Below are 57,671 nucleotides of genomic sequence, written 5' to 3'. Positions count from 1 at the left end.
ATCCTGCGCAACATCCGGGGCTTCGAGGCCATCGCCCGCTGGGCCGCCTACCACCACGAAGAGCCCGACGGCAGCGGCTATCCCTTCCACCTTACCGCCGACGAGATGCCCTTCGAGGCGCACATCCTGCGCGTCGCCGACATCTTCCAGGCCATGGTGCAGCAGCGCCCCTACCGTCAGGGGCTGGGCGACCACGAGGTCGGCCGTTTCATGCGCGATCTGGTCGCCGCCGGCCGCATCGACGCGACGGTGGCGACCGCGTTGCTTGACGACGTTCCCGGCGCCCGCGTCGCCGCCTGTCCAACCCTGGCTCCGTTGTCCGAGCTCGCCCAGGCTTGACGCCGTCTGGTCTCGCGGCCAACACTCGAGGCTCAGCGCATTTTGCGAGCCCGCGATCATGACCCAACAGCCTGGCGTTCCGGTGGCGATCGTGGCGGCCGACGCGCCGCCGCGCACCACCCCTTCGAACTACCCCGAACCCTTCGCCACCCGCATGGCGGGCCGCGAGAAGCGCCCGCTGGGCGAGCTGTTCGGGCTCGCCAACTTCGGCGTCAATCTGGTGAGCATGGCGCCCGGCGCGGTATCGGCGCTGCGTCACGCCCACACCCGGCAGGACGAGTTCATCTACGTCGTGGAGGGGCATCCGACCCTCCACACCGACGCAGGGGCCACCCGGCTGGCGCCCGGCATGTGCGCCGGGTTTCGAGCCGGCAGCGGCGACGCCCACGCCCTCAGCAACGACACCGCGCAGGTGGTGCGCTACCTGGAGGTGGGCGACCGCACACCCGGCGACAGCGTGAGCTATCCGGACGACGACCTGAAGGCCACGCGCGTCGATGGACGCTGGCGCTTCACCCGCAAGGACGACACGCCGTATTGAGCCGGCGCCCGCGCGTCGCTCAGGCCTGCACCGCCACGCGCCCGGCCACGTAGCTCGCCATGCCGCGGGCCAGTTCCTGTTCGCCGACGAAGACCTCGCCGAGCTTCTCGCGTCGCAGCAAGGTGGCCCCGTCCTCGTTGTCGGAGCGCAGCACGGTCTCGATCTGCGGATTGAGCTTGCGCGCGATGTCCACCATCTTGCGGCTGGCGATGGGGTCGGGCGTCGTCACCACCAGCATCGCGGCGCGGGTGATGTGCGCCTGCACCAGCACGATGGGGTCGGAGGCGTCGCCGCTCACCGCGGCCTTCCCGTCGCGGCGCAGGCTCTCCACCACTTCGCGGTTGCTGTCGGCCACCACGCAGGGAATATGGTGCTCCGCCAGCACGTCGGCGATGTGGCGCCCGATGCGGCCGTAGCCGACGATCACCACCTGGCCCGAAAGCAGCTTGCGGTCGGTGCTCATGGGTAGCGCGGCGAGGGGGTCGTCGCGCAGGTCGAGTTTGCGCGCCCAGGCCGACCGGGCGCGCGCCCACGCCTGGGCCGGCTCGATGCAGGCGAACAGCAGCGCGTTGAGGGCGATCGAGATCAGCGCGCCGGCGAGGATCAGGTTCTGCCCCTCGTTGGTCAGCAGGCCCAGCGACACCCCCAGTCCGGCCAGGATGAACGAGAATTCGCCGATCTGCGCCAGGCTCGCGCCGACGGTGAGCGCGGTGTTGAGCGGGTAGCGGAAGGCCAGCACCAGGGCGATCGCCGCCACCGTCTTGCCCACCAGGATGATCGCCACCACCACCAGCACCTTGAAAGGCGCGGCCATCAGCACCGTCGGGTCGAAGAGCATGCCCACCGACACGAAGAACAGCACCGAGAAGGCGTCGCGCAGCGGCAGCGAATCCTCCGCCGCCCGGTGGCTGAATTCCGATTCGCGCATCATCATCCCGGCGAAGAAGGCACCCAGCGCGAAGGACACGTCGAACAGCAGTGCCGAGGCGTAAGCCACGCCCACCGCCGCCGTCACCACGCACAGGGTGAACAGCTCGCGCGAGCCGCTCTTGGCCACCAGCCACAAGACGCGCGGAAAGGCGCGCCGGCCCACCACCAGCATCAGCGCGATGAAGGCCGACACCTTGGCCAGCGTGACACCGATAGTGAGGGCGAGGGTGCGGGCGTCGGCGGCGGGTGCCACGTCCTTGGCGCCCAGCAGCGGCGCCAGCGCCGGCAACAGGACCAGGACCAGCACCATCGCCAGATCCTCGACCACCAGCCACCCGACCGCGATGCGCCCGTTGGTCGATTCGAGGATGCCCCGCGCCTCGAGGGCCCGCAGCAGCACCACCGTGCTCGCCACCGACAGGGCCAGGCCGAACACCACCGCCTCGCCCGCCGGCCAGCCCCACAGCACCGCCGCGCCGGCGCCCATCGCGGTGGCCACGCCGATCTGCACCACGGCGCCGGGCACCGCGATCTTGCGCACCGCGAGCAGATCGTCGAGGGAGAAGTGCAGGCCCACCCCGAACATCAGCAGCATCACCCCGATTTCGGCGAGCTGGCCGGCCAGCGCCACGTCGGCGACGAAGCCCGGCGTGCCGGGGCCGATCATCACCCCGGCGAGCAGGTAGCCCACCAGCGGGGGCACCCGCAGGCGCGAGGCGATGAGGCCGAAGATCATGGCGAGGCCCAGGCCGGCGGCGATGAGGGCGATCAGGGAAACGTTATGGGGCATCGATATTGCTTTCTGGCGGTGGGTTCAGCTTGTATGACGGCGAGAGCGCGGTGTGGTTCGCCGAATCTGCAGAGAATTTCCAGAAGATTGCGTCTTGTCGGGGCCGTTTGGCGCCCAATGGCGCTTCAGAACGCACCCATCGCCAGGCCCGCGGCGAAGGCGGCTCCGAGCGCCTCGCCGCGGGCGAGGGCGTCGGGGGGGAGCGTCTTCGGCGCCAGGATCGCTTCCGTCGTCTGGGCGTGGGTGCAGACGATCAGCGGCGGCGCGATCTCGCGCAGGCGCCAGCCGGTCGCGATGCGCGCCAGCTGGCGGGCGGCGTTACTGCCGTCGCTGCCGGCGCAGACCAGCGCGGCGTAGGGCCGGCCGTTGATCTGGTCGAGGGCGCCGTAGTAGCTGCGATCGAAGAAATCCTTCATCAGTCCGGCGATGGCGGCCAGGTTCTCGGGGGTGGCGAACACATAGCCGTCGGCGCCCAGGAGATCGTCGGGGCCGGCGTCCGGCGCGTGGCGCAGGCGCACCGTCACCTCCGGTTCGCTGGCGGCGCCCCGGGCGACGGCGTGGATCATCTGCGCGGTGGCGCCGGTCCACGAGTGATAGACGAGAAGAAGGGTCTTGCGCGACGGGTTCATGGCTTCAACCCTAGCACGCGGCGCGACGGGCGTCCGGGATTTGTCGTGGCGTTGCCGCGAGGGCTGTGGGGGCGGACGTGAGATTCGTCGGGCGGGCCGTCCGATCCGGCGCCGCGCCGCATCAAATCTTGCGCCATATCAAAATCCGGGCCTCGGGCAGCGCCGTATGATGAACCCCATTGTTGCGCCGCACATGCCCGAGAAAAGGTCGGGCCGCCATGAAGACCGAATGCCGCCATGCCCGCCCGCCGCGCGCGGGGCGGGAACGCCGAACCGACACCGCTCCGCAATGGATCGGTGGCAGGCTGACGGCGGTGGCCGGGATGCTGCGCTGCGCTTCGCCCGCTCCCGGGCGCGCCCGTTCCGATTCCACACTCCAATCCGTTCCAACGGGCAATGCCGCGGTGCCGTCCGGCGCGCGCGCGGCAGCCGGCCGTACCAACAGGGGGTCGCAATGACGACGTATCTCAATCTCGACGGCAACGAAGCCGCCGCGCGGATGGCCTACCTCGGCAGCGAGGTGATCGCCATCTACCCGATCACCCCTTCGTCGAACATGGGCGAGTGGGCCGACGAATGGGCTGCCCAGGGCAAGCCCAACCTGTGGGGCGTCGTCCCCAAGATCATCGAGATGCAGTCCGAAGGCGGCGCCGCCGGTGCGCTGCACGGGGCGCTCACCTCGGGGGCGCTGGGTACCAGCTTCACCGCCAGCCAGGGTCTGCTGCTGTTCATCCCCAATCTTTACAAGATGGCCGGCGAGCTGACGCCCTTCGTGCTGCACGTGGCGGCGCGGGCGCTGGCGACTCACGCCCTGTCGATCTTCGGCGACCACTCCGACGTGATGGCCTGCCGCGCCACCGGCTGCGCGCTGCTCGCCAGCAATTCGGTGCAGGAAGCCCAGGACATGGCGCTGATCGCCCAGGCCGCCACCCTGGCCGGGCGGATTCCGGTGATCCACTTCTTCGACGGCTTCCGTACCTCCCACGAGGTTGCCAAGATCGTCGCGGTCGAGGAGGGGGCCGTGCGCGCGATGATCGACGACCGGCTGGTGGCGGCCCACCGCGCCCGTGCCCTGTCGCCGGAGCATCCGGTGCTGCGCGGCACGGCCCAGAACCCGGACGTGTTCTTCCAGTCCCGCGAGCGCGCCAACCCGTTCTACGACGCCTTTCCGGGCATCGTCCAGGCGGCGATGGATCGCTTCGGCGCGCTCACCGGCCGCTACTACCAGCTCTTCGACTACGTGGGCGCGCCGGATGCCGAGCGGCTCATCGTGGTGATGGGCTCGGCCGCCGAGACCGTGGAGGAGACCGTCGAGCACCTGCGGGCCCGGGGCGAGAAGGTGGGCCTCCTCAAGCTGCGCCTGTTCCGCCCGCTGGACACCCGCGCCCTGCTGGCGGCGATCCCGGCGAGCGTGCGCGCCATCGCCGTGCTCGACCGCTGCAAGGAGCCCGGCGCCGACGGCGAGCCGCTCTACAAGGACGTGATCACCGCGCTCGCCGAAGCCGCGGCCGATGGAACGCGTTCGATGCCTCGGGTGATCGGCGGGCGCTACGGCCTCGCCAGCAAGGAATTCACGCCCGGCATGGTGGCCGCGGTGTTCGCCGAATTGGCTGCCGACAAGCCGAAGCGCCAGTTCACCGTCGGCATCGTGGATGACGTGACCCACCTGTCGCTCGCCTGGGACGAGGCCTTCCGCTCCGATGCCTCGCGCCGCCTGCAGCACGCGGTGTTCTGGGGCCTGGGCGCCGACGGCACGGTGTCGGCCAACAAGAATTCGATCAAGATCGTCGGCGAAGCCACCGCGCTCCAGGCTCAGGGCTATTTCGTGTATGACTCGAAGAAGTCCGGCGCCGTCACGGTGTCGCACCTGCGCTTCGGCGACGTGCCGATCCGTTCCAGCTATCTGGTCGAGGCGGGCATGGCCGGCTTCGTGGCCTGCCACCAGACGGTGTTCGTCGAGCGCTACGACCTGCTTGCCCACGCGGCGCCGGGGGGTGTCTTCCTGCTCAACACGCCGGATGCGCCCGACGCGGTGTGGGCCGGCCTGCCCGCCGCGATGCGCGCCGGCATCGCCGCCAAGGGCCTCAAGCTATGGGTGATCGACGCCTACAAGGTGGCCCAGGAGGCCGGCATGGGGCGGCGCATCAACACCATCATGCAGACCTGCTTCTTCGCCATCTCGGGCATCCTGCCCCGCGATGAAGCCATCTCCGCCATCAAGAAGGCAGTGGACAAGACCTACGGCAGGAAGAGCAAGCGCCTCGCCGACCTCAACCACCGCGCTATCGACGTGACCCTCGCCAACCTCCACGCGGTGCCCGTCGGCGCGGCCGGCGAGGCGGACACGGGCAGCGAGCCCATCGCGCTGCCGTCGACGGGCTACGTGCCGGCCTTCGTCCGCGATTTCACCCTGCCCATCTACCGGGGCGAGGGCAACCGCCTGCCGGTCTCGGCGATGCCCGTCGACGGCACCTTCCCGACCGGCACCGCGAAGTTCGAGAAGCGCAACATCGCGCTGGAGATTCCGGTGTGGGAGGCCGACCTGTGCACCCAGTGCGGCAAGTGCGTGTTCGTCTGTCCGCACTCGGCGATCCGTGCCCGGGCCTTCCCGGCCGAGGCGGCTGCCGACGCGCCGCCCAGCTTCAAGCACGTGCCCGCCAGGAGCAAGGATTTCCCGGCCGGCACCCGCATCAGCTACCAGGTGGCGCCGGAGGATTGCACCGGCTGCGGCGATTGCGTCGAGGCCTGCCCGATCCACGACAAGTCCAACATCAGCCGGCTGGCGGTGAACATGGCGCCCATCGGCCCGCTGCGCGAGCCCGAGCGCGAGAACTTCGACTTCTTCCTCAAGCTGCCGGACTTCGACCGCAGCCAGCTCAAGCACGCCACCATTCCCGGCGCGATGCTGCTCGACCCGCTGTTCGAGTTCTCCGGCGCCTGCGCCGGCTGCGGCGAGACGCCCTACATCCGCCTTGCCACCCAGCTCTTCGGCGACCGCATGCTGGTGGCCAACGCCACCGGCTGCTCGTCGATCTACGGCGCCAACCTGCCCAGCACGCCCTACACCGTGAATGGCGCCGGCCGCGGCCCGGCGTGGTCCAACTCGCTGTTCGAGGACAACGCCGAGTTCGGCCTGGGGATGCGCCTCGCCGCCGATCAGCTAATGGCCTACGCGATGCAGCGGGTGAAGGAGATGGAGCCCGAGCTGGGCGATCTCGCCGGCGCCCTCGTCAATGCCGACCAGCGCACCGAGCCCGGCATCCGCGCCCAGCGGGAGCGCGTCGCGCTGCTCCAGCAAAAGCTCGCCGCCAGCCTGCATCCGCGCGCGGCCGAGCTCGCCTCCCTGGCCGAATGGCTGATCCGCCGCTCGGTGTGGATCATCGGCGGCGACGGCTGGGCCTACGACATCGGCTACGGGGGCCTCGACCACGTGCTGGCACTGTCCTACGACGTGAATGTGCTGGTGCTCGACACCGAGGTGTACTCCAACACCGGCGGCCAGACCTCCAAGGCCACGCCGGTGGGCGCGGTGGCCAAGTTCTCGGCCGGCGGCAAGGCCACGGCCAAGAAGGACCTCGCGCGCCTCGCGTCGGACTACGGCCACGTGTACGTGGCGACGGTGGCCTACGGCGCCAAGGACGTGCACACCTTGAAGGTCTTCCACGAGGCCGAGAGCCACAACGGCCCCTCGCTGATCGTCGCCTACAGCCCGTGCATCGCCCACGGCGTGGACATGCTCTACAACCAGCGCCAGCAGGACATGGCGGTCAAATCCGGGCACTGGCCGCTGTTCCGCTTCGACCCTCGCCAGGAGGCCGCCGGGGCCAACCCCTTCAAGCTCGACTCGGCGCCGCCGAGCCAGCCCATCAAGGCCTTCATGGACAGCGAGACGCGCTTCGCGATGCTGGCCCGCAGCCACCCCGAGGCCGCCGAGCGCCTGCTCGCCGAGGCCCAGAAGGAAGCCGACCGCCGCTACAAGGCCTACCAGGAACTCGCCGCCGCCCACGCCCCCGACGCGCCCAAGGAGAGCTGAAATGATCGACCTGTCCACCACCTATCTCGGCCTCCCCCTCAAGAACCCGCTGGTGCCGTCATCGACGCCGCTTTGCAAGCACCTCGACAGCGTGCTGCGCCTCGAGGACGCCGGTGCCGCGGCCATCGTGCTGCACTCGTTCTACGAGGAAGAGCTGATCGCCGAGGACGCGATGGCCGACCGTTTCCTGCTCCACGCCGAGCTTCACGACGGCGAGTCGGCCGGCTTCCTGCCCGACCACGGCAACTACGACAGCGCCATCGACCGCTATCTGGAACATCTGCGACGGGTCAAGGCGCGGCTGGCGATCCCGGTCATCGCCAGCCTCAACGGAGTCACGCCATCGGGCTGGGTCGATCTGGGCAAGGAAATGCAGGAGGCCGGCGCCGATGCGCTGGAGCTCAACGTCTATCACGTGGCCGCCGATGCGGGCGAGAGCGGCGATGCGGTCGAAGCCCGCTATCTGGCCCTGCTGGCCGAGCTGAAGCGGGTGGTGAGCGTGCCCATCGTGATGAAGTTGCCGCCGTTCTTTGCGTCGCTGCCGCATTTCGTGCGCCGGCTCGAGGCGGCCGGCGCCGACGGCGTGTCGCTGTTCAACCGCTTCTTTCAGCCCGACATCGATCTGGACGGGCTCGAGATGGTGGATCGGCTTGAGCTGTCGAGCCCCGACGAGGCCCTGCTGCGCATCCGCTGGGTTGCCATCCTGCGCGCCCAGACGCGCATGACCCTGGCGGCCACCGGTGGCGTGTTCAGCCATCGGGAGGCGCTCAAGCTGTTGCTGGCGGGCGCCGACGTGGTGCATCTGGCGTCCTGCCTGCTCGAGCATGGCCCGGCCCGGCTGACCCAGATTCTGCAGGACATGCGGGCCTGGATGATCGAGCGCGAGTACGAATCGGTTGCCCAGCTCAAGGGCAGCATGTGTCAGGCCAATCTGCGCGACGCCAGCAGCCTGGCCCGCCAGAGCTACATCCGCGTGCTGGACAGCTTCACGCCGCGGCCGGGGGTGTGGCGCTGAATGCCACCCGAAGTCGCCAATGAAAAAGGCTGCCGGAAGGGCAGCCTTATTCGTTACTTCGCCGGAAGGCGGGGGCTTACACCACCGCTTCCTGCTTTTCCTTCTTGACCTGCATGAACTGTTCGCGGCTCACACCCAGCCACATGACCAGCGGGCTGGCAACCAGCACCGACGAGTAGATGCCGAAGCAGATGCCGATGGTCAGCGCGAGGGAGAAGTAGAACAGGGTCTCGCCGCCGAACAGCAGCATCGACAGCACCATGATCTGGGTCGAACCGTGGGTGATGATGGTCCGGCTGATGGTGCTGGTGATCGCGTGGTCGAGGACCTGCGGGGTGGTGAGGCCGCGCTTCTTCTTGAAGGTTTCGCGCACCCGGTCGAAGACCACCACCGATTCGTTCACCGAGTAGCCCAGCACGGCGAGGGTCGCGGCCAGCACCGGCAGCGAGAACTCCCACTGGAACAGCGCGAAGAAGCCCAGGATGATGATCACGTCGTGCAGGTTGGCGATGATCGCCGACACCGCGAAACGCCACTCGAAGCGCATCGCGAGATAAACCACGATGCCGCCGATCACCAGCAGCAGCGCCATGGCGCCGTCGGAGGCGAGCTCCTTGCCCACCTGCGGGCCGACGAACTCGACGCGGCGCAGCTCGGCCTTGGGGCCTTCGACGGCGGCGAGATTGGCCATGATCTTCTCGCTGACCTTGCCGGTCTCGGTGCCTTCGCGGTTGGGCAGGCGGATCAACACGTCGCGGGCGCTGCCGAAGTTCTGCACCTGGGCATCCGGGTAGCCTTCCTTGGCGAGGGCCTCGCGCAGCTTCTCGAGGGCTGGCGGCTCGGCGTAGCTGACTTCCATCAGGGTGCCGCCGGTGAACTCGACGCTGAAATGCAGGCCCTTGGTGGCCAGGAAGAAGACCGCGAGCAGGAAGGTGATCAACGAAATCACGTTGAACACCAGCGCGTGCTTCATGAAGGGGATGTCTTTGTGGATCCGGAAGAATTCCATTTTGGGTGTCCGTTTCTCAGTCTGTTCGCGCGGGGCGTGGCTTACACGCCCGGCTTCCACACCTGGCCGATGGCCAGCTTTTCGAGCTTGCGCTTCTTGCCGTAGATCAGGTTCACCAGCCCGCGGGAGACCAGGATGGCGCTGAACATGGAGGTCAGGATGCCCAGGCAATGGACCACCGCGAAGCCGCGCACCGGGCCGGAGCCGAAGACGAGCAGGGCGATGCCGGCGATCAGGGTGGTGACGTTGGAGTCGAGAATGGTGTCGAAGGCACGGTCGTAGCCGGCGTGGATGGCGGCCTGCGGGCTGGAACCGTTGCGCAGTTCCTCGCGGATGCGCTCGTTGATCAGCACGTTAGAGTCGATCGCCATGCCCAGCGTGAGCGCGATGGCCGCGATGCCGGGCAGGGTCAGCGTCGCCTGCAGCAGCGACAGCAGCGCCACCAGCAGCAGCAGGTTGGAGGCGAGGGCAATCACCGACACGAAGCCGAACAGCATGTAGTAGGCGCACATGAAGATCGCGATGGCGATGAAGCCCCACAGCGTCGAATGGAAGCCCTTGCTGATGTTCTCGGCGCCCAGGCTCGGGCCGATGGTCCGCTCCTCGATGATTTCCATCGGCGCGGCCAGCGAGCCGGCGCGCAGCAGCAGCGCGGTGTCGGTGGCTTCCTCGGCGCTCATGCGGCCGGAGATCTGCACGCGGCCACCGGTGATCTCGCCACGGATGACCGGGGCGGTGACGACTTCGCCCTTGCCCTTCTCGATCAGCAGGATGGCCATGCGCTTGTTGATGTTCTCGCGGGTGACGTCCTTGAAGATGCGCGCGCCGGCGGAGTCGAGGGTGAGGTGCACGGCGGGTTCGTGGGTCTGGCCGTCGAAGCCGGGCTGGGCGTCGGTGAGGCGCTCGCCGGTGAGGACGACCTGCTTCTTGACCAGCAGCGGGTTGCCGCCGCGCTCGGCGTAGAGCTCGGAGCCGGCCGGCACGTTGCCCTGCAACGCGGCTTCGAGGGCGCCCGGGGTGTCGTCCACGAGGCGGATTTCGAGGGTGGCGGTGCGGCCCAGGATGTCCTTGGCCTTGGCCACGTCCTGCACGCCGGGCAGTTGCACGACGATGCGATCGAGGCCTTGCTGCTGGATCACCGGTTCGGCCACGCCGAGTTCGTTGATCCGGTTGTGCAGGGTGCTGATGTTCTGCTTGAGGGCACTTTCCTGGATGTTCTTCTGGGCGAGCTGGGTGAGGGTGGCGGTCAGCTTGAAGTCGGCGCCGTCCTGGCCCTCGACGAGTTGCAGGTCGTTGGTGCCGGCGGTGATGACATTCTTGGCGCGGGCCTGGGTCTCGACGTCGCGGAACTTGACGACCACCGCGGAGCCTTCACGGCTGATGCCGGCGTGGCGGACGTTCTTGTCGCGCAGCAGGGTACGCAGGTCGCCGGCCGTGGCGTCGAGGCGCTTGGTGACGGCACCCTTCATGTCCACCTGGAGCAGGAAGTGCACGCCGCCGCGCAGGTCGAGGCCGAGATACATCGGCAGGGCGTGGATGGAGGTGAGCCACTGGGGGCTGGCGGACAGCAGGTTGAGGGCGACCACGTAGGATGGATCGGCCGCGTCCGGGTTGAAGGCCTTCTCGATGGCGTCCTTGGCCTTGAGCTGGGTGTCGGTGTCGTGGAAGCGGGCGCGCACGCTGGTCTGGTCGGCGAACAGCCCGTCGTGGGCGACGCCGGCGGCCTTCAGGCTTTCATCGACACGGGCCATCGTGGCGGCGGTGTCGAGCTTGAGGGTGGCCTTGCCGCTGGATACCTGGACGGCGGGCACCTCTCCGTAGAAATTCGGCAGGGTGTAGATCAGCCCCCATAGCAGGACGATGCCGATGAGGAGATTTTTCCAGAGAGGGTAGCGGTTCATGGTCTGGCGCGAAAGGAGAGGAAACAGCGGGGCGAAGCGGCGAATCGGGGAGGACCGGGGCGCTACGATGCGATCGCGGCCGGAGTGGACTCCGGCCGCAAACGGTATCAGATCGACTTCAGGGTGCCCTTGGGCAGCACGGCGCCGATGGCCTGCTTCTGGAACACGACCTGGGTATTGGCCGCGACCTCGACGGTGACGTAGCCGTCGCCGATCGCCACGACCTTGCCGACGATGCCGCTCTGGGTCAGGACTTCATCGTTCTTCTGCAGACCTTCGAGGAGGGCCTTATGTTCCTTGGCGCGCTTCATTTGCGGGCGAATCATCAGGAACCACAGCACGACGAACATCAGGATCATCGGCAGGAGGCCGGTGAACGTGGACATCGGGTCTTGCGCGGCGGCCGGCGCGGCCTGGGCAAAGGCGTTGGAAATCAGCACATTGAACTCCGGTGAAGGATGCAAAGTTTCAAATTATAGCAGGGGGGGGATTGGACCGGCATGAAGGCCGACGCGGGATGGGGCGCACCGGGCGAAAGGGCAAAAAAAAGCGGCGTCTGCCGGGAGGCAGACGCCGTCAAATCTCCACGAGGGAGAGGAGGGAGAAAAACATCGTTGGACGGCCTCCACACGGAGGCCGCGGCGGCAATCAGGCCGCCTTGCGCAGCTGGGTGCAGAAACGCTGCCAGTTGGCAGACATCGCAGTGATCATTTCTTCGGCGGCGAGCAGGGGCAGCAGGCCCATGCGGTGCTGGCTGCGCACGAAGGCTTCGACGTGGGGCGTACAGAGGGTGTTCTGCTCTTCCTTGAGCAGCTCGAGGAAGCGCGCCTCGGCGGCGCCCCAGAATTCGGACGTGCCAACCCAGCCGGTGTCGGCGGTGGCTTCGCGGACGGCCTTGCGCCACAGGCCTTCGGCCCGTTCGATGGATACGCCGGCCTTGCGGGCGTACCACGGCAGGTTTTTCGGTGCTTTCATGACTGTTACTCCTTAAGTCCGGGCCGAGGGGGAGTCCCGGTTGTCGGATCTGGGCTCTCTGTTGGGTTGCAGTATTTTACAAACCGCTCAAAAGCCTTCTGTTAAAAGGGTTGTGAGGCTCGGTTCGGCAATCTTTGTTGCACTGCACAAGTCTCATTCTAGGTAAGCGGGCACGTTGTCGCAAGTGTCGTTCGTCGCTTCCGTACAACTTTCGTCACGGCGATTTGCGTTTTTGCAACACTGCCCGTCATCGATTCCATGGTCCGGCGGTGTGCTGTCGCCCGATCCTCCGGCACGTATGCCGTGCGACCCGGAGGCTTCAATTACGGCCGGATTTGCCGGAGCCTGAGCGGTAGAATGGCGCGCTTTGCCGCACTGCCGATTCCGCCATGTCCCAGCTTCTCGACAACCTCAATCCCGAACAACTCGCCGCCGTCACGCTGACGCCCCAGCACGCGCTGATCCTGGCCGGAGCCGGTTCGGGCAAGACGCGGGTGCTGACGACGCGCATTGCCTGGCTGATCCAGAACGGCTTCTGCACGCCGGCGGGCATCCTCGCCGTGACCTTCACCAACAAGGCCGCGAAGGAGATGCTGACGCGCCTGTCGGCGATGTTTCCGATCAACACGCGAGGCATGTGGATCGGCACCTTCCACGGGTTGTGCAACCGTTTCCTGCGTGCCCATCACCGGGAGGCCGGCCTGCCGCAGCTCTTTCAGATCCTCGACTCGGGGGATCAGCTGGCCGCCATCAAGCGCCTGCTCAAGACCCTCAACGTGGACGACGAGAAATTTCCGCCGCGGGAGCTGCAGCACTTCATCAACGGCCAGAAGGAAGCGGGTATCCGGCCGGCTGCGGTGGAGGCATGGGACGACTTCACCCGACGTCGGGTCGAGCTTTACATGGAGTATGAGGCCCAGTGCCAGCGCGAGGCAGTTGTGGATTTCCCCGAGTTGCTGCTTCGGAGCTACGAATTGCTGGAGCGCAACGAGCCGATCCGGCGCCATTACCAAGCCCGGTTCCGCCATATCCTGGTCGATGAGTTCCAGGACACCAACGTGCTCCAGTACCGCTGGCTCAAGTTGCTGGCGGGCAACGGCGAGGAAGGCGGCGCGTGCCTGTTCTGCGTGGGCGACGACGACCAGTCGATCTACCGTTTCCGCGGTGCCGAGATCGGCAACATGCGCGACTTCGAGCGTGACTTCAAGGTGACGAGGGTGATTCGTCTGGAGCAGAACTACCGCTCCCACGGCAACATCCTGGATGCCGCCAACGCCTTGATCGCCCATAACAACAAGCGTCTCGGCAAGAATCTGTGGACCGACCAGGGCGCCGGTGAGCCGATCCGGGTCTACGAGGCCTTCACCGATTCGGACGAGGCGCGCTGGGTGGTCGAGGAGATCCAGTCGCTGGTGCGCGACGGCACCAGCCGCTCGGACATCGCGCTGCTGTATCGCTCGAACGCCCAGTCGCGGGTGCTGGAGCATCAGTTGTTTTCGAGCGGCGTGCCCTACCGCGTGTATGGGGGGCTGCGCTTCTTCGAGCGGCAGGAGGTGAAGCACGCGCTGGCCTACCTGCGCCTGATCGCCAATCCGGACGACAACACGGCCTTCACCCGGGTGGTGAATTTTCCGACCCGCGGCATCGGCGCGCGCTCCCTCGAGGCGCTCAACGACGCGGCGCGCACCTGGAACACGCCGCTGTACCAGACGGTGCCGCACCTGTCGGGCAAGCCGGGCACGTCACTGGCGCAGTTCGTCGGCCTGATCGAGCGTCTGCGCCGCGAGACGGCCGCGCTGCGCCTGCACGAGATGGTCGATCACGTGATCGAGCACTCGGGCCTGCGCGCCCACTATCAGACCGAGAAGGAAGGCCAGGAGCGCCTCGAGAACCTGGACGAACTGATCAACGCGGCGGCCAACTTCAGCGCCGAGGTTGGCGCCGGCGATCGCCCTGACGAAGGGGGCGAGACCGCCACGGTGCTCGCCGAATTCCTCGCTCACGCCTCGCTGGAGGCCGGCGACCACCAGGCCGACGCGGGGGCCGAGGCGGTGCAGCTGATGACGGTGCATGCCGCGAAGGGGCTGGAGTTCGACGTGGTGTTCCTATCTGGCCTGGAGGAGGGGCTGTTCCCCCACGAGAACAGCATCCTCGAATCCGACGGTCTGGAGGAGGAGCGCCGGCTGATGTACGTGGCGGTGACGCGGGCGCGCCATCGGCTGTACCTCAGCTTCACCCAGAGCCGGATGCTCCACGGCCAGGTGCGCTACAACCTGCGCTCGCGTTTCCTCGAGGAGATTCCGGAGGGGCTGACCAAGTGGCTGACGCCGCCGAATCCGCGGCGCAGTTTCGTCTCGGAGCCGTCCACGCGTTATTACAACCCGGGCACGACGCGCCCGGCCGCCGCGTCGATGCCCGCCCCGCCGCCGATGAAATCCCGCGATCTGGCGGGTTTTTCGATCGGCCAGGCGGTGAGCCACGTGCGTTTCGGCGAAGGGGTGATCGTCGCCGCCGAGGGCAGTGGCAGCGACGCGCGGGTGCAGGTGAAGTTTGCCGACGCCGGCGCCAAGTGGCTGATGTTGGCGGTGGCCAAGCTCACGCCGCTGGGCTGACGCGCAGGACGCGCCGCGTTCAGCGGCGGTCGGCGCGGGTCACGTCGTCCACCTCGTCCCGCAGGGGCGACGGGGTGGCAAGCAGGGCTTCGAGGCGCTGTCGATCGGCAGCGAGCACGGCCTCGACGTTGTCGGGGCGCAGCTCGACGCCGAAGCCCCGGTTTGCGGCCGGATCGCCCAGCACCCGGGCGATCACCTGATCGCCGAGCTGTTTCTTGAAGTGGCCGGCCTCCCAGTAGTACTTGAGCTGGGTGCGACGGTCGCCGCGGGGCGGAATGGCTTCCAGGGTCTCCGGCGAGATACCGCTGAAATCCCACACCTGCACGCCGGGGTGGCGCGCTGCGGTGGCGACGATCAGCCGTTTCCAGTCGGCGAACAGCTCGGCGAGGCCCAGGCGCGCCTGCATCAGGCGGATTTCGGCGTGGTAGGGGTAGATCACCACGACGGCCTTGCCGCCGCCGGCCGTGGCCTTTTCGAGGAAGGCATCGACCGCCTGCTGGTCCACCGACGGGCTGCCGTCGGCGGGCGCGATGGCGCGGGCCTTGCGGTTCCAGATCCGCCGGTTCTCCTCGGCGCGCTGGCGGAAAAGCACGTAGTGGCCGCTGTTTTCCACCTCGGTGACGTAGTTGTCGAGGGGGTTGAAGCCCCGCTCGGTGAGCGTCGCGGCGTGGCGGGCGCGCTGGATCGCGAGGGTCTTCACGGCATCGCGGAAGCCGGTGATCGAGAACACCGTCTCGGCCAGGACGCGGCCGTCGATGGCGGGAGCCGGTCCGCTCGGGGCGAGGCCGCCAGGCTTGGTGCTGCCGAGGAAATCGACGAATTCGACGCCGAGGAGGGCGACCTTCGGGGCGCAGCCGGCGGTCTGTAGCCAGTCGAGCTGGCGCACCGCCATGCTCGCCGCCGAGCCCGGAATGGCGTGGTTGAACGCCGACAGGCCCTGCGCCGCGAAGGCGGGATGGGTCGGATCGAAGCCGATCTCGGCGCGTGAGTTGCCGAAGATGCCGGCGCTCGGGCACAGCCGGCGGGCCGCCTGCCAGCGGGCCAGTTCGCGGTGGTGGTCGAGGTAGGGTTTGACGGCGTTGACGCCGGCGATCCGCTGCGTGCCGAAGGCGCCCAGGGGATCGATGAACACGTTGAAAGCCCCGACGGCGCAGACGCAGGCGACCAGGGTCGCGAGCATCCAGCGCAGATAGCGGGCCCAGTTGAGCGGAGGTGTCGGAGCGGACATCAGAACTGGAAGTAGAGGAATTCGGTGGGGCGGGAGAGGGCCAGCACGCCCAGCGCGAACAGCAGGCCTACGGCCAGCGCGTGGCGCCGGCGTGGCTGCCAGGCGAGGCGGCGGGCGACCGGTTGGGCGTGACGGCCGTCTTCGGGCAGCGCGGGTTCGAAGCGGCCCATGATCTCCTGGGTGTTGGGGGCCAGGAAGGCGACGAGCGCGCCGACGCATACCCAGGCCCAGGTTTCGACGAAGGTGGCGCCGCCGCCGAGGCTGACGCCCACGCCCAGCTGCTCGAACGTCGCCTTGAGCGGGCCCAGACGCGACATGATCGGCTCGGGCAGCGCTGCACCGAACTGGCCGAACATGCCGGCGATGATCGTGTTGGCGGTGACGAGATCCGGCGCCCGGAAGTACACCCAGGCGAACACCACGCAGATAAAGGTGACGGCGACGCCGAGCGCCCGCCCGAGACCGGCCGGCAGGCGCACCGGAAGGCGTCGGCAGACGTCCTGCCAGGCGTGGTTGACCACCAGGAAGCCGCCGTGCAGCGCGCCCCAGATCACGAAGTTCCAGCCGGCGCCGTGCCACAGGCCGCCCAGCACCATGGTGGCGAGCAGGTTGAGGTGGCGACGGAAGCGCCCGTGGCGGTTGCCGCCGAGCGGGATGTAGAGGTAATCGCGCAGGAAGCGCGACAGCGTCATGTGCCAGCGGCGCCAGAATTCGGTGATGTTGCGCGACTTGTAGGGCGAGTTGAAGTTGAGCGGCAGGCGCACGCCGAACAGCCGCGACAGGCCGATGGCCATGTCGGAATAGCCGGAGAAGTCGAAGTACAGCTGGAAGGTGTAGGCCAGCGCGCCGCCCCAGGCGGCGAACAGCGTGGGGTGGTCGGCGCCGGGCGCGAACACCGGCGCGGCGTAGTCGGCGAGGCTGTCGGCGATGAGCACCTTCTTGGCAAGGCCGATGGCGAAGATGGTGAGGCCGATGGCGAAGTTGGCGGCCTCGGGGCGGTAATTACGGTCCTCGTCGAACTGCGGCATCATCTCCTTGTGATGCAGCACCGGGCCCGCGATGAGGTGCGGGAAGTAGGTGACGAACAGCACGTAGTAGATGAAGCGGTATTCGGTGACCTTGCCGGCGTAGGCGTCGGCGAGGAAGGCGATCTGGGTGAAGGTGAAGAACGAGATCCCGATGGGCAGGATGATGCCGAGAATCGGCCATTCGGTGCCCAGCAGCGCGTTGGCGCTGGAGAGGAAGAAGTCCGCGTACTTGTAGTAGCCCAGCAGCGCCAGATTGACGGCGACCGCGACGGTGAGCATGCGCCGTCCCGCAGGGCTGCCCGGGCGCCGCGCGATGTAGCTGCCGGCGGCGTAGTTGGCGCAGATCGAGGCGAGCAGCAGCGCGAGGTAGCGGTAATCCCACCAGGCGTAGAAGAACAGCGAACAGGCGGCCAGCCAGGCGGCGCCGGCGCCCTTGCCGAGGCGCCCGAGCAGGAAGAAGCCGAGCAGCGTGACCGGCAGGTAGGCCAGCAGGAAGGAGTAGGAGTTGAACAGCATGCGTCTGCGCAGCGGAGCTGCGCCCTTGAGTCGTCCGGGCGCAGCTTATCCGTTTTGGTTGCGCAGCGCTGTTGCCGAAGGTTGCGCGGTGAAAAATATGTCACGCCGCCGCACCCCGGCGGGCGGGCTCAGCGCCGTAGTTCGGCGTGCAGGGCCGCGAACTCCTGGGCGAGCTTGTGCTTGGGGTCGAGGTGGATCATCGGCTTGGCCTGTTCGTGGCTCTCGCGGATCTTGATCGAGCTGGACAGGTAGGTCTTGAAGATCGGCAGGCCCTCGTCGAGCAGTTCCTGGACCAGCTTCTGGGGCAGGCTGGCGCGGGGCTGGAACTGGTTCACGACGATGCCCTCGACTTCCAGGGCACGGTTGTGGTCGGCCTTGATCTCCTGCACGTTCTCGAGCAGCGCGTAGAGGGCGCGGCGCGAGAAATCGTCGCAGTCGAAGGGGATCAGGCACAGCTGGGTCGCGATCAGTGCCGAGCGGGTGAAGAAGTTGAGCGCCGGGGGCGTGTCGATGAACACCGCGTCGAAGTCGTCGCCGAGTTCGTCGAGCGCGTCGCGCAGCTTGAAGATCTTGTAGCGCGTCTCGAGTTTGTTCTGAAGCTCTTCGAGGCTGGGGTGCGAGGGCAGGATCGACAGCTTCGGGAAGGGCGTCGGGTGGACGAATTCGGCGGTCTGCTTGGGGTTGAACTTGAAATTCAGCGTCTGCTCGAAGTAGCCCGCGACGGTTTCGTCGGCGTTGTCGGCGTCCTTGCCGAGCAGGTAGTGGGTGGAGTTGCCCTGGGGGTCCAGGTCCACCACCAGGGTGCGCAGCCCGTTCGCCGCGCTGATCGCCGCCAGGTTGCAGGTGATGGTGGATTTGCCCACGCCGCCCTTCTGGTTGAACACCACTCGTCGCATCGTCTCTTCCCTCGGTTTTTCGTGCATGTCGCGCAAGTTATGACTGGCCTCGATTGTGCCACGCAATGCGGGTCGCCCCCTATTTACGGAGGGTGCCAAAATGCGTTTGGTCGGTTAAACTCGCCTGACAAGAAAAACCAGTAGTCTTCGTCGCCCCCTCCCGGCGACGCAGCTCCGGTCGGATGTGGATCGATCATGCACCCGGCCGCCAAATGCAAATGCCCGTTTCGGGGCATCCAAGACGCTTACAGACTTCCGTGTGCAGCAGGGTAGCGCTCCTTTGCCCGCCTGGCCGTTTGCCTTGCGGGAAGGGGTCGGACCATATTTTGAGTAGAGAGATAACATGGACAAGGATTTCATCGCCGCCGCCCTCGAATACCACCGCAGCCCGACCCGCGGCAAGATTTCGGTGGTGCCCACCAAGGGCCTGACCAACCAGCGCGATCTGGCGCTGGCCTATTCGCCCGGCGTGGCGGCGGCCTGTGACGCGATCGTCGCCGACCCGGCCGACGCGCAGGAATACACCTCCCGCGGCAACCTGGTGGCCGTGGTCACCAACGGCACTGCGGTGCTCGGCCTGGGCAACATCGGCCCGCTGGCCGCCAAGCCGGTGATGGAGGGCAAGGGCTGCCTGTTCAAGAAGTTCGCCAACATCGACGTGTTCGACATCGAGCTCGCCGAGAACGACCCGGACAAGCTGATCGACATCATCGCCGCCCTCGAGCCGACCCTCGGTGGCGTCAACCTCGAGGACATCAAGGCGCCCGAGTGCTTCTACATCGAGCAGAAGCTGCGCGAGCGGATGAAGATCCCGGTCTTCCACGACGATCAGCATGGCACCGCCATCATTTCCGCCGCCGCGATGCTCAACGGCCTGAAGGTCGTCGGCAAGAAGCCGGAGGACGTCAAGGTGGTCTGCTCCGGCGCCGGCGCCGCGGCGATCGCCTGCCTCGAGCTGTGGTGCGGCCTCGGCATCCGCCGCGAGAACGTGTTCGTCTGCGATTCGAAGGGCGTCATCTACGTCGGCCGCGACGAGAAGATGGAGCCAACCAAGGCCCGCTACGCCCAGCAGACCGAATTCCGCACGCTGGCCGACGCGATGGTCGGTGCCGACGTGTTCCTGGGCTTGTCCACCGCCGGGGTGCTCAAGCCCGAGATGGTCAAGACCATGGCCGACAAGCCGCTCATCTTCGCGCTCGCCAACCCGACGCCCGAGATCATGCCCGAGCTGGCCAAGGAGGTCCGTCCCGACGCGATCATCGCCACCGGCCGTTCGGACTACCCGAATCAGGTCAATAACGTGCTGTGCTTCCCGTTCATCTTCCGCGGCGCGCTCGATGCCGGCGCCACGACGATCAACGAGGAAATGAAGCTCGCCTGCGTCAAGGCCATTGCCGCGCTGGCCGAGGCCGAGCAGTCCGACGTGGTGGCGCAGGCCTATGGCGGCGCCGACCTCACCTTCGGCCCGAACTACCTGATTCCGAAGCCCTTCGATCCGCGCCTGATCGTCACGATCGCGCCCGCGGTGGCCCAGGCCGCCATCGATTCGGGCGTGGCGACGCGCAAGATCGACATGGACGCCTACGTCCAGAGCCTCAACGAGTTCGTCTACCAGTCCGGCATCATCATGAAGCCGGTGTTCTCGATGGCCAAGGCGATCCCCGCCGACAAGAAGCGCGTGCTCTACGCCGAGGGCGAGAGCGAGCGCGTGCTGCGCGCGGTGCGCGCGGTGGTCGACGAGAACCTGGCCCGCCCGATCCTGATCGGCCGTCCGGCGGTCATCGACATGCGTCTCGAGAAGCTCGGCCTCAACCTGCAGGCGGGCCGCGATTTCGACGTGGTCAACATCGAGTCCGACCCGCGCTACCGCGAGCTGTGGCAGGAGTACTACCGCCTGATGGGGCGCGACGGCGTCACGCCGGATTCCGCCCGCGAAGCCCTGCGCCGCGACGCCACGCTGATCGGCTGCATGCTGCTGCGCCGCGGCGATGCCGACGCGCTGGTGTGCGGCACCACCGGCTCGTACGACGAGCACTTCCGCCACGTGCAGAATCTCATCGGCCTCAAGAAGGGCGCCAGCCTGTTCGCCGCGATGAACGTGCTGCTGCTGCCTCAGCGCGTGCTCGCCATCGCCGACACCTACGTCAATGAACTGCCCAACGCCGAGGAGATCGCCCAGATCGCCGCGATGGCCGCCGACGAGATGAAGCGCTTCGGCATCGAGCCGAAGGTCGCGTTGCTGTCGCACTCGAACTTCGGCAGTGCCCGCAGCGCCTCGTCGCGCAAGATGCGCGATGCCCGCGACATCCTGCGCGCCACCGTGCCCGATCTGCACTGCGACGGCGAGATGCACGGCGATGCGGCCCTGTCGCCGGAAATTCGCGATCACCTGCACCCCGATTCGACCCTCCACGGCGAGGCCAACCTGCTGGTGATGCCCAACCTGGATGCGGCCAACATCGCCTTCAACCTCCTCAAGGTGGCCAGCGGCGACGGCGTCTCGGTGGGGCCGATCCTCCTCGGTGCCGATCGTGCGGTGCACGTCCTGACCCCGTCGGCGTCCGTGCGTCGGCTGGTGAACATCACCGCGCTGGCGGTGGTCGACGCCATGGAGCAGCGCGGCGGCAATTGATCCACGCCCCGCAGCGCGTCCCCGCGGCCCCCGCTCCGCACCCGTCGAGGTGGTGGAGCGGGGGCCGATTTTGTCTGCGTCCTCCGGTACAATCGGCCTCCGAGCTTGATTCGTGAGGTGCTGCATGTCCCGTCTCATCCGCTTTGAACGTACCGGTGGCCCCGAAGTCCTCCAGTGGGTTGATGCCGACGTGCCGGCACCCGCCGCCGGCGAGGCGCGCATCCGTCACAAGGCGGTCGGCGTCAATTACATCGATACCTACCACCGCTCGGGGCTTTATCCGGTGCCGCTGCCGTCCGGGCTCGGCCAGGAGGCGGCCGGTGTGGTCGAGGCCCTCGGCGACGGGGTGATCGGCTTGGCCGTGGGCGATCGCGTGGCTTACGTCGGCGGTCCGCTCGGCGCCTATTCGGAAGTCCGCAACGTCGATGCCGGCATGCTGGTGAAACTGCCCGACGGCCTGAGCTTCGAGCAAGGCGCGGCGATGATGATGCAGGGCCTCACTGCCCAATATCTGCTGCGCCGCACCTACCGCGTGCAGCCGGGCGACACCGTGCTGATCCACGCCGCTGCCGGTGGCGTGGGCCTGATCGCCTGCCAGTGGGCGAAGGCGCTCGGCGCCACGGTGATTGGTACCGTCGGTACCGATGCCAAGGCCGAGATCGCCCGTCGGCATGGCTGCGATCACACCATTGTCTATACCCGCGAGAGCGTGTCCGCCCGAGTGCGCGAACTCACTGGCGGCGAGGGCGTGCCGGTGGTCTACGACTCCATCGGCAAGGATACTTTCATGGATTCGCTGGCCTGCCTGCGTCCCCTCGGCACGATGGTGACCTTTGGCAACGCATCGGGGCCGGTGGCGCCGTTCGAGCCCTCGGTCCTCGCCAAGATGGGTTCGCTGTTCCTGACCCGCCCGACGCTATTTCATTACATTGCCAGGCGCGCCGATCTGCTTGCCATGGCCGACGAACTGTTCGCGGTGGTGGCGTCCGGCCAGGTGCAGTTGTCCATCAACCAGCGTTTCCCCTTGCAAGATGCCGCCGTCGCGCACCGCGAGCTCGAGGCGCGGCGCACTACCGGCTCGACCGTCCTGATTCCCTGATCCATCATGAAAGTTGCACGTTCGCATTTCCGGCTCGCCGCTGCCGCGGCGGCCTCCCTGATGCTTCTGGCCCTGCCGTGCGGGGCGGCGCCAACCGTTCAGGCGCCTCCGGTGGCCGTACTCACACCGGGGCAGGCCGCGTTCATGCAGGCCGAAACCCGGCGCATCGAAGAGGCTTTCGTCCAGAAAGTCATGAACATCACCGGTGCAACCCGCGAGCAGGTCGTGCGGGCGATTCCCGCCAAGGGCCGTCTCACCGACCGCCTGACGCGCATCTACAATTCGCTGGAGCGCGATCTGAAAACGCCCCTCACCGACGAGCAGCAGGGGCTGATCTATGCCGCCGACGGCGAGCGCAAGCAGGCGTTGAAGGAGTTGCCCGCCCAGGCGGCGGGGCGCTGAGCGCCGCTCAGAACAGCTCGATGTCGCTGTCGGGCTTCTCGCGGACCGACACCTTGCCGGCGACGCGCAGCGTCTCGTAGCTGGCCACTTGGTTGCGGCCGTTTTCCTTGGCGAAATAGAGGGCTTCATCGGCCCGGCCGACAATCTCGGGGATTGTGTCGGTCGGGGTGATCCGGGTGTAACCGGTGCTGGCGGTCACCCGTCCCACCTGCGGAAAGGCATAGGCCTCGACGGCGAGACGGAAGCGCTCGAGGGCGTTCTGCACCTCGTCTTCGCAGGCGGCGCGCAGGATCACGACGAACTCCTCGCCGCCGAAACGGAACAGCCGGTCCTGGTGGCGGAAGCTGTCGCGCATGATGCGCGCGAGCAGGATCAGCACTTCGTCCCCGTAAAGGTGGCCGAACTGGTCGTTGATGCGCTTGAAGTGGTCCACGTCCACCACCGCCAGCCAGTGGCCGCCGTCGTCCTGCTGGCGGCGTCGGCGCGGGTAGCTGCGCTCGTCGTCACCCACTTGACCCACGCTCATGCTCGACAGGATCTTCGCCAGGTTTTCGTCGAAGGTCTTGCGGTTGAGCATGCCGGTGAGGGTGTCGCGCTCGGAATAATCGAGCAAGCTCAGGTAGTTGCGGTACAGGCCGAGAAAGCCCTCGGCCGTGCCGAGATCGTCGTCGGTGAGCGGAGCGTCGCAGGTGACTTCGAGCACCCCGAGCACTCCCCGGTCGACGCTGATGGGGAAGCAGTGGGCGTGTCCGCCGTGGTCTTCCCGCTCGCGCCGGATGATCTGCGCGTGATCGACGCAGGCCACCATTTCGGGGCGGGTGTCGAGCAGTACGGCATCCATGTCGCCGTCTGCACCGAATTCCTGGGCGTAGCGAACGCCGTCCTGGCCGACGTGGGTCATGCGTTCGAGACAGCGTGTCGCGCCCTCGCCGACGATCTTGTAGAGATTGACCTCGCGCGCCTTGACTAGCTCGAACAGGGCCGAGGCGACACCGAGCTCCAGCAGGGCTCTATCCCGGTGCTGGGTGATCGATTCGACATGCTTCAGGACGTGGATCATGGTGTCCGCCGCGGCTCTAGGTAACATTCAATTATATCTTAGCGATTTTTCAATGCCTTGCCTTCTTGTCCCGGGCGGTGATTTGTCACGAAAATTGAGCGTTGGGCGCCTTTCTCCTGCGTGGTCCGATCGCGGACGGCGACGTTCGGCGCGGCGCGGACTGCCGCCTTCCGATGGCGTCGGTCAAATGCCGTCGCGACGAGCCTGCGTATAATCCAAGACCTTGTTTCGCCGGCCGGGTTCCATCTTGAACTACGATACCTTCATCAACATCCTGTTTTCGCGTATTCCGCATGCGTCGGTGACGCGGGCGCTGGTGGTCGTCAATGTGGCGGTTTTCGTGCTGCTGGCGGCGGTTTCGATGAATCCGATGCAGATTCCGTCCGATCTGCTGATCCGCTTCGGCGGCAATTTCGCACCGCTGGTGCAGCAGGGCGAGGTGTGGCGTTTCTTCACGGCGCTGTTCCTGCATGGCGGGCTGCTCCACGTGGGCCTCAACATGCTTGCGCTCCATCAGGCGGGGCAGGTCGTCGAGCGCCTGTTCGGGCGCGCCGGGTTCCTGGTGATCTACGTGGTGGCCGGCCTGCTCGGCAATGCCGCCAGCCTGTGGTGGAAGCCGGGGCCGGTGAGCGTCGGTGCGTCGGGGGCGATCTTCGGGGTGTATGGGGCCTTGCTGGCGTATCTGCTGCGTCAGCGCGGCTCGGTGCCGACAGAGGTGTTCCGCGAGATGCGTTCGGGGACGCTCGGCTTCATCGGTTACTCGCTGTTCGCCGGTTTCTCGATTCCCGGCATCGACAACGCGGCGCACCTGGGCGGGCTGATCGGTGGTCTGCTACTGGGGGCGGTTTTCGCCGAACCGATCGTGGCGCCCCGGCCGGTGCGCTGGCTGACGCCCCAGGCGCTGGGCGGGCTGCTCATCGCCGCCGGACTGGGGTTCGGGCTGTGGCAGGCTTCGCCGCAGGTGGCGCGCCATTTCGAGATCGATTCGGCCTATCAGCAGACGATCCGCCAGTTTGCGCTCGAGGAGCAGGAGCTGCTGCGCGAGCAGGCCGCACTGATGGAAGGGCTGCGCCAGAAGCGCATCACCGACGAGGGCGCGCTCGACAAGCTCGAACGGGATTTCATTCCCCGCTGGGACCGGGCGATTACCCAGCTCTCGTGGCGCCAGGCCCCCGACGACTACGAGTGGCAGCGGGACGAGCTGGTGCATTACGCCAGCACCCGCCGCGACGCCCTCAAGGCGCTCGCGCAGGCCATCGAGACCCGCCAGGCGGTGTGGGCCGAACGCTCGCGCACGCTGCAGGTGCAGGCCGACAACATCCTGCTGCAGATGCGCCTGCGCAAGTCGGTGGAGTCGGCACCGCGGTAGCCGGCGTCGACAATTCTGCCGCCGAAGGGTGAAGCGGCGCCCGCCGGCGGGTAAAATCGCGGGATGCCTGAATCCCACTCCCCCCGTTTCATCCACCTGCGCCTCCACACCGAGTACTCGATCTCCGACGGGATCGTGCAGGTGGATTCCGCCATCGCCCGCGCCGCCGCCGACGGCATGCCGGCGCTGGGCATCTCCGATCTGGCCAACCTGTTCGGAATGGTCAAGTTCTACAAGGGCGCCCGTGGCAAGGGCATCAAGCCGATCATCGGCTGCGACGCCTGGATCACCAACGCGGTCGATCGCGACAAGCCCTCCCGCGTCCTGCTGATCTGCAAGAACCGCAAGGGCTACGGTCAGCTCTGCGAGCTCCTGACCCTGGCCTTCATGGAGAACAAATACCGCGGCCGCGCCGAAATGCGCCGGGAGTGGCTGACCGCCGAGTCGGCGTCCGACCTGCTGTGCCTCTCGGGCGCCAAGGATGGCGACGTGGGGCAGGCGCTGGCCAACGGCAACGCCGCCCTCGCCGAGACCCTCGCCGCCGACTGGTCCCGGCGCTTCCCCGACGGCTTCTACATCGAGCTTCAGCGCGCCGGCCACCCGGGCACCGAGACCTACATCCGGGAGGCCCTGCAGCTCGCTTCGCGGCTCGATCTGCCGGTGGTCGCCACCCACCCGATCCAGTTCACCCGGCCCGAGGACTTCAAGGCCCACGAGGCGCGGGTGTGCATCGCCCAGGGCTACGTGCTGGCCGACAAGCGACGGCCCAAGGATTTCACCGACCAGCAGTACTTCAAGACCCAGGACGAGATGGCGGCGCTGTTCGCCGACATCCCCGAGGCGCTCGAGAACAGCGTCGAGATCGCCCGCCGCTGCTCGCTCACGGTGCAGCTGGGCAAGAACTTCCTGCCGCTGTTCCCGACGCCGGAAGGCATGAGCCTCGACGACTTCCTGGTGCAGGAAGCCAAGGCCGGCCTCGAGGAGCGCCTCGCCCAGCTCTACCCGCACCCCGAGGAACGTGAGGCCCAGCGCCAGCGCTACGAGGACCGCCTCAAGTTCGAGACCGACACCATCGTCCAGATGGGCTTCCCGGGCTACTTCCTGATCGTGGCGGACTTCATCCAGTGGGCCAAGAACAACGGCGTGCCGGTGGGCCCGGGGCGGGGTTCCGGCGCGGGCTCGCTGGTGGCCTATTCGCTCAAGATCACCGACCTCGATCCGCTCGCCTATGCGCTGCTGTTCGAGCGCTTCCTCAACCCCGAGCGGGTGTCGATGCCCGACTTCGACATCGACTTCTGCCAGGACAACCGCTACCGCGTCATCGAATACGTGCGCGAGCGCTACGGCAAGGACGCGGTGAGTCAGATCGCCACCTTCGGCACGATGGCCTCGAAGGCCGTGGTGCGCGACGTGGGCCGCGTGCTGGATTTGCCCTACGGCCTGTGCGACCGGCTCTCCAAGCTGATCCCGGTGGTGCAGAACAAGCCCCTGTCGCTGGCCGACGCCCGCGAGCAGGAGCCGCAGATCAACGAGCTGATGGCCGACGGCAACGACGGCGAGTCGATCCAGGAGCTGTGGAGCCTCGCCGAGCCGCTGGAAGGCCTGACCCGCGGCGTCGGCATGCACGCCGGGGGCGTGCTGATCGCGCCGGGCAAGCTCACCGATTTCTGTCCGCTTTACATCGCCGACGGCGAGGACGCCACGCCGGTCTCCCAGTTCGACAAGGACGACGTGGAAGCCGTCGGCCTCGTGAAGTTCGACTTCCTGGGCCTGCGCAACCTCACCATCATCGAGCTCGCCCTCGATTACGTCGAGCGCCTCACCGGCTCGAAGCCCGACCTCATGAGTCTGGGCTTCGAAGACCAGGCCGCCTACCAGATCCTCCGGGACGCCAACACCACGGCGATCTTCCAGGTGGAATCGGAAGGCATGAAGAAGCTGCTCAAGAAGCTCGCCCCCGACCGCTTCGAAGACATCATCGCCGTGCTGGCGCTCTACCGTCCGGGCCCGCTGGGCTCGGGGATGGTGGATGACTTCATTCTCCGGAAGAAGGGCCAGCAGGCCATCGACTACTTCCACCCGGACCTCACCGCCTGCCTGTCGCCCACCTACGGGGTGATCGTGTATCAGGAACAGGTGATGCAGATATCCCAGATCATCGGCGGCTACACCCTCGGCGGCGCCGACATGCTGCGCCGGGCGATGGGCAAGAAAAAGCCCGAGGAGATGGCCAAGCACCGCGAGACCATCGCCGACGGCGCGCGCCAGAAAGGCTACGACCCGGCGCTGGCCGAGCAGCTGTTCGACCTGATGACGAAGTTCGCCGAGTACGGCTTCAACAAGTCGCACACGGCAGCCTATGCGGTGGTCACGTACCACACCGCGTGGCTCAAGGCCTATCACTGCTCGGCCTTCATGTCGGCCACTATGTCCGCCGACCTGGACAACACCGACACCATCAAGATCTTCTACGAGGACACGATCGCCAACGGCATCACGGTGCTGCCGCCGGACGTGAACCAGTCCGATTACCGCTTCGTGCCCACCGACGCCAAGACGATCCGCTACGGCCTGGGCGCCGTGAAGGGCGTGGGCGAGCCGGCGGTGCGGGCCATCCTCGCCGCGCGCGAGGCCGGGCCGTTCAAAGATCTGTTCGACTTCGCCTGCCGGGTGGACAAGCGCCTGGCCAACCGCCGCGTCATCGAGGCGCTGGTGCGCGCCGGCGCCTTCGATACCCTCGACCCGGTGCAGCCGGCCGACCGCCACAAGCTGCTCGCCTCGGTGGGCATCGCGATGGAAGCCGCCGAGCAGATCGCCGCCAACGCGATGCAGGGCGGGCTATTCGACATGCCGGGCATGGAAGCCCCGCCGATGGCCGATTACGTCAAGGTGCGGCCGTGGGGCGAGCGCGAGCGCCTGAAGGAAGAAAAGCTGGCCATCGGCTTCTTCCTCTCGGGGCACCCGTTCAACGCCTTCAAGGCCGAGGTGCGGCGCTTCGTGCGCCGTCCGCTGGCCCAGGTCGAGCCGTCGAAGGATCTCGTCACCCTGGCCGGCGTGGTGATGGAAGTGCGCGCCAAGATGACCGCCCGCGGCAAGATCGCCTTCGTGCTCCTCGACGACGGCACCACGCCCCGCGAGGTCTCGGTGTTCTCCGAGGTCTTCGACAACAACCGCCAGCGCATCGTCGTGGACGAGGTGCTGATCGTCGAGGCTAAGGTCAGCAACGACGACTTCTCGGGCGGGCTGCGCATCGTCGCCGACCGCCTGATGACCCTCGGCGAGGCCCGCGGACGCTTCGCCCGCGCCCTCCAGCTCAAGCTGAACGGCGAGGTGGGCGAGGCCGGCGGCCCGGCCGCCGCGGCCGAACGCCTGCAAACCGTGCTCGCGCCCTTCCGTGAGGGCGAGTGCCCCATCCGCGTGCGCTACCGCAATGCCGACGCCGAGGGCGACCTGCCGCTCGGCCCGGATTGGCGCGTACGTCCCGACGACAGCCTGCTGGAGAGCCTGCGCGAGTGGCTCCCGGCCGATTCCGTGGAAGTGATTTACCCATGAGCCAGACGTTTCTCGACGCCACCCTGATCGACGAATTGATCGCCAAGGCCCGTTCGGCCCCGCGCCAACGCAGCCATCACAACCTGCACGGCGACGCCGGCGACCCGGCGCACCGCCTGCTGGTGGCGATCGAGCCCGATTCCTACGTGCGCCCCCACTGCCATCTGGATCCGAACAAGGCCGAGACCATCATCCCGCTGCGGGGCCGCCTCGGCGCGCTGGTGTTCGACGCGGCCGGCGCGGTGCTGGAGGCCCGCGAACTGACGCCCGACGGCACCGCCTTCGGGTTTCACGTGCAGCCGGGGGTGTTCCACAGCGTGGTGGCCCTGGAAAGCGGCACGGTGTTCGTCGAGATCAAGGCGGGGCCGTACGCCGTGCCGCTGGCCGCGGAGTGGGGCGCCTGGGCGCCGGCCGAGGGTGAGCCGGGTGTGCCGGCCTGCCTTGCAGCGATGAAGGCTGCGATCAGTCCGAGCTGATCGGCGTGGCCGGCAAGGTGCCGACGCGCAGCAGTCCGGTGACCGCCTCGGCGGGCAGGGGCGGGCTGAACAGGTAGCCCTGGGCCGCGACGCACCCTTCCCGGCGCAGGAAATCCATCTGTTCGGGCGTCTCGGTGCCCTCGGCGATCACCTCCAGGCGCAGGCTGTTGCCGAGCTGGATGATCGCCCGCACGATGGTGGCGTCGTCCGGGTCGTCGCTGAGGTCGCGCACGAAGCTCTGGTCCACCTTGAGCTGATCGACCGGAAAGCGCTTGAGGTAGGCGAGGCTCGAATAACCGGTGCCGAAGTCGTCGATCGACAGGCGCACACCGAGCGCCTTGAGCCGCCCGAGGATGGCGGCCACGTCGGGGCCGGACTGCATCAGCAGCGATTCGGTGAGTTCCAGCTCCAGCCAGCGGCCGTCGATCCCGCTCTGGGCGAGCGCGGACGCAACGCTGGCGACGATGTCGCTGCGTCGAAACTGCAGCGCCGACAGATTGACCGCCACCGGCACGGGCGGTAGCCCGGCGTCCTGCCACGCGCGGGCCTGGCGGCAGGCCGTCTGCAGCACCCATTCGCCGATCGGCACGATCAAACCGCATTCCTCGGCGAGGGGAATGAAGCGCGCCGGCGAGATGCTGCCGAGATTGCCGCTGAACCAGCGTAGCAGGGCCTCGACCCCGATGATGCGGCCGCTCGCCAGCTCCACCTGGGGCTGGTAGTAAAGCTGGAATTCCTGTTGTTCGATGGCCTGACGCAGGCCGTTCTCGAGATGCAGGCGCTCGAGGGCATTGACGTTCATCGCTTCGTCGAAGAAGCGATAGGTGTTCCGGCCGCTTTCCTTGGCGTGATACATCGCCGTGTCGGCGTTCTTCATCAGCATCTCGACGTCGCGGCCGTCTTCCGGGTAGAGGGCGATGCCGATCGAGAACGAGGTGCCGAGCTGCTGGCCGTCCATGTCGAAGGGTGGCTGGAGCAGGTCGAGGATCTTTTCGGCCACCCGGGCGGCGTCGTCGGGCACGTCCACGTCGGTCAGGACGATCAGGAATTCGTCGCCGCCCTGGCGGCTCACCGTGTCGGTCTCGCGCACGCAGCTGGTCAGGCGCTGGGCGACGCCCTGCAGCAGGCGGTCGCCGATCATGTGCCCCAGGGAGTCGTTGATGGTCTTGAAGCGATCCAGATCGAGGAACATCAGCGCGATGCGCGTGCCGTGGCGGGCGGCGTTGGCGAGGGCCTGGTCGAGGCGGTCGTGGAGCAGGGTGCGGTTGGGCAGGCCGGTCAGCGGGTCGTGCTGGGCCAGGAAGGCGATGCGCGCTTCGGAGGCCTTGCGCTCGGTGATGTCCGAAAACACGGCGACGTAATGGGTGAGCCGTCCGGACTGGTCGCGCACGGCGCTGATCGACAGGGAAGAGGGGTAGAAGGTGCCGTTCTTGCGGCGGTCGTGGATTTCGCCCTGCCAGAAGCCGAGGATCTGGATGTCCTGCCACATGCTTTCGTAGAACGAGCGATCGTGGTGGCCGGACTGCAGCATGCGCGGGGTGTTGCCGATGGCGTCCTCGGCGGTATAGCCGGTGACGTCGGTGAAGGCGCGGTTGACCGAGAGGATGCGCTGGTCGGCGTCGGTAACGACGATGGCTTCGACACTGTTCTGCACCACCGTCCAGGCGAGGCGGAGCTGCTCTTCGTGAACGCGGCGCACGGTGACGTCGGCGATGGTGGTGACGACGCCGCGCACCTTGCTCGGCCCGTCGTCCTCTTCGTCGAGCAGCGGCACGGCGTTGGTCCACATCCAGCGCCGGCTGCCGTCCTTGCGGTCGATGCCGAGGATGCCGGACTGGGCCTTGCCGGTGCGCAGCGCGCGCATCGACGGTACCCGGTCGATGGGAATCGGGTTGCCGTCCTCGTCGAGGTAGGCGACGAGGTTGCCGTGCAGGTGCCAGTCGGACATTTCCTCGGGGCTGAGGCCGAGGATGTCGCGGGCGGCAGCGTTGCACTCGCGCAGGGCGCCGTCGGCGTCGCGCATGATGACGCCCTCGCCCATGGACGCGAGCAGGGTGCTCAGGCGGCTTTCCCGCTCGCGCAGCGCGGCCTCGACGTTGCGCCGGTCGGTGATGTCGAGGCACGAGCCGAGGTAGCCGATGAAGTTGCCGTCGAGGTCATGGATGGGGCGGGCGGAGTCGATGATCCAGCGGTACTCGCCGTCGTGCCGCCGCAGCCGGTATTCCATCTCGAAGGGCGTCTGCACCGCGAAGTGCTCGAGGTAGGTGCCGACACAGCGGTCGAAATCCTCGGGGTGGACGCCGGCGGTCCAGCCGTTGCCGAGTTCCTGTTCGAGGCTGCGGCCGGTGAACTCCAGCCAGGTCTGGTTGAAGTAGTTGCACTTGGCGTCCACCCCGGCACGCCAGATCAGGTTGGGCAGATGCGCGAAGAGCGACATGGGATCGTCCCATGCGGCGCTGCGTGGAGGGGTGGATTGAGCGGCCACGGTGGAGTCGGGTTGGGGGCGGATCGATTCGGTGGGGGCGTAGTCTGCTGTATTTTATAGCGAATTTACAGGCGCTCGGGATTCGCCGCTAAACCGTGGCAAGGCGGGCGAAGCCGGGCTGGGGCGGGGTGTCGGCCGGCTGCCAGCTTACGTCGTCCACCCGGGCGGGGGGCGGCCCCAGGCGCGACCACGCGACGATGGCCTCGAGGGCCGCCGGCGGGCCGGCGACCAGCGCCTCGACGCTGCCGTCGCTGCGATTGCGAACCCAGCCGTCCAGCCCCAGCCGGCGGGCCTCGGCGTGAAAGGCGTTGCGGTAGCCCACGCCCTGCACGTGGCCGTGGATGCGCAGCAGGCGGGCGGCGGGTTCAGGGCGTGCCGTCATGGTCGGGCTTGGGGAGCAGGTCGCGGGCGCGGGCGAGGGCGCTGTAGATGTCGCCGCAGATGTTGTTCGTGCCCACCTCGTCGGCAAAGCCGGAGCGGCCGATCAAGGATTCGGGCTGCGGGTTGAGGTTGCACAGGATCAGGGCGCAGCCGCGTTTGTGAAGCGTCTTGCAGAGGCTCTCGAGGCCTTCGAGGCCGGTGGTGTCGAGATTGACCAGGTGGTTGAGTTCCAGGATCACCACCTCGGGGTGACGCTGAGCCGGGTCGAGGAGTGTCTCGAGCTTGTTGATGGCGCCGAAGAACAGGGTGCCGTAGATCGAGTAGGCCATCACCCGCGGCGAGCCGTCGGGGTGAAGGAAGCCCGGTAGCATCGCGAGTTCGGCGAGCGGCAGGCGCTCGATGCGGGTGAGGTTGGACATCCGGTAGATGAAGAACAGCGCCGACAGCACCATGCCCAGTTCGACGGCGAGGGTGAGGTCGAACAGCACGGTGACGAAGAAGGTGGTCAGCAGGATCGTGCGGTAGGTCAGCGCGAAGCGCCCGAGACCCCGGAATTCGTGCCATTCGCCCATATTGACGGCGACCACCACGACGATGGCCGACAGCGTGGCGAGCGGAATGTGCGTCGCGAACGGCGCGAGCACCAGCACCACCGCCAGCAGCACGATGGCGTGGGCGATGCCGGCGATGGGCGTGCGCCCGCCGGTGCGCACGTTGGTGGCGGTACGGGCGATGGCGCCGGTGGCCGCAAATCCGCCGAACAGCGGCGCGACGAGGTTGGCGATGCCCTGGGCGATGAGTTCCTGGTTGGGATCGTGGCGGTCCTCGATCGCCGTGTCGGCAACCCGGGCCGACAGCAGCGACTCGATGGCGCCCAGCAGCGCGATGGTGAGCGCCGGCGAGATCAGTTTGCCAAGGGTTTCGAGCGAGAGCCGGGGCAGCGCGAAATCCGGCAACTGTTGCGGAATGCCGTTGAAGCGGCTGCCGATGGTCTCGACCGGAAACTGGAACGCCGCGTTGGCGACGGTGGCGACGACCAGCACGCCGAGCGGCCCGGGTAGCCGGCCGACCGCCGGGAAGCGGCGCGCGAGGCGGTTCCAAGACAACAGCACGACGAGGGAGGCCACCGACAGCGCGACGGTGGGTGGATCGATGGTGTCGAGGTGGGTGACGAGCGCCTTCATCTTGCCGAAGAACTCGCCGGGCAGGTGCTCGATCCGCAGGCCCAGGAAATCCTTGATCTGGGCGAGGAAGATCACCACCGCGATGCCGTTGGTGAAGCCGATCACCACCGTCTTGGGGATGAAGCGGATCAGGTTGCCGAGGCGGAAGGCGCCCATCGCCACGAGGATGGCGCCCGCCAGCATGGTGGCGACGAGCAGGCTCTGCACGCCGTATTCGACGACGATGCCGTAGATGATGGGAATGAAGGCGCCGGTCGGGCCCCCGACCTGCACCCGGGAGCCGCCGAGCGCGGAAATCAGGAAACCGGCGACGATGGCCGTCCAGATGCCGGCGGTGGGGGTCATGCCCGAGGCGATGGCGAAGGCCATGGCGAGGGGCAGGGCGAGGACGCCGACGGTCAGGCCGGCGGAAACGTCACGGCCGAACTGGCCCTTGTCGTAACCCGGCAGGGTGTCGAGAAGCTTGGGATGAAACGAGATTTTCATGATGCCTCCGCAGTCGAGGGAACGGGATGCGCGCGCCACGGGGCGCTGCGTGCGGAGGGGGGGCGCCCGGCCCGGTACGATGCTGGACGATCCATCGTTTGCAGGCGGTCAGGGGCATGGGGCCGGCTTCAGGAAAAATTGGCGTCGTTGGCGGCGTGGTTCTGGCGCGACGCGGCGTGCATGACTTCGACCATCATCTTCACCGCCGCCACGAAGAGCAGCGCGCCGCCGCCGATCACGCAAGACCAGGCGTGCACCGCGTTGGCCGGGAAGCCCGGAAGGATTGAGGCGCGGCCTTCGATCAGCCAGGCGGCACCCACGGCGAGGATCAGTACGCCGATCAGGTCGAGCAGCGCCCAGCCCCAGAAGGCGGGTGTCAGGCGCGGAAGCGGAGAGCGGTTGGGTTGCATGGTCGCGGAAGGCTAGGGGCTGGGACTGACAGCCGGCTTACGCCGGGCTGTCGTCGGGGCCATCGGCCGGGAGGCCCTCGCGGGCTTCGGCCGATGGGGCTTTACTTGACGCGCATCCCAGGCTGGGCGCCGGCATCCGGCGACAGGATGAAGATGCCCGGGGTCTCGCCGCTGCTGTCGGAGGCCGCCAGCACCATGCCCTCGGACATGCCGAACTTCATCTTGCGGGGCGCGAGGTTGGCGACCATCACCGTGAGGCGGCCCACCAGGGTGGCGGGGTCGTAGGCGCTCTTGATGCCGGCGAAGACCTGGCGGGGTTTCTCTTCGCCGATGTCGAGCTGCAGACGCAGCAGCTTGGCGGCGCCTTCGACGTGTTCGGCGGAGACGATCTTCGCAATCCGCAGGTCGATCTTGCCGAAGTCGTCGATGGAGACGAAGGGCTCGAACTCGCTGGCCTGCGCCGCCTCGGTGGCGGCGGCGTTGGCCTGGTGCTGGGCGTGGCGCTGTTCGGAATGGGCGGCCTTGGCGTCCTTCGATTCCTTCACCGGCTTGGCCTCGGCGGCGGGGGCCAGGGAGTCGCGGTTGGCCTCGAGCAGGGCATCGACCTGCTTGCGTTCGATGCGGGTCATGAGGTGGCTGTAGGCGTTGATGGCGTGGCCGGCGGGCAGCGGGGCGAGGACGTCGGTCCAGGTGAACGGGGCGATGGCGAGGAAGCCCTCGACCTGGGCGGCGAGCGCCGGCAGCACGGGCTTGAGCAGGCCGGTGAGGGCCTTGAAGATGTTGATGGCGGTGGAGCACACCACGTGCAGGCGGGCGTCCTGGCCTTCCTGCTTGGCGAGCTCCCACGGCTTGTTGTCGTTCACGTAGCCGTTGGCGAGATCGGCGAACTCCATGATCTTGCGCAGGGCGCGGCTGTAGTCGCGGGTTTCGAAGGCGGCGGCGATCTCGTCCACGTTCCAGTCGAGGCCGAAGGCCGGGTCGTGGGCGGCGAGCTTGCCGTCGAAGCGTTTGGCGATGAAGCCGGCGCAGCGGCTGGCGATGTTGACGAACTTGCCGACGAGGTCGGAATTGACCTTGGCGATCATGTCGTCGAGGTTGAGGTCCACGTCTTCCATCGTGCCGTTGGACTTGCCGGCGAAGTAGTAGCGCAGCCACTCGGGGTTGAGCTTCTGCTCGATGTAGCTACGGGCGGTGATGAAGGTGCCGCGGCTCTTGCTCATCTTGGCGCCGTCGACGGTGAGGAAGCCGTTGACGCACAGCTGGGTCGGCGTGCGGTAGCCGGCGAAGTGCAGCATCGCGGGCCAGAACAGGGCGTGGAAGTAGAGGATGTCCTTGCCGATGAAGTGGATCATCTCGGTGCCGCTGGCGGCGGCCGGGCCGGCTTCGGTGAAGGCGGCCACGTCGATGTCGGCGTTGCGCGAGGCGAGGTTCTTGAAGCTGGCGAAGTAGCCGATCGGGGCGTCCAGCCAGACGTAGAAGTACTTGCCCGGGGCGCCGGGAATCTCGAAGCCGAAGTAGGGCGCGTCGCGGGAGATGTCCCAGTCGGAGAGCTTGTTCTCGCCGGCTTCGCCGAGCCATTCCTTCATCTTGTTGGCGGCTTCCTGCTGCAGGCGGCGGGCGCCGTCGGGCGTGGTGCCCTGGGTCCATTCGCGCAGGAACTCGACGGCCTTCGGGTCGGAGAGGCGGAAGAAGTAGTGCTCGGAGGTGCGCAGCACCGGCTTGGCGCCAGACACGGCGGAGTACGGGTTCTTGAGCTCGGTGGGCGCGTAGGCGGCGCCGCACACCTCGCAGTTGTCGCCGTACTGGTCGGCCGCGCCGCACTTGGGGCACTCGCCCTTGATGAAGCGGTCGGGCAGGAACATCTCCTTCACCGGGTCGTAGAACTGCTCGATGGCGCGGGTGTCGATGAGCTTCGCGCCGTCGCGCAGGCGGGTGTAGATGTCCTCCGCGTACCAGCGGTTTTCGTCGCTGTGGGTGGAGTGGTAGTTGTCGAAGGCCACGCCGAAGTCGCGGAAGTCGCGGCTGTGCTCGCCGTGCACGCGGTTGATGAGCTGCTCGGGCGTCAGGCCTTCCTTCTCGGCGCGAAGCATCACCGGCGTGCCGTGGGTGTCGTCCGCGCAGACGTAGTACACCGTGTTGCCGCGCATTCGCTGGTAACGCACCCAGATGTCGGCCTGGATGTAGCCCACCAGGTGACCGAGGTGGATGTCGCCGTTGGCGTAGGGCAGGGCGTTGGTGACGAGGATCGTGCGCGGGGAAGTCATGGGCGGGGCCTGGACGTGATGATTGTGAACACGCGATTCTAGCAAAGCCCGCGACGTGCGTCGGGCAGGGGCGCGCGCAACCGGGCCGGGAGGGCGGACGATGCCCTTAACCTGGCGCCGGCTTTTGGGTAAACTGGACTAAATTACTCGGGTTTCAGTTTCGCGCCCCGCCTTCATCGCATGTTTTCCTTTTTTCGCCGCCCACCGGCCTCCGACACCATGAGCCTCTCCGAACAGAGCGTCCTCGACAGCCTCCGGCAGCTTGCCGATCCCAATACCGGCAAGGATTACGTTTCGTCCCGCGCGGTGAAGAACCTGCGCATCGCGGGTGCCGACGTGTCCTTCGACATCGAGCTGGGCTACCCGGCGAAGACTCAGATCGACGCCATCCGTCAGGCCGTCATCGCCCAGGTGAAGGGCGTGCCGGGTGTCGGTAACGTGAGCGCCAACGTGTTCAGCAAGATCGTCGCCCATGCGGTGCAGCAGGGCGTCAAGCTGCTGCCGGGCGTCAAGAACATCATCGCCGTGGCCTCGGGCAAGGGCGGTGTCGGCAAGAGCACCACCGCCGTCAATCTGGCCCTGGCGCTGGCGGCCGAGGGCGCCAAGGTCGGCATGCTCGACGCCGACATCTACGGCCCGTCGCAGCCGCAAATGCTCGGCATCGGCGGCCAGCGCCCCGAATCCCACGACGGCAAGACCATGGAGCCCCTCGAGGCCCACGGTCTGCAGGTGATGTCGATCGGCTTCCTCGTCGACGTCGAGACGCCGATGGTGTGGCGCGGCCCGATGGCCACCCAGGCGCTCAACCAGCTCCTCAAGGAGACCAACTGGCGCGACCTGGACTACCTCGTCATCGACATGCCGCCGGGCACCGGCGACATCCAGTTGACCCTGTCTCAGAGCGTGCCGGTGACCGGCGCGGTGATCGTCACCACGCCCCAGGACATCGCCCTGCTCGACGCGCGCAAGGGCCTCAAGATGTTCGAGAAGGTCGGCGTGCCGATCATCGGCATCGTCGAGAACATGAGCATCCACATCTGCTCGAAGTGCGGCCACGAGGAGCACATCTTCGGCGCCGGCGGCGGCGAGACGATGGGCAAGGACTACGGCGTGCCCTTCCTGGGTGCGCTGCCCCTCGACATCCAGATCCGCCAGGAGGTGGATAGCGGCGTGCCGACCGTCGTGTCCGACCCGGACGGCCGCGTGGCCGAGATCTACAAAGGCATCGCCCGCAAGGTGGCGATCACCGTTGCCGAGCGGCAGAAGGACATGAGCCACAAGTTCCCGAACATCGTGGTGCAGAACACGTGATGGCCATGCAACGTTTGCTTATCGCGGTCGCGCTGGCCGCCGTTTCCGTCGGCTTGTCCGGTTGCATCGTCGGCACCGTGGTCGGCACGGCGGTGGATGTGGGGGTCGAGGTGGTCAAGGTGCCGTTCAAGGTCGGCAAGGGCATCTACGACGTGGTCAAGGACGACGATCCGCCGGCCAAGGCCAAGACCGTGGATGCGGGTAACGCCGGACAGAAGTCCGAATGAGCGTTGCGACGCGCTCAACGCGGGCGCGCGTGCATGTAGAATGCGCGTTTTTCGTGCAGGGATTGCCAGCGTGAGCATCAAATCGGACAAGTGGATTCGCCGCATGGCGGAAGGCGACGCCAGGATGATCGAGCCCTTCGCCCCCGAGCTGGTGCGCCAGAACGAAGGCGGCAAGATCGTTTCTTACGGCACCTCGAGCTACGGCTACGACGTGCGCGTCGCCAACGAATTCAAGATCTTCACGAACATCAACTCGACCATTGTCGATCCGAAGAACTTCGACGAGCGCAACTTCGTGGATTTCACCGGTGACGTGTGCATCATTCCGCCCAACTCGTTCGCCCTGGCCCGGACCGTCGAGTACTTCCGCATCCCGCGCAGCGTGCTCACCGTCTGTCTCGGCAAATCCACCTACGCGCGCTGCGGCATCATCGTCAATGTGACGCCGCTCGAACCCGAGTGGGAAGGCCACGTGACGCTGGAGTTCTCCAACACCACGCCGCTGCCCGCCAAGATTTACGCCAACGAAGGCGTGGCCCAGATGCTGTTCTTCGAATCCGACGAAATCTGCGACACGTCCTACAAAGATCGCGGCGGTAAATATCTGGGTCAGACCGGCGTCACCCTGCCGAAAATCTGAAATACTTGTCAGCTACACTCTGAACATCGGGCGGATCATGCGCAGGCACGCAGGTCCGCCCAAAGCTTTTTATTGATCCGCCCCCACTCAAATCGGGCATCGAGGAGTCGAGTATGCGCTTCAATTTTCCGGTCATCGTCATCGACGAGGACTTCCGTTCGGAAAACACGTCCGGGCTGGGCATCCGTGCCCTGGCGGAAGCCATCGAGAAGGAAGGCCTCAACGTGCTGGGCGTGACCAGCTACGGCGACCTGTCGTCCTTCGCGCAGCAGCAGAGCCGCGCCTCCACCTTCATCCTGTCGATCGACGACGAGGAATTCTCGTCGCCCGAGGCTGCAGAGAAGGCGATTGCCGACCTGCGCGCCTTCGTGAGCGAGATCCGGATGCGCAACGCCGACATCCCGATCTTCCTGTACGGCGAGACGCGCACCTCGCGTCACATCCCCAACGATGTCCTGCGCGAACTCCACGGCTTCATCCACATGTTCGAGGACACGCCCGAATTCATCGCCCGCAATGTGGTGCGCGAGGCCAAGGCCTACCTCGAATCCCTGCCGCCGCCGTTCTTCCGCGCGCTCACCCATTACGCTTCCGACGGCTCGTATTCCTGGCACTGTCCCGGCCACTCCGGCGGCGTCGCCTTCCTGAAGAGCCCGGTGGGTCAAATGTTCCACCAGTTCTTCGGTGAGAACATGCTGCGCGCCGACGTGTGCAATGCCGTCGAAGAACTCGGCCAACTGCTCGACCACACCGGCCCGGTGGCCGCGTCCGAGCGCAACGCCGCGCGCATCTTCAACTGCGACCACCTGTACTTCGTCACCAACGGCACGTCCACGTCCAACAAGATCGTGTGGCACTCGACGGTTGCGCCGGGCGACATCGTGGTTGTGGACCGCAACTGCCACAAGTCGGTGCTCCACTCGATCATCATGACCGGCGCGGTGCCGGTGTTCCTGATGCCGACCCGTAACAACTACGGCATCATCGGCCCGATCCCGAAGAGCGAGTTCGCCTGGGAAAACATTCAGAAGAAGATCGACGCCAACCCCTTCATCACCGACAAGTCCGCCAAGCCGCGGGTGTTGACGATCACCCAGTCCACCTACGACGGCGTGCTGTACAACGTCGAGGCGATCAAGGAAGAGCTGGACGGCAAGATCGACACCCTGCACTTCGATGAAGCCTGGCTGCCCCACGCCGCCTTCCACGACTTCTACGGCGACTACCACGCCATTGGCGCCGACCGTCCCCGTTGTCAGGAGTCGATGGTCTTCGCCACCCAATCCACCCACAAGCTGCTGGCGGGCCTCTCCCAGGCCTCGCAGATCCTCGTTCAGGACGCCGAGAACAGCCATCTCGACCGCGACGTGTTCAACGAGGCCTACCTCATGCACACTTCCACCAGCCCGCAATACGCGATCATCGCGTCCTGCGACGTGGCGGCCGCGATGATGGAAGAGCCGGGCGGCACCGCGCTGGTCGAAGAGTCCATCGCCGAAGCCCTCGACTTCCGCCGTGCCATGCGCAAGGTGGACGAGGAATGGGGCGCCGACTGGTGGTTCAAGGTGTGGGGGCCGGACGACCTGTCCGAGGAAGGCATCGAGGAGCGCGACGCCTGGATGCTCAAGCCCGGCGAGCGCTGGCACGGGTTCGGCAGGCTGGCCGAAGGCTTCAACATGCTCGACCCGATCAAGGCCACGATCATCACCCCGGGCCTCGATGTGGACGGCGAGTTCGCCGAGCGCGGCATTCCGGCGGCCATCGTCACCAAGTATCTGGCCGAGCACGGCGTGATCGTCGAGAAGTGCGGCCTGTATTCCTTCTTCATCATGTTCACCATCGGCATCACCAAGGGCCGCTGGAACAGCATGGTGACCGAGCTGCAGCAGTTCAAGGACGACTACGACAAGAACCAGCCGCTCTGGAAGGTGCTGCCCGAGTTCGTCCAGAAGAATCCGCGCTACGAGCGCGTCGGCCTGCGCGACCTGTGTCGCGACATCCACGCCGTTTATCGCGCCAAGGACGTCGCACGCCTGACCACCGAGATGTACCTCTCGGATATGGTGCCGGCCATGAAACCCGCCGACGCCTTCGCGAAGATGGCCCACCGCGAGATCGAGCGCGTGTCGATCGACGAGCTGGAAGGCCGTGTCACCAGCGTGCTCCTCACACCTTACCCGCCGGGCATCCCGCTGCTGATTCCGGGCGAGCGCTTCAACAAGACGGTGGTGCAATACCTGCACTTTGCCCGCGAGTTCAACGAGCGTTTCCCCGGTTTCGACACCGACGTGCACGGCCTGGTCAAGGAAGTGCGCGACGGGCGCATCCACTACTTCGTCGATTGCGTGCGCGACTGAGCGCCCGCGTCGCCGAAACAAAAACGCCGCGGACGACGCGGCGTTTTTGTTTGCGGGAGCCAATCGCTCAGCGTCGGCGCGCGTAGGTGACGAAGGCGAAGGGCAGCCCAGATTCCGCCACGTGGGATTCCCGCGAGACTTCCTCCCACGCGTTGGGGTCGATGGCCGGAAAGTGTGCGTCGCCGGCGAAATCCCGGTCGATCTCGGTGAGCACCAGCCGGTCGGCCCGGGGCAGCGCCTCAAGGTACAGGGCGGCCCCGCCGATCAGGAAGGCAAGCGCCGCATCGCCCGTCGCGGTGAGGGCTTCGGACAGGCCGCCGGTCACCGTGGCGCCCGGGGCGTGGAACTGCGGGTTGCGGCTTACCACGATGTTGTGCCGCCCGGGCAGCGGCCGGAACGCGTCGGGGAGTGATTCCCAGGTCTTGCGCCCCATGATGACCGGCTTGCCGCGAGTGGTCTCGCGAAAGAACTTCATGTCCTCCGGCAGATGCCAGGGCAGGCGATTGTCGATGCCGATGACGCGATTGCGCGCCACCGCGGCGATCAGGGCGAGGATCGGCGGGTTCATACGGCCACCGGTGCCGAAATGTGCGGATGCGGGTTGTAGCCCTCGAGGGTGAAGTCCTCGATCCTGAACGCGAAGATGTCCTTCACGTCCGGGTTGATGCGCATTGTCGGCAGGGCGCGGGGCTCGCGGGATAGCTGCAGCCGGGTCTGGTCCAGGTGATTGAGGTAGAGGTGGCAGTCGCCGCCGGTCCAGACGAAATCGCCGGGCTCGTAACCGCAGACCTGAGCCACCATCATCGTGAAGAGCGCGTAGCTGGCGATGTTGAACGGCACGCCCAGGAAGATGTCGGCGCTACGTTGGTAGAGCTGGCAGCTCAGCTTGCCGTCGGCCACGTAGAACTGGAACAGGGCGTGGCACGGCGGCAGGGCCATGCGGTCCACCTCGGACGGGTTCCACGCCGACACGATGTGCCGGCGCGAATCCGGGTTCTTCTTGAGCGCCTCGATGAGCTGGCTGATCTGGTCGATGCTGCGTCCGTCGGGCGCTTCCCAGCGGCGCCATTGCTTGCCGTAGACCGGGCCGAGTTCGCCCGATGCGTCGGCCCACTCGTCCCAGATCGAGACCCCGTTGTCCTTCAGGTACTTGATGTTGGTGTCGCCGCGCAGGAACCACAGCAATTCGTGGATGATCGAACGAGTGTGGAGCTTCTTGGTGGTGAGTAGCGGAAAGCCTTCGGAAAGATCGAAGCGCATCTGCCAGCCAAAGACCGAGAGCGTGCCGGTGCCGGTGCGGTCCATCTTGCGGTGGCCGCGTTCCGCCACGTGGCGCATGAGTTCGAGGTACTGGCGCATGGAGGAGGGCAATACGGGTCGAAAGAAAGGTTGGCAGTTTACCCGTGTCGCCGCCGGCTCGGTATCGGGACGAACCGCGATGCCCGCGCACCGGGGTGCCGAAAAGACCTTTGTGCTAACATCGAAATCCGTCAAAGAATGTTTCGGTTCAACCGTCGGTAAAGGCGCGGAAAATGGCAGCAGGCTCGGTCCTCAATAACCCGCATCCGCTCACGCAGCCGGAGACGCTGGGTCGGATTCTGACCGACATCGCCACCAATGCGGCGCCGACCGCCATCGTCGAACTGATCCGTTGGCTCGACTCCTTCCACTTCGAGGGCGAAGTGCCGCTGCCGCAGCTGGCACGTCTCGTTGCCACCCTCGACGAAGCCGCGCAGCCGCAGTTGCGTCAGGCGTCCGGGCTTTATCTTTCCAACGTTTTCGGTTCCCGCAGCGTGCGCTACAAGGCGTTGGGACGGGATTTCTACGCCAGTCTCGGCCGCGCCTACGATCTGGTGCTGGGCGGGCTCGGGTCCGATCTGGCCATCGCGCAGGGCGATCCGCTGCGGGTCGAGATGCTGCTGCGCGCCGTGCGGGCGGCCGCCGGCGAGATGAAATGGGTGGCCTTCGATTACCAGGAGCTCTCGCCCGACGTCTGGCAGCGTGCGATCTCGGCATACCGTGCGGCCCAGGATGGCGGTGGGCTCAACACCCCGGTCAATGTGCGCGAGGGGCGCGAGACGCGCTCGACAGTGAGCCGCGAGTTCATCCGGCTGGTGGCGATGCAGTGCGCCAGTCTCGACCAGCTTTCGCCCGACCGCATCGAGGCCACCGACAAGCTGGTGCGCTATCTGCAGCACAGCCTGTGCCTGTCTGACGAGCCTCGCGGCGGTAGCCAGTTTTCCCTCGATCTCGACAGCCGCGCCGCGCCGCAGCGCTGCCTGGCGGTGCCCGAGCGGGTTCCCTCGTCGACCCGCTATTTCCGACCCGCCGATGCGGTGCCGATGCTCGGTGAACTTCGCCAGACGCTCGCCGATGGCGGGCTTGGGCCGGTTTTCGCCGGGATCGGCGTGCCCTCGGTCAGCGGTGCGATCCGCCACCTTTCGCGCCAATGGGGGCCGGTGCCGCCGATGCGGCAGTACCGTCGCCATGTGGTGCGCGGCGCGCTGGCGCTGGCCACCGGCCTTGGCTTCATCCGTTCCCAGCTATCCGGCGAGGCACAGCTACGGCCGGCCGCCGCCTGGACCCTTCGTGACGCCAGCCGCAACGGTTTCGGTGTGGTGTCGGGCTCCTTCGATCCAGACATCTGCCGTGTCGGCGCACTGGTCGGCGCCCATGTGGGCGAAACCGGGCGCTGGGTGCTGGCGTTGGTACGGCGCGTCCGCTCGGCGGACGAGGGAGGTGCCTCCGTCGGTCTGCAGACCCTTTCCAGCGAGCCGCAGCCGGTGGTCCTGGACGACGGCGCGCGCAGCTGGAACGGCATCCTGTGCGATCCGGTGGTGCGCGGCCGCGAGGTGCGAATTGCCTGCGAACCGGGGGCGATGCGCTCGCCGCGGCCGGTTTTTGCCAAGCTGGCGGGGCGTACGATCAAGCTGCTGCCCGGCAAGGTGCTGGTCAGCGGGCCGGGCTATCAGGTGGTGGGCTGTGCGGTCGTCTAAGGCTGAATAGTTTTTTACTATCTAATTTATCGATTTCATATGTTTGACGTCGGCCCATCCAGCTGATAAGTTTCGATCCAATGACCTCCCAGCACCAGACCAATCTCCTCTCTCTTCTGGCCCTCTCCGGGCTGGGTCTGCTGCTGCCCTAACGGGCACATCTTTTCTTCCCCTTCCTGTTGTCGTACCCCGTCGCCCATTCCAGGCGAATTGCGTCTTCGTGCGCGTTTTGAACGGAGTTTCACCATGACCTCGCCGAATCTTTCCCTGCTGCCCCTACGACTGCGCCCCGGTTGCCAGGCCTCGAGCCCGCGGCAGTCTGGCAGCCCTGCGTCCGCATCCCAACACCCGAACCGCATCCGACGAAAACAAAGGAACCGATCATGTTGAAGAACCCGCAAACCAAGTATTCCGCCTTTCCCCCGGTCGCCCTCGCCGACCGCCAGTGGCCCAGCCGCACGATCACCCATCCGCCGATCTGGATGAGTACCGATCTCCGCGACGGCAATCAGGCCCTCTTCGAACCGATGAATGCCGCCCGCAAGTTGCAGATGTTCCGCAAACTCGTGGCGATCGGCTTCAAGGAAATCGAAGTCGCTTTTCCCTCCGCCTCCCAGACCGATTTCGATTTCGTCCGCCAGCTCATCGAGCAGGGCGAGATTCCCGACGACGTGACCATCGAAGTGCTCAGCCAGGCCCGCGAGCACCTCATCCGTCGTACGATGGAATCGCTTCACGGAGCCCGTCGTGCCATCGTCCACATTTACAACGCCACCTCGCCGGTGTTCCGCGAGACGGTGTTCGGCATGAGCAAGGATGAAGTCAAGGCGCTCGCCGTCGAGAGCGTGACCCTCGTCCGGCAGCTCGCGGCCGAGCAGCCGGAGACGGAGTTCGTCCTCGAGTACAGCCCGGAAACCTTCACCGCAACCGAACTCGACTTTGCCAAGGAGGTGTGCGATGCGGTGGTCGAGGCCTGGAATCCGAAGCCGGGCGAGAAGGTGATCATCAACCTTCCCTCCACCGTCGAGGTGGGCTCGCCGAATTTTTACGCCGACCAGATCGAGTGGATGCACCGCAATCTTGCCCGCCGCGAGCAGATCATCCTCAGTGTGCACCCGCACAACGACCGTGGCACCGCGGTGGCGGCCGCCGAACTCGCCCAGCTTGCCGGCGCCGATCGGGTCGAGGGCTGCCTCTTCGGCAACGGCGAGCGCACCGGCAACGTCGATCTCGTGACCCTCGCCCTCAACATGTACACCCAGGGCATCCATCCGGGCCTCGATTTCTCGGATATCAACGACATCGCCCGCGTGGCCGAGGAATGCACCCAGATGCCGATCCACCCGCGCCACCCCTACGTGGGCGATCTCGTGTTCACCGCGTTCTCCGGCTCACATCAGGACGCGATCAAGAAGGGCTTCGAGGTGCAGCGGCCGGGCGACAAGTGGACCGTGCCGTACATGCCCATCGACCCGCTCGACGTAGGACGCACCTACGATTCGGTGATCCGCGTGAACAGCCAGTCCGGCAAGGGCGGCGTGGCGCACTTGCTCCAGGCCAACTATGGCCTCGTGATGCCGCGGCGGATGCAGGTGGAGTTCAGCGCCGCCGTGCAGCGCCTCACCGACGCGTCGGGCCAGGAAGTGGATGCCCACCAGTTGTGGACGCTCTTCGGCCGCGAATACCTCGAGGCCGATGCGCCGATCCGCTACGTGGCGCACCATCTCTTCGAGGCCGGCAGCCGTCAGGGCATCCGCATTGAGGCTGAGGTGAATGGCCGCGCGGTGGAGTTCGTCGGCGAAGGCAATGGCCCGGTGGAAGCGGCGGTGGCGGCCATCGGCGTGCCGATCCGCGTGCAAAGCTTCGAGGAGCGTTCGATGGGCGAAGGCGCGGATGCGGCGGCGGTGTGCGTCGTCGAGGTGGCGATGGAGGGCGTGGCCGGTAGCTGCTTCGGCGCCGGCATGCATCGCAACACCGTGACGGCGTCGGTGCGCGCGATCATCAGCGCGGCCAACCGTGCGGTGGCGAGGGCGCCCGTCACGGACGGTGCGCAGGCGGACTGCACCGCCTGAGGCGACGTCCTGGCGTAAGAAAAGGGCCGGGAATTCCCGGCCCTTTTTGCGTCCTCGGTGCGTGCCGGGTCAGACGGCAGCGAGCGCCTGATCCAGGTCGGCCAGGATGTCGTCGATGTGCTCGATGCCGATCGACAGACGCACCATGTCGGCCGACACGCCAGCCTTGGCGAGTTCGTCCTCGGACAGCTGGCGGTGGGTGGTGGACGCCGGGTGGCAGGCGAGGCTCTTGCAGTCGCCGATGTTCACAAGTCGGGTGACGAGCTTGAGGGCGTCCTGGAAGCGCGCGCCGGCGGCCTTGCCGTCGCCGTCCGGGCTCTTCACGCCGAAGTTGACAATGCCGGATGCGCGGCCGCCCATGTATTTCTGGACCAGGCCGTGGTCGGGGTGATCGGCGAGGCCGGCGTAATTCACCCACGCGGCCTTCGGGTGTGCCTGCAGGAAGGCAGCGACCTTGGTGGTGTTTTCGCAGATCCGGTCCATGCGTAGCGCCAGCGTCTCGATGCCCTGCAGGATCATGAAAGCATTGAACGGGCTGATCGCCGCGCCCATGCCACGCAGCGGCACCACGCGGGCACGGCCGATGAAGGCCGCCGGGCCCAGGGCTTCGGTGTAGACGACGCCGTGGTAGGAGACGTCCGGTTCGTTCAGGCGCGGGAAGCGCGCCTTGTTTTCGGCCCACGGGAACTTGCCGCTGTCGACGATGATGCCGCCCAGCGTGGTGCCGTGGCCCCCGAGGTACTTGGTCAGCGAATGGACGACGATGTCCGCGCCGTGCTCGATCGGGCGGCACAGGTAGGGCGAGGGCACGGTGTTGTCGACGATCAGCGGAATGCCGTGGGCGTGGGCGATGGCGGCCAGCGCCTCGAAGTCGGTGACGTTGCCGAGCGGGTTGCCGACCGATTCGCAGTAGATCGCCTTGGTGCGGGCGTCGATGAGCGGGGCGAACGCGTCCGGGTCGCGGTAGTCGGCGAAGCGCACCTGAATGCCGAGCTGCGGCAGGGTGTGGGCGAACAGGTTGTAGGTGCCGCCGTACAGCGTGGAGGCCGAGATGATGTTGTCGCCGGCTTCGGCGATGGTCTGGATGGCGTAGGTGATCGCCGCCATGCCGGAGGCCACGGCCAGCCCGGCGATGCCGCCTTCCATCGCCGCCACGCGAGCCTCGAGCACCGCCTGGGTGGGGTTCATGATGCGGGTGTAGATGTTGCCGGCCACTTTCAGGTCGAAAAGATCGGCGCCGTGCTGGGTGTCGTCGAAGGCGTAGGAGGTGGTCTGGTAGATCGGCACGGCCACCGCTTTGGTGGTCGGGTCCGGGCTGTAGCCACCGTGCACGGCGAGGGTTTCGAGTTTCATTGTGTTTTTCTCCGGGTTGAATGCGGGCCGGGCGGTTCCGGGCGTCATGCATCCGGGTTTTCCCGGTGCGTCGTCCGGGAACTGCCGAATGCCGAAAAATGAACTAAATTAGGATAATACTGAAAGTTTCGCGTCGTTCGTCCTGATCTGTGGCAAGCGTCAGCGGAACACCATAAAAAGGAGGGGACACATGGAACTGCAAGGACGCAACGCGACCTGGCTCGAACTCGCCGTGGCACCACTGTGGCGACTCGGCCAGACCCGGGTGAGGGTACATGCCCTCAGCGGCGGTGGCGAGGGCTGCGTGGGCATCACCGTGGACGAGCGCTGGCTGTGCGCCAACGATGGTCGGCTGACGGTTTTCGGATGCCGCGATTCGGCGTCGCGCTTTCTCGATCTGCTGCGCATCGATCACATGGAAGAGGGCGAGCCCGCCGAGCTGCCGGCAGACTGCGGCTGCGGCGGCGTGCAGTGCATGCGCCTGGGCGCCGCGGGGCTGCGTGCCTGCGACGGGCGTCGTGGCCGGACGGCGCGCACCGGCGAGGGGCCGCGGCGGATCGTCATTCAGTCGCCGCCGCGCAGGATCACGTTCAGCACCGAATTCATGGGCTGATCGAAGGCGACCAGCAGGATTTCGTCGGGTGCGCCGGGAGACGCCAGCGCCGCCCGGCAGTTCGCCACCGCGATCCGGGCCGCCGCCTCGATGGGGTAGCCATATACGCCGCAGCTGATCGCGGGGAAGGCGATCGTCCGCACGCCATGTTCGGCCGCCAGACGCAGACTGTTCAGATAACATGCCGCGAGCGCTTCCGGCTCGCCGTGCGCGCCACCGCGCCACACCGGACCCACGGTGTGAATCACGTAGCGCGCGGGTAGCCGGAAGCCGGGTGTGATCCGTGCTTCCCCCGTCGGGCAGCCACCGAGGCCGGCACAGAATGCGGTCAGTTCGGGTCCCGCCGCCCGGTGGATCGCCCCGTCCACGCCACCGCCGCCCTGCAGGCTGGCGTTGGCCGCATTCACGATGGCGTCGATCGCCAGCGTCGTGATGTCCCCTTGCCAGACGCGTATCCGCGTATCGCTCATCTCGTGCTCCCAGCGGGCCGGTTTTGTCGCAGACTGGCGATTGTGCGCCGTTGCGCCGCCGCCGGGGATGTCGTCGTGCTTGCAGTGCGGCGTGGTTTGGGTTGAAAATAATACGGTATTACGCAATAGGGGGCGAAGTGGCAAAGCCGAAGGTGGTCACCGTCCTGTCCCAGAAGGGCGGAGCGGGCAAGTCGACACTCACGATGCAACTGGCGGGCGGGCTCGCGCGACGTGGCAAGGGGGTGGCGATCATCGATCTTGATCCTCAGGAGACCGCGTTGCGATGGGCACATTCCGCCTCGCCGGATGCGCCCTTCCCGGCGCCGGTGCGACCGCTCGACGGCGATCCGGCGGTGTTGCCCCAGGCCGTCAAGGCGCTGGGGCGGGAGGTGGGCGTGGTGCTGCTCGACTGCCCGCCGTCCATCGAGCATCCGGCGACCCTCGCTGCCCTGCAGGCGGCCGATCTGGCGCTGGTGCCGGTGGTGCCGAGCCCCGCCGACCTGTGGTCGACCAAGGGCGTGGAGCGCCTGATCCTGCAGGTGCAGGCGAGCCGCAAGGGCTTGAAGGCGGCGTTGGTGCCGAACCGGGTGCTTCGCACCAACCTGGCCTGGGATGTGCTGGAGGTGATGCGTGATTTCACGCTACCCGTCCTCGGCGCATCGCTCTCCCAGCGTAATGCCTTCGCGCAGAGCGCGGTGATCGGTGGCACGGTGTATCAACTGGGCCGAACCGGCGCCGAAGCGGCACGCGAAGTGGACAAACTGGTTGCCGAAGTTCTGAAACTGATAGGAGAGAAAGCATGAACAGCAAGACCCGGTCGGCTCTGCGCTCGACGCTGGAGAAAGAAAACGCGTCGCTGGCGGCGCGCCTGCCCGAGCCGGGCGCCGAGGGTGCTGGGGCGGCCGCCGAGCCCGCGCCCGTGACGGTCGCTCCGGCTGCCGAGCTTGTCGCGGCGCCGGTGGCGGTCGAGACGCCGGTCGCCGTGGATGCGACGCTGGTCGTCGAGGTGCCCGCCAAGGCCGAGGTCGTGAAGACCAAGCCGGCCCGCGCGGTTGCGAAGCCCGCGGTGGCTAAGCAGGACAAGCCCGCCCCGAAGGCGCCCGTCAAGGCGCGCAAGCCCGCGGTGAAGGCGCCAGCCAAGCCGGCGGCCGACGCGCCTGCGCCGGAGCTTGCCGAGGCCGCCACGGCGACCGCGCCGGTCGTCGCGAAGAAGACGGAAAAAACGGCCAAGCAGCCCAAGCCGGTCAAGGTCGAGAAGCTTGCCAAGCCGGCCAAACCCGCAAAGGCGAAGGCCGAGAAAGCCGCCAAGGTGGTGCGCGAGAAGGTGGTGCGCGATTCGTTCTCGATGCCCAAGAGCGAGCACGCGCAGCTCAAGGCCCTGCGCGAGACGCTGGCCAAGGCCGGGCGCATCTGCACCAAGTCGGAGCTGCTGCGGGCCGGCGTGCAGTTGCTGCTGAAGGAGTCGTCGGCCAGCGCCAAGGCGCTGGTGGAAGGCCTGGTGGTGGTGCCGAAGGGTAAGAGCGCGAAGTAAGCGTCCGGGTCACGCACCGGGCCGGTGGGTGATTTGTATAAAAACAGCAACAATGGCCTGGCTATTGTTGCTGTTTTTGTTTTGAGTGGCGCGGGTCGTCGAAGTGGACGAGGTGGACGCGGATCAGTCCGCGCAGGCCGTTGCCCACGTACAGCGCGTCGGCGGTGGCGAGATCGACCGGGCGAAGCGTCGCCTCGCGGGCGCGGCCTTCGCGCAGCAGGCGGCGGCGCAGCACGCCGTCGAGCAGGCCTGCGGCGGTGGGCGGGGTGAGCAAGGTGCCGTCCCGTTCGACGAAGAGGTTGCTGCGGGCGCCTTCGGTGAGTTCGCCGCGTTCGTTGATGAACAGCGCGTCGAAGTGACCAGCGGCCATTACGCGGGCAAGTTCGCGGTCGTACAGGGCGCGGGCGGTGGTTTTGTGGTGCAGCAGGGGGTCGTCGCTGGTCGTGGCGTGGGGCGACAGCACGACGGTCGGGGCGGCGCCCGGTGCGCCGGGGGCGAGGTCGGCGTGCTCGATCTGCAGATCGCCTGGTGCGCCGAGGGTGACGCGCACGCGTTGCGGCGTGGTGCTGGTGACGGTGGCGAGGCAGCGCCGGAAGGCGTCGGCGTCGAACGCGAAGCCCAGCGCGCGGGCGGAGTTGCCGAGGCGTTCGAGGTGTTCGGCTAGGAAGGGGTAGCCGACGCCGGGTTCGAAGCGCAGGGTTTCGATGAGGCGCAGGCCCTTGGGCAGGGCACTGACGAAGCGCGCCTTGAGGTGGCATTCGGCCCATTCGGGCGCGGGGCGGGAGTCATGCACGATGCCGCTGCCCACGTCGAGGCGCACGCGGCCGTCGGCTTCGACGAGAAGGGTGCGGATCGGCACGCTGAGGCGGAAGTCGCCGCCGGGGCGCAGCCAGCCGAGGGCGCCGCAGTAAAGGCCGCGGGATCGTGTCTCGAGCGCGCGGATGATCTCCATGGCGCGGATCTTGGGCGCGCCGGTGATCGAGCCGCAGGGGAACAGCGCGGCGAAGATCGTGGCGAGGTCGGCGTCCACCGGTTCGGCGACGATTCGGGAGGTCATCTGCCAGACGGTGGGATAGGCTTCGACGCGGCACAGGTCTTCGACCCGAACGCCGCCGGGCGGCGCGAGGCGGCCCATGTCGTTGCGGATGAGGTCGACGATCATGACGTTCTCAGCGCGGTCCTTCGCGGAGGCGGCGAGTGCGGCGGGGTCGCTGTCGCGGGGGGCGGTGCCCTTCATCGGTCGGCTGGCGAGGCTGCGGCCGTGGCGTTCGAGGAAGAGTTCGGGTGAGCGCGACAGGATCGCGCCGCCGGCGTGGGCGATGAAGGCGCCGTAGCGCACCGGCTGGGCGGCGCGCAGGGCGCGGTAGAGGGCGGCGGCGCTGCCGTAATGTCGGCCGTGGAGCGGAAAGGTGAAGTTCACCTGGTAGCAGTCGCCGTCGGCAATGTATTGGCGGATTCGATCGATCTTGCCGAAATAGTCGCCGGCGTCGATGCCTGCCGTGAGTGCGCCCAGCCCGCCGGGAGCGTCGCCGGCGCGTTCGGCGAGCCAGCCGTCGCAGTCGGCCTCCGCGAGCCAGGTGGCGTGCGCGAAGACCCAACCGGTAACGAGGGCGCCGTGATCGGCGGGCATCAGCGGCCGCAGGCGTGGCTCGATGGCGTAGCCGAGTTCGTAGGCGGCGGCGAGGGCGACCCAGGCGCCTGCACGGGCGGCGGCGTCGAGACGATGCAGGGTCTCGGCCCAGTCGGCGGGGGTGTGGCAGACGACGGTTTCGCGCAGGCCGGTGAGCAGCCACGCGCCGGGTGGGTCGGCGAGGCTGTCGTCGAAGAGGGCGAAGGTTTCGGCTTCGGCCGGAGGGGCCGGGATCGGGGGCTTGGCGGACACGCGGCGGAGTGTACCCGCTCGCCGCGCCCGGCGCCTGTCGACGGCGCCGGGCAGCGTGGGGCGGACTTAGAGCAGCGGGCTGCCGGAGTGCTCGCCGCGTTCGTAGACCACGTGGGCGCGGCCGACGAGGAGCGGGTCAAGGGCGCCGATGTGCTCGATGTCCTTGTTGGCGTAGGGGAGCTTGTGCAGGATGTAGCGCATGGCGTTGAGGCGTGCGCGCTTCTTGCAGTCGGACTTGATGACCGTCCACGGGGCGTCGGCGGTGTCGGTGTGGAAGAACATCGCTTCCTTGGCCTTGGTGTAGTCGTCCCACTTGTCGAGGGAGGCCAGGTCGATGGGGCTGAGCTTCCACTGCTTGAGCGGATGGGCCTCGCGCTCCTTGAAGCGGCGGCGTTGCTCGTCGCGGCTGACCGAGAACCAGAACTTGACGATATGCACGCCGCTGCGCACCAGGTGGCGCTCGAATTCGGGCGTCTGGCGCATGAACTCGAGGTATTCGTCGGGGCTGCAGAAGCCCATCACGCGTTCGACGCCGGCGCGGTTGTACCAGGAGCGGTCGAACAGCGCGATCTCGCCGGCGGTGGGCAGGTGCTGCACGTAGCGCTGGAAGTACCACTGGCCGCGTTCGGTCTCGGTGGGCTTCTCGAGGGCCACCACCTTGGCGCCGCGGGGGTTGAGGTGTTCCATGAAGCGCTTGATGGTGCCGCCCTTGCCGGCCGCGTCGCGGCCTTCGAAGAGGATCACGACGCGCTGGCCGGTGTCCTTGACCCACGCCTGGAGCTTGAGCAGTTCGACCTGCAGGCGGTATTTCTGCTTCTCGTAGGCCTTGCGGGACATCAGGTTCTTGTACGGATAGGCGCCTTCGCGCCAGCCGTCGGCGAGCTCGTCGTCCGGGTGGGAGGGGAGCTTCTTGTAGACCGGTTCGTCTTCGGAGAGCAGGGCCTTGCGCAGGATGGTGGCGTCGTCGGGGGAGGCGCCGGCCATGATGGCCTGCAGGGTTTCGGCGATGCTGTGGGTGTCGTGCTTGGCGAGGGTGGCGACGATGTCTGCGACGGCGCTGGCCTTGGCGTCGCGGGCGGCATCGACGGCTTCGTCCACGACGAAGTTCTCGATGTCGGCCGGGGTCTGCTTGGGCGCGGTATCGCCGGCGGCGGCGCGGCGCGGCGTGCTGGCGCGGGCGGGCTTGGCGGCGGCGGGTGCTTCGAGTTTGGACGTGTCGTTATCTTGGGTCGTCATGACGTGGCTTCCTTCTTCTAGGTGTTTGTCCGGTCGGCGCAGCGCTTGGCGTAGCTTCGGCATCGCTCGATGTATTCGGCGGTGCTCTTGGGCATCGGGGTGCGCGCGCGGGTGATGTAGCTGACGAGGTCGCGGCCTTGCTGGATGAGCAGCCGGCCGTCGGTGACGAGGTGCTGGTCTTCGCTGTTGACGGGCATCTCGGCGTCGTTGAAGTGGGCGATGAGCCGTTCGCCGGCGGTGACGAAGGTGGTCCAGATGTCGAAGATGTCCGGGTCGGTGCGCAGGGTTTCGGTCTTGACGTGGGCGGCCCGGGCGAAGGCGCGCACGTGGGGCGCGATGCCGGCGAAACAGGGCAGCGCGTCGAAGTTGGCGACCATCGCGTCGGCGATCAGGTCGATGTCGCGCAGGGTGAGGGCGATCTTGACGTAGCGGCTCTCGTAGAAATCCTCGAGGGGGATCGAGAAGGCCTTGAAGGGCTCGCCCCACAGTTCGTCGATGCCTTCCTCGCCGGAGCGGTGCAGCACGAGGCGCCCGAGACCGAGCGCCTCCTGCAGACATCGGCCGCATTCGCGCATCAGGGCGTTGTCGGACTGGATCTCGATGCCGACGCTCTGCAGCTCGACGAGCTTGGTGAAGATGTCGGCGGCGCGGTTGAAGAGGGCGCCGGCGAGCATGGCGCCCTTGACGCGGCGGCGGTCCACGTCGGCTTCTTCCTCGTAGCTCTTGCGCGCTTCGTTGAGGCGGCTGCCGGGAATGTTGAGGCCGTGTTCGACGTGGTTGAACAGCCGGCGGGTGAGTGCGCCGATGAGCTTGCGCTTGGCCTGCAGGGTGTCTTCGGGGACGGTGTAGGTCTTGACCCAGTAGCCGGAATAGTAGACGCGCTCTCGGCCGTCGATGATCTGCCGGGTGCCTTCTGGGGTGTCGTGGTCCATTGTCCGCTTGCGTCTACTTTCTGGTTACGGGAATTTGAAATTCTGCACCAGAAAAGGCCGCTTGATGAAGGCAGTCCCGATAATTTCACCCTTCCAGGGGCAGGGGTGTTGCGTGGAAGGGATGGCGGGCGGACGCTCAGATGAGGCCGTCGAGAATCTGCACGGGCACGCTGTCGCCGGGCTGGACGTTGCCCCGCTCGGGGCTGAGGACAATGAGGCAGTTGGCGTCGGCCATCGAGCTGAGGATGCCGGAGCCCTGGGCGCCGGTGCTGCGCACCTGCCAGTGGCCGTCGGCCTCGAACAGTACGCCGCGCAGGAATTCGGTGCGGCCGGGCGCCTTGCGGATGGCGCCGCTGCTGCGGGCGTCGAGCAGCGGCGGCGGGGCGACCGGATCGACCCCGGCGAGGCGCAGCAGGGCCGGGCGGGCGAACTGGTAGAAGGCGATCATCGTGGCGACCGGGTTGCCGGGCAAGCCGAACAGCCAGGCGCCGTCGTGTCCGCCGATGCGCCCGAAGGCGAAGGGGCGGCCGGGTTTCATGGCGAGCTTCCAGAACAGCACGTCGCCGAGGCGGGCCATGACGTCGCGGGTGAAGTCGGCCTCGCCGACCGATACGCCGCCGCTGGTGAGGATCGCGTCGGCAATGCCGGCGGCTTCGCGCACGGTGGTCTCGAGGGTGTCCGGGTCGTCGCGGACGACGCCGATGTCGATGACGTCGAAGCCGAGCCGCTGCAGCATGCCGAACAGGGTGTAGCGGTTGCTGTCGTAGATCTGGCCGGGCGCGGTGGGTTGGCCGATGCTGACGATCTCGTCGCCGGTGGAAAAGAAGGCGACCCGCAGGCGGCGGCGCACGGCGAGTTCGCCGATGCCGAGGGAGGCGACGAGGCCCAGTTCGGCGGGGCGGATCAGCCGGCCGGCGGCGAGGGCGGGCAGGCCGGCGCGCAGGTCTTCGCCGGCGCGGCGCAGGTTCTGGCCGGCGCGCTGGCCCGGCGGGACGCTGACCTGGTCAGGCGTGGCGCGCACGGCTTCCTGCATGACGATGGTGTCGGCGCCGGCCGGCACCGGGGCGCCGGTCATGATGCGCACGGCTTCGCCGGGGCCCACGGTGGCGGTCGCCGGGCGGCCGGCGAAGGCCGTGCCGACGATCCGCAGGGGGGTGTCGCGGTCGGTGGCCAGGTCGGCGTGGCGCACGGCGTAGCCGTCCATGGCCGAGTTGTCGTAGGCGGGCACGTCGATCGGCGAGACGACGGGCTGGGCGAGGATGCGCCCGAGGGCGTCGCGCAGCGGGATGCGCTCGATGCCGCAGATCGGCGTGATGGCGTCGAGGATGAGCTGGCGGGCGAGGTCGACCGGGAGTTCGTTCGGGGCATAGCCGGCGCGCTCGCCGAACTGCTGGGCCAGGGATGTCACCGGGTGGGCGCTCCTGCTTGATGCGCGCGGAGCTCGTCCGGCGTGTTGATGTTGGCGAAGGCGTCGGGGACGTCGTCGAAGGGGCAGGCGACCCACTTGAGGCGCTGCAGCCAGCTTTCCATCCGTCGTCCGCCGGCCCGGGTGAAGGCCTGAAGATCGGGCAGCGCGTAGCAGCGGATCAGGCTGAAAACCGGGTGGAGCTGGTCGCCGGTGCGGGCCACGGCGATGCTGGCGCGGCCGACGGTGAGCGCGTCGGCGAGGCGGGCGACGAGGTCGGGCGGCAGGAAGGGCGAATCGCAGGGGGCGCTGGCGAGATAGGGCGTGGCGCATGTGGCGAGTCCGGCCTCCAGCCCGGCCAGCGGGCCGGCGAAACCTTCGAGGCGGTCGCCAACCACGGGGTGCGCGTAGCGGGCGTAGTGCTCGGGGTTGCGGTTGGCGCTGATCATCAGCTGTCCGACCTGGGGCTGGAGTCGGTCCAGGACGTGTTCGACGAGCGGCCGGCCGTCCAGCAGGGCGAGGCCTTTGTCGACGCCGCCCATGCGCTGGCCGCGGCCGCCGGCGAGGACCAGGCCGGTGATGTTTTCGGGAGTGGCGGGGATCTGCACGTCAGCCACCGATGTAGGACATTTCGATCTTGCGCAGCCCGGCGGTGGCGGCGGTCCGGATCTCGGAGTAGCGGTCGTCGCGCGCCTGCCAGACAGCGCCGATGGCGGCCGACAGTTCGGCGTCGCTGCGCGGTTCGCGCAGCAGGGCGCGCAGGTCGTGGCCGCTCTGGGCGAACAGGCAGGTGTAGAGGCGGCCTTCGGTGGACAGGCGGGCGCGGGTGCAGGTGGAGCAGAAGGCCTGGGTGACCGACGAGATGACGCCGATCTCGCCGCCGCCGTCGGCGTAGCGCCAGCGCTCGGCGACTTCGCCGGTGTAGTTGGGATCGACGGGTTCGAGCGGGAAATGTGCGCCGATGCGCCGGACGACCTCGGCCGATGGCACCACGTCGTCCAGGCGCCAGCCGTTGGAGCTGCCGACGTCCATGAACTCGATGAAGCGCAGGATGTGCCCGCTGCCGCGGAAGTGGCGGGCCAGCGGCACGATCTCGTGGTCGTTCATGCCGCGTTTGACGACCATGTTGATCTTGATCGGCCCGAGCCCGGCGGCGGTGGCGGCGTCGATGCCCGCCAGCACGTCGGCGACCGGCACGTCCATGTCGTTCATGGCGCGGAAGGTGGCGTCGTCCAGCGAGTCGAGGCTGACCGTAACCCGGGCGAGCCCGGCGGCCTTGAGGGCGGCGGCCTTTCGGGGCAGCAGCACGCCGTTGGTGGTGAGCGTCACTTCCATGCCGGGGATCGCCGCGAGCTGGGCCACCAGGCGTTCGAGGTTGCGGCGCAGGAGCGGCTCGCCGCCGGTGAGGCGGATCTTGGTGACGCCGTGGGCGGCGAACAGGCGGGCGAGGCGGGTGATCTCCTCGAAGCTGAGCAGCGATTCGCGCGGCAGGAAGGCGTAGTCCTTGTCGAACACGGCCTTGGGCATGCAGTACACGCAGCGGAAGTTGCAGCGGTCGGTGACGGAGATGCGCAAGTCCTTGACCGGCCGGCCACGGCTGTCCACCAGGCGGCCGGTCGGGGCGGGCAGATCGGCGGGGATGCTCGGGCGCTGCCGGAGCATCCGCTCGTCGGCAATCGGAATGACTCGTTGGTTCATCGTCTCAAGGGGGGGCGGGCAAAGGGGGTTTTACCGCCAACGCGCGTCGGCTGCCTTGTCCTGGGGCAAGGATCGGACGTCGCCAGAAAATTATGGAGGCTGGGCAGGGCAAGGGCAAGCGGCGGCGCTTGCCCCCGTCGCCTGAGCAGCCCCCCGAATTTCGTCTTCCAACGTAGTCGTCGTACGATTGAAGTTGTCCCCATCCCGTGGACAGGTTGTGGCTTGAAACTCAAGCGCTCAGGTCGCACTCGATTGTCGTATTCTGGACGTTCTCCTTGTCACGGTGTCGTTGCTCGAAGTTCATCGTTGAGCGGTATCCCAGCGCCGAATGGCGGCGGCGCGGGTTGTACCAGCCTTCGATCCAGGCAAAGACTGCCAGACGTGCTTCGGTCTTGGTCTTGACGCTGCGCCGATCGATCAGTTCGCACTCGAGGCTGGCAAAGAGGCTCTCGGCCATCGCGTTGTCGTAGGCGTCTTGGCTGCCCTGATCCGAGTGATGAATCACGCCCTCGGGCTTGCCCGTGGCCAGGGCCCTGTTGAGGGCGCCAAGAACGAGCTCGGTGCAGTTCGTGGGCGTCAGCCCGAACACGAGACGGGCGGCCGCAGACTGCGAAAGGAGTCCCGCCTCAATCAGGTCATGAATCTGGCAGGCAGCCAAGAATTCCAGGACCGACCGATGGTGGAAGCGGACGCGACCGTACCCTCC

The 57,671-nt window shown here is 67.2% G+C and carries 46 protein-coding genes (1 of these 46 running past the window's edge); 20 read left to right on the top strand and 26 right to left on the bottom strand.

Annotation, left to right across the window (positions count from 1 at the left end; all coding sequences use genetic code 11):
* Window positions 1-339, top strand: the end of a protein-coding gene (locus ACE3P2_RS13960; protein ID WP_374265468.1) for an HD-GYP domain-containing protein. 456 nt of this gene lie to the left of the window's left edge; 339 of the gene's 795 nt are visible here — the last part of the coding sequence; the start codon falls outside the window, past its left edge; its stop codon occupies window positions 337-339.
* Between the two features lie 58 nt (window positions 340-397).
* Window positions 398-880 (top strand): cupin domain-containing protein, encoded by a 483-nt coding sequence (locus ACE3P2_RS13955; protein WP_374265466.1) that lies wholly within the window; start codon window positions 398-400, stop codon window positions 878-880.
* 19 nt (window positions 881-899) lie between these two features.
* Here ACE3P2_RS13955 and ACE3P2_RS13950 read toward each other — a convergent pair whose 3' ends face one another.
* Entirely contained in the window at window positions 900-2,600 is a 1,701-nt protein-coding gene (locus tag ACE3P2_RS13950; RefSeq protein ID WP_374265463.1) for a cation:proton antiporter, read from the bottom strand.
* Between the two features lie 125 nt (window positions 2,601-2,725).
* Complete coding sequence (locus ACE3P2_RS13945; protein WP_374265461.1) at window positions 2,726-3,229, bottom strand: flavodoxin family protein; 504 nt, start codon at window positions 3,227-3,229, stop codon at window positions 2,726-2,728.
* Window positions 3,230-3,683: 454 nt separating this feature from the next.
* Between ACE3P2_RS13945 and nifJ the strand changes: the two genes are divergently transcribed.
* Entirely contained in the window at window positions 3,684-7,262 is a 3,579-nt protein-coding gene (gene nifJ / locus ACE3P2_RS13940) for a pyruvate:ferredoxin (flavodoxin) oxidoreductase (RefSeq protein ID WP_374265459.1), read from the top strand.
* 1 nt (window position 7,263) lies between these two features.
* Complete coding sequence (locus tag ACE3P2_RS13935) at window positions 7,264-8,277, top strand: dihydroorotate dehydrogenase-like protein (RefSeq protein ID WP_374265457.1); 1,014 nt, start codon at window positions 7,264-7,266, stop codon at window positions 8,275-8,277.
* A gap of 76 nt (window positions 8,278-8,353) precedes the next feature.
* Here ACE3P2_RS13935 and secF read toward each other — a convergent pair whose 3' ends face one another.
* The 4 genes from secF to ACE3P2_RS13915 all read right to left on the bottom strand — a co-directional run bounded on the left by secF (window position 8,354) and on the right by ACE3P2_RS13915 (window position 12,162).
* Window positions 8,354-9,286: a protein translocase subunit SecF gene (secF, locus tag ACE3P2_RS13930; protein ID WP_374265455.1), complete on the bottom strand. Its 933-nt coding sequence runs from the start codon at window positions 9,284-9,286 to the stop codon at window positions 8,354-8,356.
* A 41-nt stretch (window positions 9,287-9,327) separates the two neighbouring features.
* Window positions 9,328-11,187, bottom strand: a complete 1,860-nt coding sequence (secD, locus tag ACE3P2_RS13925) for a protein translocase subunit SecD (protein ID WP_374265453.1) — start codon at window positions 11,185-11,187, stop codon at window positions 9,328-9,330.
* Window positions 11,188-11,294: 107 nt separating this feature from the next.
* Window positions 11,295-11,627, bottom strand: coding sequence for a preprotein translocase subunit YajC (gene yajC / locus ACE3P2_RS13920; protein ID WP_374265451.1), 333 nt, complete (start codon window positions 11,625-11,627; stop codon window positions 11,295-11,297).
* A gap of 208 nt (window positions 11,628-11,835) precedes the next feature.
* On the bottom strand, window positions 11,836-12,162 hold the full coding sequence (locus tag ACE3P2_RS13915; RefSeq protein WP_374265449.1) for a hypothetical protein: 327 nt from the start codon (window positions 12,160-12,162) through the stop codon (window positions 11,836-11,838).
* Window positions 12,163-12,551: 389 nt separating this feature from the next.
* Here ACE3P2_RS13915 and ACE3P2_RS13910 point away from each other — a divergent pair, with 389 nt between their 5' ends.
* A complete protein-coding gene (locus tag ACE3P2_RS13910) occupies window positions 12,552-14,774 on the top strand; it encodes a UvrD-helicase domain-containing protein (RefSeq protein ID WP_374265447.1) in 2,223 nt (740 codons plus the stop codon).
* Between the two features lie 19 nt (window positions 14,775-14,793).
* On the opposite strand, the gene ACE3P2_RS13905 is transcribed toward ACE3P2_RS13910, so the two are convergent.
* The 3 genes from ACE3P2_RS13905 to ACE3P2_RS13895 all read right to left on the bottom strand — a co-directional run bounded on the left by ACE3P2_RS13905 (window position 14,794) and on the right by ACE3P2_RS13895 (window position 18,442).
* Complete coding sequence (locus tag ACE3P2_RS13905; protein WP_374265445.1) at window positions 14,794-16,002, bottom strand: hypothetical protein; 1,209 nt, start codon at window positions 16,000-16,002, stop codon at window positions 14,794-14,796.
* Complete coding sequence (locus tag ACE3P2_RS13900; protein WP_374265443.1) at window positions 16,002-17,546, bottom strand: MBOAT family protein; 1,545 nt, start codon at window positions 17,544-17,546, stop codon at window positions 16,002-16,004. Before ACE3P2_RS13900 ends, ACE3P2_RS13905 begins: the two co-directional genes overlap by 1 nt.
* A gap of 128 nt (window positions 17,547-17,674) precedes the next feature.
* Window positions 17,675-18,442 carry a ParA family protein gene (locus ACE3P2_RS13895; RefSeq protein ID WP_374265441.1) on the bottom strand — a complete coding sequence of 256 codons (768 nt, stop codon included), beginning with the start codon at window positions 18,440-18,442 and terminating at the stop codon, window positions 17,675-17,677.
* Window positions 18,443-18,785: 343 nt separating this feature from the next.
* Between ACE3P2_RS13895 and ACE3P2_RS13890 the strand changes: the two genes are divergently transcribed.
* The 3 genes from ACE3P2_RS13890 (at window position 18,786) to ACE3P2_RS13880 (ending at window position 22,575) form a co-directional block, all read left to right on the top strand.
* Window positions 18,786-21,074, top strand: a complete 2,289-nt coding sequence (locus ACE3P2_RS13890; protein ID WP_374265439.1) for an NADP-dependent malic enzyme — start codon at window positions 18,786-18,788, stop codon at window positions 21,072-21,074.
* Between the two features lie 124 nt (window positions 21,075-21,198).
* Window positions 21,199-22,173, top strand: a complete 975-nt coding sequence (locus ACE3P2_RS13885) for a quinone oxidoreductase (protein WP_374265437.1) — start codon at window positions 21,199-21,201, stop codon at window positions 22,171-22,173.
* A gap of 111 nt (window positions 22,174-22,284) precedes the next feature.
* Complete coding sequence (locus ACE3P2_RS13880) at window positions 22,285-22,575, top strand: hypothetical protein (protein ID WP_374265435.1); 291 nt, start codon at window positions 22,285-22,287, stop codon at window positions 22,573-22,575.
* A gap of 7 nt (window positions 22,576-22,582) precedes the next feature.
* Here the strand turns inward: ACE3P2_RS13880 and ACE3P2_RS13875 are convergent, their stop codons facing one another.
* Window positions 22,583-23,635 (bottom strand): GGDEF domain-containing protein, encoded by a 1,053-nt coding sequence (locus ACE3P2_RS13875; RefSeq protein WP_374265433.1) that lies wholly within the window; start codon window positions 23,633-23,635, stop codon window positions 22,583-22,585.
* Between the two features lie 247 nt (window positions 23,636-23,882).
* Here ACE3P2_RS13875 and ACE3P2_RS13870 point away from each other — a divergent pair, with 247 nt between their 5' ends.
* The 3 genes from ACE3P2_RS13870 to ACE3P2_RS13860 all read left to right on the top strand — a co-directional run bounded on the left by ACE3P2_RS13870 (window position 23,883) and on the right by ACE3P2_RS13860 (window position 29,032).
* Window positions 23,883-25,004: a rhomboid family intramembrane serine protease gene (locus ACE3P2_RS13870; protein ID WP_374265431.1), complete on the top strand. Its 1,122-nt coding sequence runs from the start codon at window positions 23,883-23,885 to the stop codon at window positions 25,002-25,004.
* Between the two features lie 63 nt (window positions 25,005-25,067).
* A complete protein-coding gene (dnaE, locus tag ACE3P2_RS13865; protein WP_374265430.1) occupies window positions 25,068-28,556 on the top strand; it encodes a DNA polymerase III subunit alpha in 3,489 nt (1,162 codons plus the stop codon).
* Window positions 28,553-29,032, top strand: coding sequence for a WbuC family cupin fold metalloprotein (locus ACE3P2_RS13860; protein WP_374265429.1), 480 nt, complete (start codon window positions 28,553-28,555; stop codon window positions 29,030-29,032). The genes dnaE and ACE3P2_RS13860 overlap by 4 nt, the downstream gene beginning before the upstream one ends.
* Here ACE3P2_RS13860 and ACE3P2_RS13855 read toward each other — a convergent pair.
* The 5 genes from ACE3P2_RS13855 to metG form a co-directional block, all read right to left on the bottom strand.
* Entirely contained in the window at window positions 29,019-31,469 is a 2,451-nt protein-coding gene (locus tag ACE3P2_RS13855; RefSeq protein WP_374265427.1) for an EAL domain-containing protein, read from the bottom strand. The genes ACE3P2_RS13860 and ACE3P2_RS13855 overlap by 14 nt on opposite strands.
* 136 nt (window positions 31,470-31,605) lie before the next feature.
* Entirely contained in the window at window positions 31,606-31,899 is a 294-nt protein-coding gene (locus ACE3P2_RS13850; RefSeq protein WP_374265425.1) for an acylphosphatase, read from the bottom strand.
* A complete protein-coding gene (locus ACE3P2_RS13845) occupies window positions 31,883-33,568 on the bottom strand; it encodes a SulP family inorganic anion transporter (RefSeq protein WP_374265423.1) in 1,686 nt (561 codons plus the stop codon). Before ACE3P2_RS13845 ends, ACE3P2_RS13850 begins: the two co-directional genes overlap by 17 nt.
* Before the next feature lie 128 nt (window positions 33,569-33,696).
* Window positions 33,697-33,978 (bottom strand): hypothetical protein, encoded by a 282-nt coding sequence (locus ACE3P2_RS13840; protein WP_374265421.1) that lies wholly within the window; start codon window positions 33,976-33,978, stop codon window positions 33,697-33,699.
* A gap of 101 nt (window positions 33,979-34,079) precedes the next feature.
* Window positions 34,080-36,242 carry a methionine--tRNA ligase gene (metG, locus tag ACE3P2_RS13835; protein ID WP_374265419.1) on the bottom strand — a complete coding sequence of 721 codons (2,163 nt, stop codon included), beginning with the start codon at window positions 36,240-36,242 and terminating at the stop codon, window positions 34,080-34,082.
* A 219-nt stretch (window positions 36,243-36,461) separates the two neighbouring features.
* Between metG and apbC the strand changes: the two genes are divergently transcribed.
* From apbC to ACE3P2_RS13815, 4 genes are all read left to right on the top strand, one after another.
* Window positions 36,462-37,553 (top strand): iron-sulfur cluster carrier protein ApbC, encoded by a 1,092-nt coding sequence (gene apbC / locus ACE3P2_RS13830; RefSeq protein ID WP_374265417.1) that lies wholly within the window; start codon window positions 36,462-36,464, stop codon window positions 37,551-37,553.
* Between the two features lie 5 nt (window positions 37,554-37,558).
* Window positions 37,559-37,780 carry a hypothetical protein gene (locus ACE3P2_RS13825; RefSeq protein WP_374265415.1) on the top strand — a complete coding sequence of 74 codons (222 nt, stop codon included), beginning with the start codon at window positions 37,559-37,561 and terminating at the stop codon, window positions 37,778-37,780.
* A 70-nt stretch (window positions 37,781-37,850) separates the two neighbouring features.
* Complete coding sequence (gene dcd, locus ACE3P2_RS13820) at window positions 37,851-38,420, top strand: dCTP deaminase (RefSeq protein ID WP_374265413.1); 570 nt, start codon at window positions 37,851-37,853, stop codon at window positions 38,418-38,420.
* Window positions 38,421-38,533: 113 nt separating this feature from the next.
* Window positions 38,534-40,777, top strand: a complete 2,244-nt coding sequence (locus ACE3P2_RS13815; protein WP_374265411.1) for an Orn/Lys/Arg decarboxylase N-terminal domain-containing protein — start codon at window positions 38,534-38,536, stop codon at window positions 40,775-40,777.
* A 67-nt stretch (window positions 40,778-40,844) separates the two neighbouring features.
* On the opposite strand, the gene ACE3P2_RS13810 is transcribed toward ACE3P2_RS13815, so the two are convergent.
* Window positions 40,845-41,345, bottom strand: coding sequence for a dihydrofolate reductase (locus ACE3P2_RS13810; protein WP_374265409.1), 501 nt, complete (start codon window positions 41,343-41,345; stop codon window positions 40,845-40,847).
* A complete protein-coding gene (locus ACE3P2_RS13805) occupies window positions 41,342-42,136 on the bottom strand; it encodes a thymidylate synthase (protein WP_374265493.1) in 795 nt (264 codons plus the stop codon). The genes ACE3P2_RS13810 and ACE3P2_RS13805 overlap by 4 nt, the downstream gene beginning before the upstream one ends.
* Before the next feature lie 173 nt (window positions 42,137-42,309).
* On the opposite strand from ACE3P2_RS13805, the gene ACE3P2_RS13800 reads away from it, so the two are divergent.
* Both ACE3P2_RS13800 and leuA read left to right on the top strand, forming a co-directional pair.
* Entirely contained in the window at window positions 42,310-43,773 is a 1,464-nt protein-coding gene (locus ACE3P2_RS13800) for a hypothetical protein (RefSeq protein ID WP_374265407.1), read from the top strand.
* A 383-nt stretch (window positions 43,774-44,156) separates the two neighbouring features.
* Window positions 44,157-45,845, top strand: coding sequence for a 2-isopropylmalate synthase (gene leuA, locus ACE3P2_RS13795; protein WP_374265405.1), 1,689 nt, complete (start codon window positions 44,157-44,159; stop codon window positions 45,843-45,845).
* 69 nt (window positions 45,846-45,914) lie between these two features.
* Here leuA and ACE3P2_RS13790 read toward each other — a convergent pair whose 3' ends face one another.
* A complete protein-coding gene (locus tag ACE3P2_RS13790) occupies window positions 45,915-47,198 on the bottom strand; it encodes an O-acetylhomoserine aminocarboxypropyltransferase/cysteine synthase family protein (RefSeq protein WP_374265403.1) in 1,284 nt (427 codons plus the stop codon).
* 190 nt (window positions 47,199-47,388) lie between these two features.
* Here ACE3P2_RS13790 and ACE3P2_RS13785 point away from each other — a divergent pair, with 190 nt between their 5' ends.
* Window positions 47,389-47,811 (top strand): hypothetical protein, encoded by a 423-nt coding sequence (locus tag ACE3P2_RS13785; protein ID WP_374265401.1) that lies wholly within the window; start codon window positions 47,389-47,391, stop codon window positions 47,809-47,811.
* Here ACE3P2_RS13785 and ACE3P2_RS13780 read toward each other — a convergent pair.
* A complete protein-coding gene (locus ACE3P2_RS13780; protein WP_374265399.1) occupies window positions 47,763-48,281 on the bottom strand; it encodes an O-acetyl-ADP-ribose deacetylase in 519 nt (172 codons plus the stop codon). The genes ACE3P2_RS13785 and ACE3P2_RS13780 overlap by 49 nt on opposite strands.
* 137 nt (window positions 48,282-48,418) lie before the next feature.
* On the opposite strand from ACE3P2_RS13780, the gene parA reads away from it, so the two are divergent.
* Both parA and ACE3P2_RS13770 read left to right on the top strand, forming a co-directional pair.
* Window positions 48,419-49,084: a ParA family partition ATPase gene (parA, locus tag ACE3P2_RS13775; RefSeq protein ID WP_374265397.1), complete on the top strand. Its 666-nt coding sequence runs from the start codon at window positions 48,419-48,421 to the stop codon at window positions 49,082-49,084.
* Window positions 49,081-49,812 carry a hypothetical protein gene (locus ACE3P2_RS13770; RefSeq protein ID WP_374265395.1) on the top strand — a complete coding sequence of 244 codons (732 nt, stop codon included), beginning with the start codon at window positions 49,081-49,083 and terminating at the stop codon, window positions 49,810-49,812. The genes parA and ACE3P2_RS13770 overlap by 4 nt, the downstream gene beginning before the upstream one ends.
* 61 nt (window positions 49,813-49,873) lie before the next feature.
* On the opposite strand, the gene pabB is transcribed toward ACE3P2_RS13770, so the two are convergent.
* From pabB to ACE3P2_RS13735, 7 genes are all read right to left on the bottom strand, one after another.
* Entirely contained in the window at window positions 49,874-51,694 is a 1,821-nt protein-coding gene (gene pabB / locus ACE3P2_RS13765) for an aminodeoxychorismate synthase component I (protein WP_374265393.1), read from the bottom strand.
* Window positions 51,695-51,760: 66 nt separating this feature from the next.
* Complete coding sequence (gene ppk2, locus ACE3P2_RS13760; protein ID WP_374265391.1) at window positions 51,761-52,930, bottom strand: polyphosphate kinase 2; 1,170 nt, start codon at window positions 52,928-52,930, stop codon at window positions 51,761-51,763.
* Window positions 52,931-52,947: 17 nt separating this feature from the next.
* A complete protein-coding gene (locus ACE3P2_RS13755) occupies window positions 52,948-53,862 on the bottom strand; it encodes a hypothetical protein (RefSeq protein WP_374265389.1) in 915 nt (304 codons plus the stop codon).
* Window positions 53,863-53,998: 136 nt separating this feature from the next.
* A complete protein-coding gene (gene glp / locus ACE3P2_RS13750) occupies window positions 53,999-55,261 on the bottom strand; it encodes a gephyrin-like molybdotransferase Glp (protein ID WP_374265490.1) in 1,263 nt (420 codons plus the stop codon).
* Between the two features lie 5 nt (window positions 55,262-55,266).
* Window positions 55,267-55,875: a molybdenum cofactor guanylyltransferase MobA gene (gene mobA / locus ACE3P2_RS13745; RefSeq protein WP_374265387.1), complete on the bottom strand. Its 609-nt coding sequence runs from the start codon at window positions 55,873-55,875 to the stop codon at window positions 55,267-55,269.
* Window position 55,876: 1 nt separating this feature from the next.
* Window positions 55,877-56,929 carry a GTP 3',8-cyclase MoaA gene (gene moaA / locus ACE3P2_RS13740; protein WP_374265488.1) on the bottom strand — a complete coding sequence of 351 codons (1,053 nt, stop codon included), beginning with the start codon at window positions 56,927-56,929 and terminating at the stop codon, window positions 55,877-55,879.
* A gap of 265 nt (window positions 56,930-57,194) precedes the next feature.
* The coding region (locus ACE3P2_RS13735; protein ID WP_374265385.1) for an integrase core domain-containing protein at window positions 57,195-57,671 on the bottom strand (477 nt) is incomplete at its 5' end.

The sequence above is a fragment of the Zoogloea sp. genome, assembly GCF_041911615.1.
GTDB lineage: Bacteria > Pseudomonadota > Gammaproteobacteria > Burkholderiales > Rhodocyclaceae > Zoogloea.
The sequence above is the reverse complement of the archived record's forward strand: the minus strand, read 5'-3'. Positions and strand labels throughout refer to the sequence as shown.

Bases quoted from the DNA above. Each gene is read 5' to 3' on its own strand.
- ACE3P2_RS13955 (WP_374265466.1), top strand. From the start codon at position 398: ATGACCCAACAGCCTGGCGTTCCGGTGGCGATCGTGGCGGCCGACGCG.
- ACE3P2_RS13950 (WP_374265463.1), bottom strand. From the start codon at position 2,600: ATGCCCCATAACGTTTCCCTGATCGCCCTCATCGCCGCCGGCCTGGGC.
- ACE3P2_RS13945 (WP_374265461.1), bottom strand. From the start codon at position 3,229: ATGAACCCGTCGCGCAAGACCCTTCTTCTCGTCTATCACTCGTGGACC.
- nifJ (WP_374265459.1), top strand. From the start codon at position 3,684: ATGACGACGTATCTCAATCTCGACGGCAACGAAGCCGCCGCGCGGATG.
- ACE3P2_RS13935 (WP_374265457.1), top strand. From the start codon at position 7,264: ATGATCGACCTGTCCACCACCTATCTCGGCCTCCCCCTCAAGAACCCG.
- secF (WP_374265455.1), bottom strand. From the start codon at position 9,286: ATGGAATTCTTCCGGATCCACAAAGACATCCCCTTCATGAAGCACGCG.
- secD (WP_374265453.1), bottom strand. From the start codon at position 11,187: ATGAACCGCTACCCTCTCTGGAAAAATCTCCTCATCGGCATCGTCCTG.
- ACE3P2_RS13915 (WP_374265449.1), bottom strand. From the start codon at position 12,162: ATGAAAGCACCGAAAAACCTGCCGTGGTACGCCCGCAAGGCCGGCGTA.
- ACE3P2_RS13910 (WP_374265447.1), top strand. From the start codon at position 12,552: ATGTCCCAGCTTCTCGACAACCTCAATCCCGAACAACTCGCCGCCGTC.
- ACE3P2_RS13905 (WP_374265445.1), bottom strand. From the start codon at position 16,002: ATGTCCGCTCCGACACCTCCGCTCAACTGGGCCCGCTATCTGCGCTGG.
- ACE3P2_RS13900 (WP_374265443.1), bottom strand. From the start codon at position 17,546: ATGCTGTTCAACTCCTACTCCTTCCTGCTGGCCTACCTGCCGGTCACG.
- ACE3P2_RS13895 (WP_374265441.1), bottom strand. From the start codon at position 18,442: ATGCGACGAGTGGTGTTCAACCAGAAGGGCGGCGTGGGCAAATCCACC.
- ACE3P2_RS13890 (WP_374265439.1), top strand. From the start codon at position 18,786: ATGGACAAGGATTTCATCGCCGCCGCCCTCGAATACCACCGCAGCCCG.
- ACE3P2_RS13885 (WP_374265437.1), top strand. From the start codon at position 21,199: ATGTCCCGTCTCATCCGCTTTGAACGTACCGGTGGCCCCGAAGTCCTC.
- ACE3P2_RS13875 (WP_374265433.1), bottom strand. From the start codon at position 23,635: ATGATCCACGTCCTGAAGCATGTCGAATCGATCACCCAGCACCGGGAT.
- dnaE (WP_374265430.1), top strand. From the start codon at position 25,068: ATGCCTGAATCCCACTCCCCCCGTTTCATCCACCTGCGCCTCCACACC.
- ACE3P2_RS13860 (WP_374265429.1), top strand. From the start codon at position 28,553: ATGAGCCAGACGTTTCTCGACGCCACCCTGATCGACGAATTGATCGCC.
- ACE3P2_RS13855 (WP_374265427.1), bottom strand. From the start codon at position 31,469: ATGTCGCTCTTCGCGCATCTGCCCAACCTGATCTGGCGTGCCGGGGTG.
- ACE3P2_RS13850 (WP_374265425.1), bottom strand. From the start codon at position 31,899: ATGACGGCACGCCCTGAACCCGCCGCCCGCCTGCTGCGCATCCACGGC.
- ACE3P2_RS13845 (WP_374265423.1), bottom strand. From the start codon at position 33,568: ATGAAAATCTCGTTTCATCCCAAGCTTCTCGACACCCTGCCGGGTTAC.
- ACE3P2_RS13840 (WP_374265421.1), bottom strand. From the start codon at position 33,978: ATGCAACCCAACCGCTCTCCGCTTCCGCGCCTGACACCCGCCTTCTGG.
- metG (WP_374265419.1), bottom strand. From the start codon at position 36,242: ATGACTTCCCCGCGCACGATCCTCGTCACCAACGCCCTGCCCTACGCC.
- apbC (WP_374265417.1), top strand. From the start codon at position 36,462: ATGAGCCTCTCCGAACAGAGCGTCCTCGACAGCCTCCGGCAGCTTGCC.
- ACE3P2_RS13825 (WP_374265415.1), top strand. From the start codon at position 37,559: ATGCAACGTTTGCTTATCGCGGTCGCGCTGGCCGCCGTTTCCGTCGGC.
- ACE3P2_RS13815 (WP_374265411.1), top strand. From the start codon at position 38,534: ATGCGCTTCAATTTTCCGGTCATCGTCATCGACGAGGACTTCCGTTCG.
- ACE3P2_RS13810 (WP_374265409.1), bottom strand. From the start codon at position 41,345: ATGAACCCGCCGATCCTCGCCCTGATCGCCGCGGTGGCGCGCAATCGC.
- ACE3P2_RS13805 (WP_374265493.1), bottom strand. From the start codon at position 42,136: ATGCGCCAGTACCTCGAACTCATGCGCCACGTGGCGGAACGCGGCCAC.
- ACE3P2_RS13800 (WP_374265407.1), top strand. From the start codon at position 42,310: ATGGCAGCAGGCTCGGTCCTCAATAACCCGCATCCGCTCACGCAGCCG.
- leuA (WP_374265405.1), top strand. From the start codon at position 44,157: ATGTTGAAGAACCCGCAAACCAAGTATTCCGCCTTTCCCCCGGTCGCC.
- ACE3P2_RS13790 (WP_374265403.1), bottom strand. From the start codon at position 47,198: ATGAAACTCGAAACCCTCGCCGTGCACGGTGGCTACAGCCCGGACCCG.
- ACE3P2_RS13785 (WP_374265401.1), top strand. From the start codon at position 47,389: ATGGAACTGCAAGGACGCAACGCGACCTGGCTCGAACTCGCCGTGGCA.
- ACE3P2_RS13780 (WP_374265399.1), bottom strand. From the start codon at position 48,281: ATGAGCGATACGCGGATACGCGTCTGGCAAGGGGACATCACGACGCTG.
- ACE3P2_RS13770 (WP_374265395.1), top strand. From the start codon at position 49,081: ATGAACAGCAAGACCCGGTCGGCTCTGCGCTCGACGCTGGAGAAAGAA.
- ppk2 (WP_374265391.1), bottom strand. From the start codon at position 52,930: ATGACGACCCAAGATAACGACACGTCCAAACTCGAAGCACCCGCCGCC.
- ACE3P2_RS13755 (WP_374265389.1), bottom strand. From the start codon at position 53,862: ATGGACCACGACACCCCAGAAGGCACCCGGCAGATCATCGACGGCCGA.
- moaA (WP_374265488.1), bottom strand. From the start codon at position 56,929: ATGCTCCGGCAGCGCCCGAGCATCCCCGCCGATCTGCCCGCCCCGACC.